This is a genomic window from Pseudoroseicyclus sp. H15, from assembly GCF_054353345.1.
The window spans coordinates 1-55990 of record NZ_JBTHJE010000002.1 but is presented as its reverse complement, the minus strand read 5'-3'; the positions used below and the strand labels follow the sequence as shown (position 1 = coordinate 55990).

Sequence of the window (55990 nt, the reverse complement as noted above, 5' to 3'; positions counted from 1 at the left end):
ATTTCTCGTTCCTGCCGGTGCTGGCGGGCGAGATGCTGGGCGCGGATGCGGGACTCGCCGGCACCCTCATGTCGATCTCCGGCATCGGCGCCGTCGCCGCCGGGCTGACGCTGACATTCTCGGACAAGCTCGACGGGATGCGCTTCTGGCCCGTCTGGTCGGCCTTCGGCCTGGGCCTGCTGCTCATCGGCATGGGGCTCTCGACGAATGTCTGGCTGACGGCGCTTCTGGCGCTGCCGATGGGTTTCGCCATCCTCAGCCAGAACCTCGCGTCGAACACGCTGCTGCAGCACTTCGCCCCGCCCGGCTACCGGGGGCGGATCATGGCGATCTATTCGATGATGATGCTCGGCACCGTGCCCATCGGCTCTCTCATCGCCGGCGCCGTGGCCGACGCCATCGGCATGCCGGCCGTCTTCGTCATTGGCGGCGTGCTCTGCTCCGTCACCGCGCTCGGCGCCGCCTGGCACCGCGCCCGCCATCCCGGCCCCGGCCTCGACGGGCCGGACATCGTGCCCGAACGCAGCGCGGCCAATGCCGCCCGCTCCATCCCGCCCGCGCCCTGAGGCGCAGCCCCACCACCCGCAGGGAACCCAGAAGAAAGGACCCCCCATGCAGAATTTCACCGTCAGCGTGACCAGCGACACGCCGGCGCCCTTCCAGCAGATCACCATCCCGCTCTCGGACGGCACAATCCTGCACGCCCGCCTCTGGCTGCCGGAGCAGCCGGCCGCCGAGAAAGTGCCGCTCGTGCTGGAATGGATCCCCTACCGCCAGTCCGACGGCACGGCCCTCCAGGACAGTATGATGCACGGCTATTTCGCTGAGAACGGCATCGCCGCCGCGCGGGTAGACATTCGCGGCTCCGGAAACTCGGAGGGGCTGCTGATCGACGAATACCTCAAGCAGGAGCAGGACGATGCCTGCGAGGTCATCGCCTGGTTCGCCGAGCAGGAGTGGTGCAACGGCAATGTCGGCATGATCGGCATCTCCTGGGGCGGCTTCGCCGGCCTGCAGGTCGCCGCGCGCCGCCCGCCGGCGCTGAAAGCCATCATCACCGCCTGCTCGACCGACAACCGCTACACCGACGACGTGCATTTCATGGGCGGCGCGCTGCTGCACGACGGGATGCAGTGGGGGTCGGGCCTGTTCTCGCAGCTCGGCCGCCCACCGGATCCGGCGCATGTCGGCGACGACTGGCGCGAGATGTGGCTGAAGCGGCTCGACGGCATCAAGGAGCCGCCGCTCGCCCGCTGGCTGGCCCATACCGACTACGACGACTTCTGGAAGCACGGCTCGGTCTGCGAGGATTACAGCGACATCACTGCTGCCGTCTGGGCCGTGGGCGGCTGGGTCGATGGCTACACAGATCCGATCCTGCGGCTGATGGAGAACCTGCCCGGCCCGAAGAAGGCCCTGATCGGACCGTGGACCCATATGTATCCCACCTGGGGCCAGCCCGGGCCACAGATCGGCTTCCTGCAGGATGCCATGCGCTGGTGGAAGCACTGGCTGATGGATGAGGACACCGGCATCATGGACGAGCCGCAGCTGCAGCTCTGGCTCGGCAAGGATCCTCTGCCCGACACCCGCAACCCCGAAATCGGTGGCCGCTGGATCGGCCTGCCAGCCTGGCCGCCGGAAGCGCCGGACCAGCTGTTCTACCCCGATGACCGTCGTCTCTCGCCGGAGCGCGGCGCGACCGAGGAGACGATCGTTCTGGACTCGCCGCTCTCCATCGGCACATGGGGCGGCGAGTGGTGCCCGCTCGATGGCGGCGGCAACGGGCCCGAGTTCGCCGGCGATGCCCGCGCGGATGACGGCATGTCGCTCTGCTTCGATACGCCGCCGCTCGACGAACCGCTCTTCCTGGTCGGCATGCCGGTGCTGAAGGTGCGTCTCTCCTTCGAGGGTCCGCGGGCGCTGATCGTCGTGCGCCTGAACGAGGTCTGGCCCGACGGCACCTCCGGCCGCGTCACCTTCGCCGTCCGCCGCCTCAAGCGGCCCGAGGGCGTGGCGCCGGGCGAGCCCTTCGAGGCGGAGGTCCCGCTGAAAGGCGTGGCACACGAGTTCACGCCCGGCCACCGCATCCGCGTGGCTCTCTCGACCAGCTACTGGCCGATGGTCTGGCCGGAGCGGGAGAAGAACGCGATCACGCTGGAGCCCGGCACGATGTCGTTCAACCTCCCCGGCATGCCGCCCGAGACGGATCACACCCAGCCCGATTACGGCCCGGCCATCCATGCCTCCCCGGTGCCGTCCGAAGTGCTGGAGCCCGGCGCGATCGCCCGCGACATTGTCTGGCACCTCGGCAGTGGCGAGGTGGAGATGGTGGTCACCAACCGCCGCGCCACCTGGGAGCTTGGCGGCATGGTCATGGCTGGCAACGGCGGCCACACCAGCGTCGTCGACCCACGCGACGGCAGCAAGACCCGCGCCACCTTCGCGGCCAGCTCGCGCTACTGGCGCGAGGGCGGGTGGCAGGTTCGGCTGGAGACCCGCTCGCATGTCTCCTGGAAGGACGGCCAGCTCTGCCTCGACGCCAGCTACGAGGCCTTCGAGGGCGACGAGAAGGTCTTCGAGCGCAGCTGGAGCGAGGCGTTCGACTACTGAAGCGACGCGTTGGCGGCGGGCTAGGTGCCGCCGCCAACGATACTCGGCTTGCCGTGAAAAGGTAGCCGGAAGCCCTGCCACACGGGCGCCGCTCGGCGCGCGACCTGCGTCGCAACGGGCAATAGCCATCGCCAGCCGCTCGGCATATATCGACCGCATGACGCAGCCGACCGACCAGCAACTCGAAGATCTCAGCGCCGCTCTGGAGGCGTTCACCCGGCGCTACAAGCTCGCTACCTCTCATGAGGGCAAAAGCGCCCTGAACGAGCTGGACAAGCAGATCCTGCTCCACGTCGCGCACCAGCCGGGCGTGGGCCCGACGGATGTTGCGCGACTGCTCGGCACCCCGGCCACGACGACGACCTCCGCCACCGACCGTCTGGTCAGGCGAGGCCTGATCGAGCGGCATCGCCCCGAAGAGGATCGCCGCGCCGTCGCCCTGCAGCCTACGGCCTCGGGGAAGGCGCTGACGCAAGATCTGATGCGCGCCTACAAAGACCTTTGCGCCCAGATGCTTGCGCCTCTCACGCCGCAGGAGCGCGACACGATCATCGGTCTTATGGCGAAGATCGTTTACATCGAAACTTGAATACTCCGAATTTCGCCGTATCATCCACGAAGAGCGGCGGAGCAGGGAGTATTCCATGGCCATCACAGTCAACGACACCGCATACGATCCCCCGGCCGATGCCCGGGTTTCGCTTCTCGATTTCCTGCGGGAACATGTTCACCTCGCCGGCACCAAGGTCGGCTGCAACCAGGGCGCCTGCGGGGCCTGCACGGTGCTGGTCGATGGAGAGCGCGTTCTGTCCTGCCTCACCCTCGCGGCGCAGGTCGACGGGCGCGAGGTGACGACCATCGAGGGGCTGGGCTCGGAGCAGGCGCTGCACGAGATGCAATCCGCCTTCATCGAGAACGACGCCATGCAATGCGGCTATTGCACGCCCGGGCAGATTTGCGCCGCCACCGCCCTGCTGCGCGAGATCGAGGCAGGCGTGCTGAGCTACGTCACCGCAGACCTCTCCGCCAAGCCGCCTCTGACCCGCGAGGAGATCCGCGAGCGCATGAGCGGCAACCTGTGCCGCTGCGGCGCCCATAACGGCATCATAGAGGCCGTGTATTCGGTCGCGGAGGGCCGGCAATGAACCCCGTCACCTACGCCCGCGCCGCCAGCGCTGCAGATGCCGTCAGCCTGGAGGCCGGCTCTAAGTTGCTCGGTGGCGGCACGAACCTTGTGGACCTGATGCGCAAGGGCGTCGAAACGCCCGCGCAGCTTGTCGATGTCACCGGCCTGTCCACCGCCATCGAAGAGACAGAAGACGGCGGCCTGCTGATCGGCGGCGCCGTGCGCAATGCGGCCCTCGCCGCCCATCCGATGGTACGCACGCGCTACCCGATGCTGACGCGGGCCATCCTCGCCGGGGCCTCGGCCCAGATCCGCAACATGGCGACGGTGGCGGGCAACGTGATGCAACGCACCCGCTGTGCCTATTTCGCCGATGTCGCCGGATCGTCCTGCAACAAGCGGAGCCCCGGCAGCGGCTGCGATGCCATCGGCGGTGTCGCGCGCTACAACGCAATCCTTGGAACCTCGCAATCCTGCATCGCCGCGCATCCCTCCGACATGGCCGTGGCGATGGTCGCGCTCGACGCGCAGGTGCATCTGCAGGGCCCGGGCGGCGAGCGCAGCCTCCCGCTGAACGAGTTCTACCTGCTGCCCGGCGACACGCCGCATCGCGAGACAGCCCTTGCGCCGGGAGAGATCATCACCGCCATCTCGCTGCCCCCGTCGGGCATCGCGGAACACGCGACCTACCGGAAGGTGCGCGACCGGGCGAGCTATGCCTTCGCCCTCGTGTCCGTCGCGGCCGGGCTGCGCATGGAGGGCGAGACCATCACCGAGCTGCGCCTCGCCCTTGGCGGCGTCGGCACAAAGCCCTGGCGTGCATCGAAGGCCGAGGCGCTCCTGATCGGCGAAGTGGCCATGCCAGAAGCAATCGCCCGCGCGGCGAAAGCGGAACTGGCGGACGCCGTCACCCAGCCTGCCAACGCCTTCAAGACAGACCTCGCAAGGCGCACGATCTGCGCTGTCCTAGGCACTCTTTCGGAGCAAGCACGATGAGCAACTTTCAGAACTTCCTCATCGGATCGGTCCGCACCGCCGTCGGCTGGGTGCCCGGGACGTGGCTTCCCGGCGGCTCCCCCGACCCGCTGATCGGCACACATGGCGAGGTGGGCCGGCAATCGGCCCTGAACGATGCGCCGCAAAAGGTGACAGGCACCGCCCGGTTCGCCGCCGAGGTCGCGGTCGACGGTCTGTGCTACGCGTCGCTCTTGCATGCGCCGATCACGCGCGGCCGGATTCGAACGCTGGAGACAGCCGCCGCCGAGGCCGCGCCTGGGGTGCTGGCGGTCGTCACCCATCGCAACATGCCCCGGCTGGGGACGCCCCCGCTGATGGGGACGGCCAACCTCTCGGCTGTCGGCAACAGCGACCTGCCGGTCCTTCAGGACGACAAGGTGCATTACAACGGCCAGGTCGTGGCCGCCGTGATCGCAGCCACGCAGGAAGAGGCCGACCATGCCGCCTCGCTCCTCACCATTGCCTATGAAGAGAGCGCCGCCCCGACCGACTTCGACGCCGGCAAGGCAGAGGCCCGCACCATTCCCAGCCTGCTGATCGAGCCAACCCGGCAGAGCGCCGGGGATGCCGAAGGCGAGCTGGCCCGCAGCGCCTACAAGGTCGATCAGACATATACGACGCCTTGGCAGAACCATAACGCCATCGAGCTGCACGCCCTGACGGTGATCTGGGAGGGCGAGCGCCTCACCGTGCACGACGCAACCCAGATGATCGCCGCAACCGCCACGACCCTCGCCAAGCTCTTCGGGCTCAAGCGAGAAAACGTGCGCGTGCATTCCCCCTTCGTGGGCGGCGGCTTCGGCGCCAAAGGCTTCTGGGATCACCAGATCATCGCCGTCGCCGCGGCGCGCATGGTTGGCCGGCCGTTGCGGCTGATGCTGACGCGGGAGGGCACCTACCGGATGATCGGCGGGCGCAGCCAGACTGAGCAGCGGGTCGCCATCGGGGCGGACGAGGAGGGGCACTTCGCCTCGCTCATACATACCGGATATTCGGTGATGCCGCCCTATGGCGCCAGCCCCGAGGCCTATACCCTGGGCACCCGCGGCATGTACCGCGCCAAGAGCTACGCCTTCGGCCAGCGCCATGTCGATCTGGCCGTGGTGCCCAATACCTTCATGCGTGCCCCCGGAGAGGCCGTCGGCACCTTCGCAGTGGAGAGCGCGGTGGACGAGCTGGCCCATACCATGGGCATCGACCCGGTAGAGCTGCGCCTGCGCAACCTGCCCGATGTGCACCCGGTCTCCGGCACGGCCTTCTCGCAGCACGCGCTGGACAAGGCCCTCAAGGACGGCGCCGAGCGGTTCGGTTGGGCGCAGCGATCGGCCGATCCGGCGACGCGGCGCGAGGGCGAATGGCTGCTCGGGATGGGCTGCGCCTGCGGGAATTTCCCCTATGCCCGGATGCCGGGCTCTGCAGCGCGGATCACCCTGCATGCCGACGGCACCGCGACCGTCGCCTGCTCTGCGCAGGATATGGGCATGGGCACATCGACGGTGCAGAGCCAGCACGCGGCCGACCGCCTCGGCCTGCCGCTGCAGGCCGTGCGTTTCCAGATGGGCGATTCCGACCTTCCCGCCGCCGCTGTGGCCGGCGGATCGGCGCAGACCGTCTCCATCGCCGGGGCGGTGATCGCGGCGGCGGCCAAGCTGTCCGGCGAGCTGCTGCGCCTGGCCGGCAACGCAAGCCCGCTCGCCGGGCTGCGCGCCGGCGACGTGAGGTTCGAGCGAGGAGGGCTGGTTGCAGTGAACGATGCCGACCGATTTGAGAGCTTCGCTTCGGTCCTGAGCCGGGCCAACCGCGACGAGCTATCCGTGTCGGCCAGCGGCACGATGCCCATGGAGCTCTTCAAATATGCCATGCACAGCACCTCGGCGGTCTTCGCCGGAGTGCGCGTCAGCTCAGTAACCGGCGAGGTGCGGGTCGACCGGATGCTGGGGTCGTTCGACTGCGGCACGATCCTCAACCCGCGCACGGCGACGAGCCAGTTTCGCGGCGGCATGATCATGGGCCTCGGCCTCGCGCTGACGGAAGAGACGGCCTACGATGATCGCACCGGCCGGATCATGAACCCCTCGCTGGCGGACTACCACGTGCCCGCGCATCTGGACGTGCCGCTCATCGACGTGATGTGGACCGGCATCCCCGACCCCCGCACGCCCCTGGGCGCCCGCGGCATCGGCGAGATCAGCATCACCGGCGTCGCGGCAGCGGTGGCCAATGCTGTCTTCAACGCAACCGGCAAACGCGTGCGCGATCTGCCGATCACCTTGGACAAGGTGCTGTAGGAGGGCATATTTTCGGGGAAGCGCTTGCCTGCACAGGGGCAGGCAAGTGGCGGAGAGACAGGGATTCGAACCCTGGGACCCCGTGAAGGGTCAACGGTTTTCGAGACCGCCCCGTTCGACCACTCCGGCACCTCTCCGTGATCGCCCGCGCCGTCTAAGGCCTCCAACGGTCGCTTGCAAGCCCCTTCCGTGCGGCGCGGGCGCACTCGCACTCCCGCCTCCCTGACAATCGCGCGACGGGCGGGCAGGGGGCCTTGGCGGGGGTGGGGCGCGCTCCTATCCTCGGTCAAACTTCAAGCTCAGGAGCCTGCTCATGCGCGCCTCTCTCGCCGTCGCCCTTGTCCCCCTCGCCACCGGCCTGGGTGCGCCGGCCTGGCCCGATGCCGAGCAGGTGGGGCAACTTGCCGAGGCGATGCAGCTGCCCGGCATCATCCACATCATGCAGCTCGAGGGCGTCGAATACGGCAATTCCGTCGCCAGTCAGCTCTTCCCCGAGGCGCCGCGCGGCGAATGGGAGAAGCGGGTGGCCGCGATCTACGACGAAGACGAGATGCGCCAGACCGTGCTGGCGAACCTCACCGACGAGCTGGAGGGTGAGGACATCGGCGCGATGATCGACTTCTTCACCTCCGAGCCCGGAATCACCATCGCTGGGCTGGAGGTCGAGGCCCGAGGGGCGCTGCTGCAGGACGATGTCGAAGAGATGGCCCGAGAGGCCGCCGCCATCGCCATGGCCGACGAGACGGCGCGCCAGCAGCAGCTGGAGCGTTTCGTCGCGGCCAACGATCTGATCGAGGCGAATGTGCAGGGCGGGCTGAACGGCTCGCTCAACTTCATGCTCGGGCTGGCGGATGGCGGCGGCTTTCCCACAATGAGCGAGGGGGAGATCCTGCAGCAGGTCTGGGAGTCGGAGCCGCAGATCCGGCAGAGCACGCGGGAATGGACCTATTCCTTCCTGACGCTGGCCTACGAGCCCTTGGACGATGCCGCGCTCGACGCCTACATCGCCTTCTCCGAGACAGACCCGGGCCAGGCCCTCAACGACGGGCTCTTCGCCGCCTTCGACGAGATGTACAACGACATGAGCCGTGAGCTTGGCCAGGCGGCGGCGCGCTTCGTGGTGGGGCAGCAGCTTTAGCGCGGCTGGCCCTCCCGTGTGCATTCCGTAGGCTACGCCGCCGCGCCGTCAGCCCCGCGTCTTGCCCGGAAGACCCCCGCGACGAGCGCGAGTAGGGCGAAGCAGGTCACAGCCGTCCCGGCACCCGGGCCTGCCATCAGAAATCCGAAGAGCGGCGCGCCGGCGGTCTGGCCGATGGCGATGGTCAGAAACCCGATCATGAGCCCGGTCGCGGGGCGGTCCGGCAGGGCGCGGATGCCCCAGACGAGGTAGACCCCCGTCAGCATCAGATAGGCCGCGCCGAAGAGCGTGCCTCCGATCAAGGCGAGCGGAGGCGTAGCGATGCCCGTTCCGACCGCGACGATGCCTGCCGCCATCAACCCCAGAGACGTCCAGTGCACAGGGTCGAGCCCGAAGCGGCCGATGAGCGAGCCCGCCCAGGCGCCGGCCAGGCCGCCCACGCCGATGCAGGTCCAGAGAAGGCCGGTTCCGGTCGGCCCCCAGCCCAGCTGCTGAGAGACCAGCTGCCCCCCGAACGACCACAAGGCCGTGCTGGCCGCCCCCATCAGGAGCGACGCGGAAATCAGGCGCAGCACAGGGCCCGTCACCGGGGGCAGACCGCCAGCGCCTTCGCCGCCGCGGGAGGCCGGCAGGGTGACCGCCGCCGTGACCGCGAGCACCACAGCAAGGGTGGCGAAGGCGCCGAAGGCCAGGCGCCATTGGCCGGCAATGGCCAGGGCGATCGGTCCCGTCAGCGCCACGCCCGCGCTTGTGCCGGCATTGATGACGGTGTTCGTCATGTCCTGACGGCTCTTTTGCACCGCCGCTGCAACCGCGGCGGCCATGGGCGGCGAGGCGAGGCCTGTGCTCGACCCGGCCACCATCACGGCTGCGGCAAGGATCAGGGGCGACGGGGCGAGGGCGATCCCGGCCATGCCGACGGCAGCGACGATGGCGGCGCCGATGGCGACAGCGCGCGCGCCGATCCGCTCTGTCAGCACCGCTGAGGCGATGATGGCCATGCAGTAGCCAGCAAACGAGCCGCCGGAGATGATGCCGCTGAGCGAGGGGCCGAGGCTGAGATCAGCGTCGATCTGCGGCAGGAACAGGCCGAAGGCGAAGCGGGCGAAACCGTAGCAGAGCCCGATCAGGCAGAAGCCTGTTACGCCGATGCGGAAGGCGGGGCTCATGGCCGCGCCCTCTCCATCAGGATGGCCGCGGCCGCCCGGGCGGCAGACACAGCATCTGCCCCCCTGTAGACGGCGGCATGGGTCGCTCCCTCAAGGAGCACCAGCACCTGCTCGGCGAGGGCGGGGTCTTCGCGCCCGAGGTCTGCGGCAACCACCTCTACGATCAGCTGGTGGAACGCCGTCTTATGCGCCGCGACCGCCTCGGCGATCTCGGGCGTGTCGCCCCCGGTCTCTGCCCGCGACCGCAGGAACAGGCAGCCCCGCGTGCCCTCGACGCGCACCCAGTCTTCGAGCGCTGCAAAGAGGGCGTCGACGCTTTGCACCTCCAGCCGGGCCATGAACCTCCTGTCGCGCTCGGTCAGCACCCGGGCCATGAGCTGCACCTTGCTGCCGGCGTGCTTGTAGAGCGTCCGGCTCGACATGCCCGCCGCTTCCGTCAGCCGGTCCATGCCGGTGGCCATGTAGCCGTGCCGGTCGAAGAGCCGCTCGGCGGCGGCAGTGAGCTTGGCCGTCATGTCCATGGAGAGCCTCCTTCGGTGTCCATGGACAGCAATGTAAAACGAACGTTTTACATTGCAAGTCGGCAGGGCCTAAGGGTCGGCCAAGTTCAGCACCGATGACACTCAACCTGCGCGGGCTCTGGCCCGGCACCTGTGGGCTAATACCGGGCAGGGATAGTCGGCAGTGAGGAAGCACAGCGCGAGGGGCAGAAAAGGCCCCGCGCGCCGCGCCTCACCCGTTCGCCATGAACGCAGCAATCAGAAGCGTGTAGTTCGACCCGTAGATCTGGTCGTCGGCCCTGAGCGCACCGAGCACCAGCGGCTGGCGGGCCGGGGGCACGCCGGCGGCGGTGAAGGCAGCGTTGAGCAGCGGGCCGGTGCCGGCATCCACTTCGGCCCAGAAGGCGGGCGGGTCTGTCTTGACGATGCGCTCGACTTCGCCGCGCCGGTCGGCATAGCCGGGGTCTTCCGCGGCGGCGCGGGCGGCGTAGTAGGGCCAGGTGACGGGGTTGTCTCTCGGGTCGCTGGCGGCGCAGGCCGACAGGGCAAGGCCGGCGGCCAGGATCGGGATCAGGATGGGGCGCATGGAAGCTCCTTGAGGGCTTGACTTGAAAGGGACATGCGCAGATAAGCCCGCATCCCGGCAAGGCAATTGCCGTGGCGGTGCCGTCATGCGCGGTGGATCGCCAACCAGACGTCAATGAACGCCCATATGGGGCGCGCTGTCCGAGGCGGCCGCAAGGCCAAAACGCCGAATGGCCCGGGAATTCCGGGGCCTGATGGGGCCAGAGGGCGCGGGTTAAGAAGGAAAGACATATGTTTGCGGTTCTTCGGACCGGCGGCAAGCAGTACAAGGTCGCCTCTGGCGACGTTCTGCGCGTCGAGAAGCTGGCGGCCAATGCCGGCGACAAGGTTCAATTCAACGACATCCTCGTCATGGGCGGCACCGTGGGTGCGCCTCTGGTCTCCGGCGCGGCCGTGCAGGCCGAGGTCATCGACCAGATCAAGGGTGACAAGGTCATCAACTTCGTGCGTCGCCGCCGGAAGCACTCTTCCAAGCGCACCAAGGGCCACCGCCAGCAGCTGACGCTGGTGCGCGTGACCGACCTGCTGGAATCGGGCGCCGATTCCTCGGGCGTCATGGCCGCCATTGGCGCGGGCAGCGTTTCCGCTTCGGCTTCCGCCGACGCGCCGGCCAAGAAGGCCGCGCCGAAGAAAGCCGCCAAGGCCGACACCGCCGAGGCCCCCAAGGCCGAGACGAAGAAAGCCGCGCCGAAGAAGGCCGCCAAGGCCGAGGGCGGTGACGACCTCACCAAGCTGTCCGGCGTCGGCAAAGTGCTCGCCGGCAAGCTGAACGACGCTGGTGTGACCACCTTCGCCCAGATCGCCGCATGGACGGAATCTGACGTTGCCGAAATGGACGAAGCGCTCGACTTCAAGGGCCGCATCGACCGTGAAGGCTGGATCGACCAGGCCAAAGACCTGGCCGGCAAAGAATAAGGAGCAAGACTCATGGCTCACAAAAAAGCAGGCGGCTCGTCCCGCAACGGCCGCGACTCTGCCGGCCGCCGTCTTGGCGTGAAGAAGTTCGGTGGCGAGATCGTCATTCCGGGCAACATCATCATGCGCCAGCGCGGCACGAAGATGTGGCCGGGCAACGGCGTCGGCATGGGCAAGGATCACACGATCTTCGCCACGGTCGAAGGCCAGGTGACCTTCCACAAGGGTCTGAAGGGCCGAACCTTCATTTCCGTACTGCCGGTGGCCGAAGCCGCCGAATAGGCCGGCCCCGCCAGATCACATCAGGAGAGGGGACCGGTGGAGGAGCCGGTCCCCTCTTTTCGTTTCTAAACAAGCCTTCGAGGGGCGCGCTTCTTTACAAAACAGGTCCAAAAGGGGCGGGTTCGAGCCGCCGGAGGAGAGACCAATGACCATTGCAGAGCAGGTCACGCAGCCGCAAATCGCGGCAGAGCGCTTCGTCTTGCGGCCGCTGCGCCCGTCGGATGCCGGCCTTATCACGCTCTATGCCGGCGATCGTCGCCTGGCCCGCGCCACCCCGAACATTCCGCATCCCTATCCGCCGGGGGCCGCCGAGGCCTTTATCAAGCGCGCCACGGCTCCTGACCGGACAGAGGATGTGTGGGCGATGGACAGCTCCGCCGATGGCGGCAGCGAGTTCCTCGGCATCGTGGTGATGACCCCGCTGGAGCGGGCGCAAAGCCAGGTGCGCTACTGGGTGGCGCCGGCCTTCTGGAACACAGGGCTCGCCACCGAGGCCCTGCGCGCCCTGATCGCCGCCAACCCGCATGACAGCTGCCAGCTCTTCGCCGAGGTCTTTCAGGACAATCCGGGCTCAGCCCGCGTGCTCAGCAATGCCGGCTTCGACTATCTGGGCGATGCCGAGGCCTATTGCCTTGCCCGCTCTGCCTCCGTGCCGACCTGGACCTATACGCTGAAGCTGAAACCATGAGCCTGCCGGTGCTGGAGACGGCGCGGCTGGTGCTGCGCCCTCTGGTACCGGGCGACGCGCCGGCCGTGGCGGCAGGCATCGGCGACTGGCGGGTCATGCAATGGCTCTCAACGCCGCCCTGGCCCTATGGGCTGGCGGATGCCGAGTGGTTCATCGGCGACGAGGCCTCGGCGGACTGTTTCGGGCTGGTGCCGAAATCGGGCGACGCCGTCGCCGGCACGATCGATGTCGGGGCCGAACTGGGCTACTGGCTCGCCCCCTCGCATTGGGGCGCCGGCCTGATGCGCGAGGCGGCCGAAGCGGCGCTGGCCTGGCGCTTCGGGCAGGATCAGTCGCCGATCTCCTCCGGCTATTTCGTCGGCAACGGCCCCTCGCGCGCCGTGCTCACCGGCCTCGGCTTCGCGCCAACGCGGATCGTGGCGCGCTATCATGCGCCGCTGAAGCAGACCCTCGCCCTCCAGGAAATGGTGCTGACCCGCGAGGTGTGGGAATCGCGACAGGGCGGCGCGGCGTGATCGACGCGCCCATCCGCATCGAGACCAAGCGCCTCGTGCTGCGCGAGCGGAGGGAGGGGGATTTCCCCGCCTTCCACGCGCTGGTCAGCGACCCCGAAGTCATCCGCTACTGCGCCATCTGGCCCCATCCGGCGGACGAGGAGCTCACGCGCAGCCGCTTTACGCCCGTGGCGCCCGAGCGCGGCCTGCGCGTCGCCATCACGAAGGATGGCCGCTACATCGGCCAGACCGCCATCATCGACGGCGCACTCGGCCTCATGCTGGCCCGCGAGACCTGGGGGCGGGGGCTGGCGCTTGAGGCCACGCACGCGCTCATTGGCCATGTCTTCGCTACGCGGCCAGACCTCGCGAAAATCCAAGCCGGCCACTTCACCGAGAATACCGCCTCGGCCCGCCTTCTGGCCAAGCTCGGCTTCGTCGAGATCGGGCGCGTGATGCAAGCCTCCGCTTTCCACGGCGCCGACTTGCCGGGGGTCGAGCTCGTGCTCACCCGTGCGGACTGGGAGGCGGCCCAGACCGGCCTCACATACCGCCCGCTCCAGGCGGAGGATGCCGATGCGCTGCACGCCATCGCCTCTGACTGGAACGTCGTGCGCCAGCTCGGCGGCTGGCCCTGGCCGCCAAACCGTGCCTTCACCGAGGGGCGGAGCAAGCCCCATGAGGGGCCCGGCTTCATCTGGGGCGTCTTCCGCGGCGGCACACTTGTCGGCACCGTCGGTGTCAAAGACGGCGACCTTGGCTACATGTACCGGCTCGATCAGGCCGGCCGGGGCCTGGCAACAACGGCCGGCACCGCGGCCCTCACCGAAGCCTTCGCGCAGGGGCTGCAGGAGGTGACGGGCAGCGCCTGGGTCGACAACCCTGCCTCGGCCCGCGTTCTTCTCAAGCTCGGCTTCCGCGAAGAGGCCATGGAGCAGGATTATTCCAAGGCGCGACGCTCCGTCATGGCGACCCGCCGTTTCCGGCTCAGCCGCCAGGATTGGCTCGCCAGCCGCCAGGTCACGTAGCGTCCCACCACAATTACCTAACGTAGCGGAAACGATCCTGTGATCGTGGCCTCATTGTTGCTTGTGAGTCGAGATAGACTTGTCTAGGCCGCGCGCCTCGACGGCGAAACCATGACGCTTCTCTGAGCGTTTTGTCGTCAAAGGCGAGCCCCGCTGCGATGGGCTGGCGCGTGCCTTTTCCAGTTCCGCCCAAGGTTTTCGGGCGCCCTCAGAACGATCATTTGTCCCCATTCGGTTTGCCGGGTCACCGACCGGCAAGAGAATTTATGCGTATTTTCACCGACCGCCTCGTGCTTCGCGATTTGATCGGAGCCGATTTGCCGAAGGCTCTGTCTCTCGTCAGCAAGTTCGACATCGTGCGCTGGCGCAAGAGCTGGCCCTGGCCTGCCGATATGGGCAGCGTCGAGGACGCAGCTGAGCCCGAGCTGCCCGCTGACCGCTATATCGAGGCGGCGGTGGAGTTCGGCGGCGAGTTCGTGGGCATCGTCAGCCTCATCGACGGCGACCTGGCCTATATGTTCATCACCGAATCCGCCGGCAAAGGCGTGGCGACAGAGGCCGCCCGTGGCCTGCTGAACCATACGTTCCAAAGCTATCCCGATCTCACCGCCATCACCGCCGGCGTCTATGACGGCAACCAGTCCGCCATTCGCGTGCTCCTCAAACTCGGCTTCACCCAGATCGGCAGTAACGACGTGTGGAGCCGGGCGAAGGGCGAGGTGCAGCAGGGCAGCGACTGGCAGCTCACCCGCGAGGCCTGGATGGCCGCCTCTGCGCAAGACTAGCCCCGCCGGTGCTGCCGCTTGAGCGCGGGCGCCGGCTGGGGTAAGCCCCCTCTCTCAGGGCGGGACGAAAGCTGACATGAAATTTCTAGATCTGGCACGGGTTACGATCCGCTCTGGCGCGGGCGGCAACGGCTGCAGCTCGTTCCGGCGGGAGAAATACGTCGAGTTCGGCGGGCCCGACGGCGGCGATGGCGGGCGCGGCGGCGATGTCTGGGCCGAGGCGGTCGAGGGGCTCAACACGCTCATCGACTTTCGCTACCAGCAGCATTTCTTCGCCAAGAATGGCCGCTCGGGCCAGGGCAGCCAGCGCACCGGCGCCGATGGCGACGATATCACGCTGCGCGTGCCTACCGGCACCGAGATCCTCGATGAAGACGGCGAGACGCTGATCGCCGACCTCACCACGCCCGGCCAGCGCGTGCTGCTCGCCAAGGGCGGCAACGGCGGCTGGGGCAACCTGCGCTTCAAGACTTCCACCAACCAGGCCCCGCGCAAGGCGAACCCCGGGCAAGAGGGGGTCGAGCGCGAGATCTGGCTGCGCCTGAAGCTCATCGCCGATGTGGGCCTTCTCGGACTGCCCAATGCCGGCAAGAGCACCTTCCTCGCCGCCACCTCCAACGCCCGCCCGAAGATTGCGGACTATCCGTTCACCACGCTGGTGCCGAACCTCGGCGTCGTCGCCGTGGACGGCGCGGAATTCGTGGTGGCCGACATCCCCGGCCTCATCGAAGGCGCCAGCGAGGGCAGGGGCCTCGGCGATACGTTCCTCGGCCATGTCGAGCGCTGCGCGGTGCTGCTGCATCTCGTTGACGGCACGGCGATGGACCCGCTCGAGGATTACGCCACGATCATCACCGAACTCGAAGCCTATGGCGGCGCCCTGGCCGAGAAGCCCCGTGTGACGGTCATCAACAAGACCGACGCGATCCCCGAGGATCATCTCGAAGAGCTGATCGACGCTTTCCGCGAGCGCACCGGCGGCCCCGTGCATGCCATGTCGGGCGTCACCGGTGACGGAGTCACCGGCGTACTCCGCGCGCTCCGCCGCGAGATCCTGCGCGCCCGCAAGGCCGAGAGCGGCGAGGACGAGGCGGAGGAGGGGCCATGGCAGCCCTGAGCGAGGCGCGCCGGCTGGTCGTGAAGATCGGCTCGGCGCTGCTCGTGGATCGCGAAACAGGGGCCTTGCGCGAGGGCTGGCTGCACGCTTTGGCCGAAGATGTCGCCCGCCTGCGCGGCCGCGGCCAGCAGGTGGTGCTCGTCTCCTCCGGCTCGATCGCGCTCGGGCGTGGCGCCCTCGGCCTGCCCGCCGGTGCCCTGGCGCTTGAGCAGGCCCAGGCCGCCGCCGCCGTCGGCCAGATCCGCCTGGCGCGCGCCTATGAAGAGGCGCTGGCGCCGCATGGCCTCACCACCGGCCAGGTACTGGTGACGCTGGAAGACAGCGCCGACCGCCGCCGCTATCTCAACTCCCGCGCCACGATGGAAACGTTGCTCGGCCTCGGCGTGACGCCCATCGTCAACGAGAACGACACCATCGCGACCGACGAGATCCGCTATGGCGACAACGACCGCCTCGCCGCCCAGGTCGCGGTGACCATCGGGGCCGACGTGCTGGTGCTGCTCTCCGATGTCGACGGCCTCTACACCGCCAATCCCGGGCTCGATCCCACGGCCCGGCGACTGGAGGTGGTCGACAAGATCACGCCCGACATCGAGGCGATGGCCGGCGACGGTCTTTCCGGCCTCTCCAAGGGCGGCATGCGCACCAAGGTGATGGCCGCACGGCTGGCGGTGGAGGGCGGCTGCGCCATGGCGATTACCTTAGGATCGCCGAACAACCCCTTGCAGGCGCTGGAAAATGGCGCCCCCGCCACCTGGTTCACTGCCCATGGCGATCCGCAGCTCGCCCGCAAGATGTGGATCGCGGCGATGAAGCCGCGCGGCGAGGTCATCGTCGATGCCGGCGCGGAGCAGGCGCTCGCCAACGGCAAATCCCTGCTCCCCGCTGGGGTGACGGGGGTGACGGGCCGCTTCGGGCGTGGCGATCCGGTGACGATCCGCTCGGCCACCGGCCGCCAACTCGGCCTCGGCCTGATCCGCTACACGGCGGAAGAGGCCCGCCTGATCCAGGCCCGCCGCTCGGCCGAGATCGAGGCGATCCTCGGCTACAAGGGCCGCGCCGCCCTGATCCACCGCGACGACATGGTGCTGTGACCGAGAGCGCGCCCGACGCGGACACGTTCCGCCGGCTCTGGCAGCTCGGCCCGCTCACAAAGATCGCCACCACCCGCTCCTCCACCCTCTACCGCTGCGACAGCCCGCACGGGCCCGCTGTGCTCAAGCACCTCACGGAAGCCGGCGCCGATGAGCATCGCGGCGCCGCTGCCCTTCGCCACTGGCAGGGCCGGTCCGCCGCTCGCCTCTACGCCGAAGCGCCCGGCGCCATGCTTCTGCAATACCTCCCCGGCCCCTCGCTGGGCGCCCGCATCCGCGCCCATGGCGACGGCACAACATTCCCATCCCTCGCCGCCCTGATCCGCCGTCTCCACTCCGTGCCCCAGTCTTTGCTCCAGGAAAATCCTCGGGGGGGCGCCACAGGCGCGGGGGGCAGACAGCCCCCCTCCATCACTGGCCACCCCACGCCGCTCCTCTGCCTCGAAGAGATGTTCTCCCCGCTGCTGCAAAGCGACGCCCCCCTTCTCGCGGCGCCCCGGGCCGCCGCCCACCAGCTCTTCGCCACCCCGCGCCCTGCAGTCGTGCTGCATGGCGATTTCCACCACGACAACATCATCGAGCCCCCGGAGGGCTGGAAGCTCATCGACCCCAAGGGCCTCTACGGCGATCCCGGCTTTGAGACGGCGAACCTGTTCCGCAATCCAGTCGGCCGCGAAGACCTCGCCCTGTCGCCGGCCCGTATTCGCGCACTGGCGGAGGCCTTGGGCGACGGGCTGGAGGAAGAGCCGGGCCGCCTTGTCGCCTGGGGCCTCGCCCTCGTCGGGCTGTCGGAGCTCTGGAACCAGTCGAGCGGACTGCCCACTAGTTTCGACCGCCAGATGCAGGCGGCCCTGGCCGCTGCGCTGGCCGATATTCCCAACGGCAGCGATTGGGCCTAAACCTCTCCCGAGCCAGGAGACGCCGCCCATGAAAGACCTCACCGACATCCCCGCCGTGATGGACGAGATCGGCCGCAATGCGCGCGCCGCCGCGGCAGAGCTGGCCTTCGCCCCGACAGAGCGCAAATACGCCGCGCTGATTGGCGCCGCCGATGCGATCTGGCAGCGCCGCCAGGACATCATCGACGCCAATTGCGAAGATCTCGTCTATGGCGAGGAAAAGGGCCTCAGCCCCGCAATGATGGACAGGCTGATGCTCGACGAGCGGCGCATCCGCGGCATCGTCGATTCCATGCGGGCGATTGCCGAGCAGCGCGACCCTGTGGGCGAGGTTATCGCCGAATGGGACATGGCCACCGGCCTGAACATCCGCCGCGTGCGCACGCCCCTGGGCGTTATCGGGGTGATCTACGAGAGCCGGCCCAATGTCACCGCCGATGCCGGCGCGCTCTGCCTCAAGGCCGGCAATGCGGTGATCCTGCGCGGCGGATCAGAGAGCTTTAACTCCTCCAAGCTGATCCATGAGTGCCTGGTGACAGGCCTCAAGCAGGCCGGCCTGCCGGAGCATGCCATCCAGCTCGTTCCGGTGCGCGACCGTGCCGCCGTGTCAGAGATGCTAAAAGCCACGCAATATATCGACGTGATCGTGCCGCGCGGCGGCAAGGGCCTTGTCGGGCTGGTGCAGCGCGAGGCGCGGGTGCCGGTCTTCGCGCATCTGGAGGGCATCTGCCACACATATGTCGGCGCCACCGCCGACCCCGCCATGGCGCTGGAGATCGTCCTCAACGCCAAGACCCGCCGCACCGGCATCTGCGGCTCGCTCGAATGCCTGCTGATCGATTGGCGCTTCTACACGCAGCACGGGCCGATCCTGATCGAGGCGCTGCTGAAGGCCGGGGTGGAGGTGCGGGCGGCGGGCGATCTGGCCAAGGTGCCCGGCACGGTGAAGGCGCAGGACGATGATTTCGGCCGAGAATTCCTCGACATGATCTGCGCCGCCAAGCTGGTGGACGGGGTGGACGAGGCGATCGAGCACATCCGCACTTATGGCTCCGGCCATACCGAAGCGATCATCACCGAAGACGATCAGGCGGCGGCGCATTTCTTTGAGCGGCTGGATAGCGCCATCCTGATGCGCAACGCATCGACGCAGTTCGCCGATGGCGGTGAGTTCGGCATGGGAGCCGAGATCGGCATCGCCACCGGCAAGCTGCACGCGCGCGGTCCGGTCGGGGCCGAGCAGCTGACGAGCTTCAAGTATCTCGTCGACGGCAAGGGCGCTGTTCGCAGCTGATCGCGCGGTTGCCGCCGGGCCGATTTCCGCGCGGAAATCGTGCACGGAAATCGCGCGATTTCCATCTTACCGCGGCGAGGCTTGCGAAAGCTCAGGCGCCTCGCGCCGCATCGCCGCTGCGCACCGATTTCCATATGGAAATCGGAGGCGGAAACCATATGGTTTCCGCTCTTCGCCTCAGGCGCGGCGCCGGCCGGTGCGGGCGCGCCGGGCCGGCTCGTTGTCGCCGGTGCCGTCGGAGGCCGAGGAGAAGGCGCCGAGCTTTTCCACCACCTCTTCCAGCGCCGGGCGCGGGCCGGGGTCGCGGCTTTCGAGCGCCTCGCGCATGGCGCGCAGATGCTCCGGCATCGTGCCGCAGCAGCCGCCGATGATCGTGGCACCCGAGGCGCGGGCCAGCAGCGCGTATTCGGCCATCAGCTCCGGCGTGCCGTCGTAGTGGATATGCCCGTCGACATATTTCGGAATGCCGGCATTGCCCTTGGCGATGAGCGGCAGCTCGGGCCCGGCGGCAGAGAAGCTCAGCGTCGTGCGGATCAAGTCCGATGCGCCGACACCGCAATTTGCGCCGAAGGCAAGCGGCGGGTTCGGCAGCTTGGTCACCAGCTTCACCAGCTCCGCCGCCGTCAGGCCCATCATGGTGCGCCCGGCGGTATCGAAGCTCATGGTGCCGCACCAGGGCATGCCAGCGAGCGCGAAGGCTTCGGCGGCGGCCTTGAATTCTTCGGCGGCCGAGATCGTCTCGACCCAGAGCACATCGGCGCCGCCGGCCTTCAGCCCCTCGGCCTGTTCGTGGAACATCTCCACCGCGCCGGCCCTGGTGAGCGAGCCCATCGGCTCCATGATCTCACCGGTCGGCCCGACAGAGCCGGCGACCACAACCTTGCGGCCCGCCTTGTCGGCGACCTCGCGGCCGATCTCGGCGGCCATACGGTTGAGCTCATGGGCCCGCGCCTCGGCCCCGTGCAGCTTGAGCCGCGAGGCATTGCCGCCGAAGGAGTTGGTCAGGAAGATGTCCGACCCGGCCTCGACGGCGCCTAGATAGAGCGCCTGAATGCGGTCCGGATGCGCCTCGTTCCAGAGTTCAGGGGCTTCGCCAGCTTCGAGCCCCATGTTGAAGAGGTTGGTGCCGGTGGCGCCATCGGCGAGGAGCCAGTCACGGCTGGCGAGGAGGGCGCTGAGCGCGTCGGGCATGAGGAGGTCTCCCGCAGGATGAGGGAATTTTCGCTGAGCGAATGACATGCGGCGGGCGGAACTTCAAACGGAAACGTCGCCGGCAGCGGATCGGGCCGCCAGATTGCCTGTGCGGCAGCCGCGAGGCCGAGCGCGAGGGCAGGGCGGCTGGGCGCGGCAGCGTAGCGCGGCTCCCACACCGGGCCGAAGGCGGCCTTGAACTGGCGAAGGCCCGAGACACCGAGCCAGGCGTCGAGGTCGATCCCGGCCAGCCGGCGGTTGCCCTCGGGCGCATTGCCGAGCGACAGGTGAGTGACCCCGGCCATGCGGGCCTCCTCCACGGCGGTGGCGAGGACGAGCTGCATGGTGCCGGCCGGCGCATCGGGCAGCCAGCGCATCAGCTCGAGCGACCAGCTGCCAGGTGCGTAGTGGAAGCTGGCGAAGCCGACGAGCCGCTCGCCGGCATGGGCGAGGATCACCACCTGCTGGCGCAGGAAGGCGGGGTTGTAGCGCCCGGTGGAGAAGCCGCGTTCACGGCCAGATGCGTCCGTCCAGGCCCGGGCAATGACACCCATGGCCGCGAGCGGCGGGGAGTAGGAGGCAAGCTCCGCCGTCACCCCCGCCGCACGGGCGGCGCGCAGCTTGCGGCGCAGTTGCCGGCAAGCGGGGCGATCAACGCTCCACAACTGCGGGTCGAGCGTGGCGCGGGAGGCGAGGCGGAGCACGGCCCAGCCCGCACGCCGGGCGGCGAGGGCGGTGGGCGCGTCGATGTCGTAGGCAAGGGCGCGGCGGCCGTGATGGGCGGCGAGGCTTTGCAGCCCGTCGAAATCGGGCCGCCCGAGCGGCGCACCAAGCGCAGCGAAAGTGCCGGGCGCAGAGCGGATGTGCCAGCCCCGCGCGCCGCTGGAGGAGAGGGCGAGTGCACCGCCCTGCCAGGCAAGGCCCCAGCTCGCCTCCGGCGGGGCCTGCAGGGTGGCCGTCACCTCCTTCGGCCGGGCGAGCGCGAGCGAAGGGGCGCGGGCCCGGCGCGGGCGGCGGAGAAGCAGAAGGCCGGCGCCGAGAGCGGGCAGGCCCTGATAGGCGACGCGGGTCGCAAGCACGGCGGCCAACAGCTCTGCCTCGGGCACGGCGGGCAGCAGCGCCAGCAGCACCAGCTCGAAGGCGCCGAGGCCGCCGGGGCTCTGGCTGAGCAGGCCCACACCCGTGGCCGTCATCACTGCCAGCAATAGCGTCATCGGCGGCACGGCGGCGGGCAGGAACAGCCAGAGCGTCGCGGCGAAGGCCAGCATGTCGAGCCCGGCCCAGAAGAGGATCGCGGCCAGGTCGATGCCAGAGATACGCCGCTCTTTCGTCGGCCCCGGCAACACGGGGCCGAGCCGCATGAGGGCGATGCCGAGGAGGAGGGGCAGGGCGATGGCGCCCGCCGCGCCCGCCACCATGCCCAGCCGGGCAAGGCCCGTCAGCGCTGCGACGGCGGCGAGGAAGGCCAGGGAGACGGCGATCGATAGCTTCGAGATCGTCCAAAGGCTGCATTCGGGCAGGCAGCGCAGGCGCACTGCCCCGCCAGTCAGCGCCCCAAGGCCGAGGGCCTGTGAGACGGCTACGGCGAGCATGCCGGCACAGCGGGCGCGCCGTCGCTCGACGCCGGTGGCGAAGATGGCATGCAGCCGGCCCTCGAGCCGGCCCATGGCCCAGAGGCCTACCAGCGCGAGCAGGATCGCCGCTGCCCAGCGGGGCGACGCGAAGCCCGAGAGCTGCGCGCCAAGCGCAGCCAGATCGAGCCCCGCCAGCTCGCCGCGCAGCAGCCAGCCGCAGGCGACAAGCGCGCCAATCGGCAGCGCCACCCGGCGCAATTGAATCGGCCACGACGGGCCCTGGCCCGTTCGCGCGGCTACGAACTGCTCTGGTCTTTGATGTTGTGACAACGCCCACTCCCCGGTTGCTCACCCGGGGGGCTGGGTAGGAGAGGCGCCTGAACGAGGGGTTAATCGCGCAATTGTCGCGATTGAGGGGGGCGGGCCGCCGCAGCGGCGCCGCCTCACCCGAACCCGGATCAGCTTTCCTTGAGGAAGCTTTCCTTGGCCGCCAGAAGGCTCTCGGCCATCTTGGCGCGGATGGTGTCGTCATCCGCCTTGCCGCCCAGATCGGCCTTCACCTTGCGGAAGACGTCTTCGCTGCCGGCCTCTTCAAAATCGGAGCGGACGACTTCAGACGCATAGGCATCGGCCTCGGCGCCCTCTTTGCCCAGCAGGCCGGCGGCCCAGAGGCCCAGCAGCTTGTTGGCGCGTGCCTCGGCCCGGAATTTCATCTCGGCATCGTGGGCAAATTTGGATTCGAACGCGTTCTCGCGGTCTTCGAAGGTGCTCATCTGACTCCCCCTGGATGGGCCCCGGAACGGGCGCGGTCTTGCTCTCATATGCCCGCCAGCTCTCTTGCCCGCAAGGGGGGCTTGGCGTATGAGCCGAGCCAAGAGGCCGGCCCCTTCCCGGGGCCCGGGGTGATGGCCGCACATCCCCTATCCGGCGGGGCCGGGGGCAAATTTCGGAGTGGAGAGACCATGGCACGCCGCAAGAAGGTCTACGAGGGCAAGGCGAAGATCCTCTATGAGGGCCCGGAACCGGGCACTCTGGTGCAGTATTTTAAGGACGATGCCACCGCCGGCAACGGCGCCAAGAAGGACGTGATCGACGGCAAGGGCGTGCTGAACAACCGCCTGAGCGAGTTCTTCATGACCGGCCTGCAGAGCATTGGAATCCCGACGCATTTCATCCGCCGGCTGAATATGCGCGAGCAGCTGATCCGCCATGTCGAGATCATCCCGCTCGAGGTGATCGTGCGCAATTTCGCCGCCGGCTCGATGGCCAAGCGGCTGGGGATGGAAGAGGGCACCGTGCTGCCCCGGCCGATCGTGGAGTTCTGCTACAAGGACGACGCGCTCGGTGACCCGCTGGTGCCCGAGGAATACGTGATCGCCTTCGGCTGGGCTTCGCAGCAGGATCTTGACGATATCGTCAGCCTGGCGCTGCGGGTGAACGACTTCCTGTCGGGCGTCATGCATGGCGTCGGTATCAAGCTGGTCGACTTCAAGATCGAGGTCGGCCGGATCTGGGAGAACGATTATCCCCGCCTTGTCGTCGCCGACGAGATCAGCCCCGACAGCTGCCGGCTGTGGGATGTCGAGACCGGCGCCCATCTCGACAAGGATGTGTTCCGCCGCGATCTGGGCTCGTTGAGCGATGCCTATACCGAGGTGGCCCGCCGCCTGGGCGTGCTGCCCTCGAATGTCACGCACCGGCCGAAGCCGACGCTGATCAACTGAACCGCGCCCGGGCGGCGGAGCGCTCCGCCGCCTGAGCCATGCCCTGCAAGCCGTTGAAATCCCCGGGAGGTCCCATGAAGGCCATCGTCACCATCATGCTCAAGGACGGCGTGCTCGACCCGCAGGGAGAGGCCGTGCGCCACGCGCTCGGCTCGCTCGGCTTCGCCGGGGTGGAAGGCGTGCGCCAGGGCAAGGTGATCGAGCTCGACCTCGCCGAGACCGACGAGACGAAGGCGAAGGAAGAGGCCGAGGCGATGTGCCAGCGGCTGCTCGCCAACACCGTGATCGAGAGCTACCGGGTGGAGCTGGGCTGAAGCTCGCTCTCCGGCAGGGTGTCTGACCACCGACATTCGCCGCACGACGACCAGACCTAGCCGCTCCATACCTTGCGCGGAATCAAGGCCGGCAGGCCGCCGCGCGAGCGCCGGCCCCTCCCCACGGGCTGGCGCTCTGGTGAAGGCAGTGCCGAGCTCGCCGCTGGGAGGGGTGTTGCGCGCATAAAGTTCGATAGCGGAGCAGGAGGGCGCCACCCCACGGGCCGGCGTGAGACGTAGCCTTCTCTGGCGCGCGTTTCCTGGCCCGCGACGCCTGTCTGGCGACCCACTGCACACCACCAGCCCCTGAGCCTCTTGACCCCTCCCGCCCACAATGCTCTTAGCTCGGCCAAACCAAGGAGCCGCCATGAAAGCCGCTGTCATCGTCTTTCCGGGGTCCAATTGCGACCGTGATCTCGCCGTGGCCCTGCGCGCCGCCGGGGCCGATGTCACCATGGTCTGGCACAAGGAGGCCGAGCTTCCTTCGAGCGTCGATCTCGTCGCCGTGCCGGGTGGCTTCTCCTTCGGTGATTACCTGCGCTGCGGCGCCATCGCGGCGCGCTCTCCGGTGATGGCCGGGCTCATCGCCCATGTCGAGCGGGGCGGCTATGCCCTTGGCGTCTGCAACGGCTTTCAGGTACTGACCGAGACGGGCCTGCTGCCCGGCGTTCTGATGCGCAATGCGGGCCTCACCTTCATCTCGCGGCCCGAGCCGCTGTTTGTGGCCACGACCGACAGTGCCTTCACCCGCGGCTACAAGCCGGGCCAGCGCATCGAGATCCCCATCGCGCATCACGACGGCAATTACCTCGCCAGCCCCGAGACGCTGGCCGAGCTGAAGGGCGAAGACCGCATCGCCTTCACCTACGAGCGCAATCCCAATGGCAGCCAGGCCGATATCGCCGGCATCCTTTCCGCCAATCGCCGGGTGCTGGGGCTGATGCCGCACCCCGAGCGGGCAGCCGATGCCGGCCATGGCGGCACCGACGGGATGCCGCTGTTCCAGGGCCTCGTCGGGGCGCTGCAGGCGGCTTGACGCGCAGGCGCTTGCCGCTGGGGCTGCGCCTCTTTAGTTTCAGCCCATGAAAGCCTGGCCGAAAATCGCTCTGCCGCGCCGCGTTCTGATGCAGGCGCTGCTCGCCGTCTTCTCCGTGACGGTGATTGCCGTGCTGTGGATGACCAATGCGCTGCTGACAGAGCGCTTCACCGAGACCACCCGCAACAGGGCCGAGGTGCGTGCCGCGCTTTATGCCGGCACCATGGTCTCCGAGCTGCAGCGCAATTCCATCGTGCCACAGCTTCTGGCCCGCGACCCCGAGCTGATCGCCGCGCTCAACAGCTCCGATTTCTCGCTCTCCTCGGCGAGGCTGCTGTCGTATCTGGAGGAATCCGGCGCTGCTGGGCTGATGCTGTTCGACAATGACGGCCGCGTCGTTGCCTCGACCAACCGCGAGCGGCTGGGCGAGAACCACCGCGGCTCGCCCCATTACATCAACGCCGTCCGCAACAACGTCACCATGTTCTCGCTGGAAGAGACAGAGAGCGGCTCGTTCCGCTTCTTCTATTCCCGAAGGATCGAGCAGGGCGGCGCGCTGCTGGGCGTCATCGCCGTCGAGGCCGACCTGAACCGGCTGGAGCGCTCGTGGGTGGGCACGCAGGACGCGGTGATCGTGCTCGACAGCGAGGGGCAGATCATCCTGTCCACCGAGCCGCGCTGGCGCGGGCTGGAGGAGAGGGCAGCGCTCGCCACCCAATCCGTGCCCTCCGCCATCGAGCGGGCCCTTCGGCTGACCCAGGATTGGACTGTGCTTCCCCCCGACGCCTATCTCGGCGGCGAGGCGGTGCTGCGGCGCGAGCTGCGCGTACCGTTCCAGGGCTGGCGGCTGGTGACCTTCACCACCTATGCCAGCGTCCGCGAGCGGGTGAACGGCGTGTTGGCGCTGGAGATCATGGGCTTCGCCATCCTGCTGGCCGGCGGCTTCTGGGCCTCGTCGCGCAAGGCGGCGAACCGGATGGTGTTCTTCCAACGCGAGAGCGCCGAGCTGCGCGAGCTCAACCGCCGCCTGCAGCGCGAGATGGCAGAGCGCCAGAAGGCCGAAGAGAACCTGCAGGTTGCCGAACAGACGCTCGCGCAAAGTTCAAAGCTCGCCGTGCTGGGCGAGATGAGCGCCTCTGTCAGCCACGAGCTGAACCAGCCGCTGGCCGCAATGAAGACCTATCTCGCCGGCGCCCGGCTGCTTCTGGAGCGGCGGCGGCCCGAGGAGGCGCTGGCCAGCTTCCACCGCATCGACGATCTGATCGACCGCATGGGCGCCATCACCCGGCAGCTGAAGAGCTATGCCCGCAAGGGGGCCGACGCCTTCGCGCCCATGGATGTGCGCGCGGCCGTCTCTTCGGCGCTGGCGATGATGGAGCCGCAGCTAAAGAACAAGAAGGTAAATATTACCAGGGCCTTGCCGTCCAATCCTGTCGTAGTGACAGGCGACCGGCTGCGTCTCGAACAGGTGATCGTCAATCTCTTGCGCAATGCCATCGATGCGACGAAAGACGTGGCCGAACCGGCTATCGACATCACGCTGGCTGCCGGCGACAGCATTCGCCTGACGGTGCGCGACAACGGCCATGGCATCGAAAATCTGGAGGCGCTGTTCGAGCCGTTTTATACCACCAAGCAGCCCGGCGACGGTGTAGGCCTTGGCCTTGCGATCTCGTCCGGCATCGTGGCGGAACTGGGCGGAAGGCTCACCGCGCGGAACTCGCCGCTGGGCGGGGCCGTTTTCGAAGTGGAACTTCCGTCGGGGGAGCAAAGGGTTGAGGCGGCGGAATAGGCACTATCTTTTGATGTGAGCAGAAAAAACAACATACCGTAGATCGGTCCCGAATACCGGGGAGGAGCATCCATGAACAAGGCGATGAAGATCGCGATCGTCGACGACGAAAAGGACATGCGCCAGTCCATTGGACAATGGCTCGCGCTGTCGGGTTTCGATACCGAGACGTTCGGCTCTGCCGAGGATGCTCTGAAGGGCCTCAGCCCCGATTATCCCGGCATCGTCGTCACCGATGTGCGCATGCCCGGCATGGACGGCATGAGCTTTCTGCGGCGCCTGCGCACGGTCGACCCCGCGCTGCCCGTCATCATGATCACCGGCCATGGCGACGTGCCCATGGCGGTGGAAGCGATGCGCATCGGCGCCTTCGACTTTCTCGAAAAGCCATTCAACCCCGACCGGATGACTGAGCTCGCCAAGAAGGCCGCCCAGGCCCGCCGCGTCTCGCTGGATGCGCGCGCGCTGCGGCGCGAATTGTCCGACGGCTCGGCGCTGATGAACAAGATCATCGGCTCGTCGCCGGCGATGGAGCGTCTGCGCGAGGACATCCTCGATCTCGGCCAGGCCGATGGCCATGTGCTGATCGAGGGCGAGACGGGCACGGGCAAGACGCTGGTCGCCCATGCGCTGCACGCCGTCGGCCCGAGGGCCAACAAGCCCTTCGTGATACTGCCCTGCGCCGCCTATGACGATGAAACCATCGCCCGCCGGCTCTTCGGCCCCGCGGAGGAGAACGGGCCGGTTCCGGCGCTGGACGAAGCCCGCGGCGGCACGCTGGTCCTGGAGGGCATCGAGTCGCTCTCCACCGCGATGCAGGCGCGCTTGCTGACGGCGCTCAACGAGTTGGGCAACCCGGCCGAGACGCGCATCACCGCCATCTGCAACCTGCAGGACGAGGGCAAGACCTGCGAGAGCGAGCTGCGCTCGGATCTGTTCTACCGCCTTGCCGCCTTGCGCATAACCGTCCCGCCGCTCCGCCAGCGGGGCGAAGACATCCTGACGATCTTCACCCAGAAGTCCGACCAGTTCGCCGATGAATACGGCTGCCCCACGCCCGAGCTTTCGGCGCAGGAGGCGGCGCAGCTTCTGCAGGCACCCTGGCCCGGCAATGTGCGCCAGCTCATCAACGTCGCCGAGCGCGCCGTGCTGCAATCGCGCCGCGGCTCGGGCTCCATCGCCTCGCTGCTGATGAGCGACGGCGAAGAGGCGCAGCCCGCGATGACGACCGAGGGCAAGCCCTTGAAGGAATTCGTGGAAGCCTTCGAGCGCATGCTGATCGACAACACCATGCGCCGCCACAAGGGCTCCATCGCCGCGGTGATGGAAGAGCTTTGCCTGCCGCGCCGGACGCTCAACGAGAAGATGGCGAAGTACAACCTCAGCCGGGGCGACTACCTGGGCTGAGGCTTCAAGGCCGGCTCCAGGACGCTCCGCCCCCATTTCATCTGGCCAGAAATACCTCGGGGGGCCGCAGGCGGGGGCAGCGCCCCCTCCGCGCTCTCAACCTGCTTCAGCGGGCTGGACCTAGCGCCCTTTCTCGCGACACTCTCCCGAAAGGGAGCGGGGAGCAGAAACCCATGCGCATCATCAGTCTCAACGCTTGGGGCGGCCAGTGCTGGCCCGCACTCGCGGACTGGCTGCCCGAGGCCCGCGCCGACATCCTGCTCCTGCAGGAAGTCACCCGCGCGCCGCAGCCCTCGCCAGACTGGCTCGCCTACCGCGACGCCTTCCGCAGCCTCGATCAGCGGGCCGACCTCTTCGCAGACGTCAGCCGCCTGCTGCCGCGCCATCAGGCGACCTTCTCGCCCGCCGCCCGCGGCACTCTGCAGGATCAGGACGGCCGCGACGTGCCCTCGGAACACGGCATCGCCGCCTGGATCGCGCCGCATCTGGCGGTAACGGCGATGGCGAGCGGCTTTGTTCATGGCACCTACCGCGCCGGTGGCTGGGGGGAGGAGCCGGTGCCGCGCACAGCACAGGCGTTTCGCATCGAGGGGGCAGGGGCGCCGCTCGTCGTCTCCCACCTCCATGGCCTTCGCGACCCCACCGGCAAGGGCGACACTCCGGCAAGGCGCGCGCAGGCGGAGGCGATGGTGGCTCTGCTAGACAGCCTGGCCCGGAAGGATGAGCCCATGGTGCTGGCGGGCGATCTGAACCTTCTGCCAGATAGCGAGAGCTTCGCAATCTTCGCCCGCCTTGGCCTCACCGACCTTGTGACCGGGCGCGGCCATACCGACACCCGCACCAGCCTCTACCCCAAGCCGCAGCGCTATGCCGATTACTGCCTGGTCACGCCGGGCGTGCCGGTCGCCGCCTTCGACGTGCCGGCGCGGCCGGAGGTGTCTGACCACCGGCCGCTGGTGCTGGACGTCACTGAGGGATCGTGAAGACCACGAACTGGCTGAACTGGCTCGCCGGGTTGAAGTTGTCGTCCGAGGCGATGAGGAAGGCCGGCTGCCCGTCGATCTCGGGCAGGAAGGTCAGGCTCTCGATATTGTCGACGTCGAGCCCGCCGAAATCGCCCTCGCCGATCTCGAACCACAGCGACTTGCTGACCGGAGTCGCGCCGTCGGTGCCTTCCGCCGCCACGTCGGTCGCGCCAGCCATGTCCACCGTATAGAAGCGGATATGGTTGCCCTGGCCGGAGGCGAAGCTGCGCTCCACCACCACCAGCTCGCCTTCGGGCGTGTAGGCGATGGCGGAGACGCCGTTGTCATTCCAGCTTTCCTCGCCCGTCGGGGCCTCGTAGATCGCCTCGACCGGGTAGAGATACTCAGCCTGAACCTGCAGGGTGGCCGCGTCGATCATCAGGATGCGAGAGAGCGTGCCGGCCTCGAGCGATGCGATAGGGCCATCCTGCTGCAGGGCACTTTCGGTCGCCGCAACAAGGGTTTGCCCGTCATTGGTGAGCGCCAGCCCCTCGAAGCCGAGGTTGTTATAGATGCCGGTGCCGTCGCCGGGCAGGTAGGCCCCGGGCAGGGTGGCCTTCGCGGCGCCCGTGCCATCCAGCCCCGCGACGTAGATCGCAGGCACGCCCTCGGCATCGCGCTCCGACGACCAGAACAGCCGACCCGTGGGCGCGTCATAGGCGATGCCCTCCGGGTCTGCCCCTTTTGCGCCGATGGCAGCGCCGGTCTCGTCGGTCAGCTCGTGGGTGGCCACGATGTCGAGCGTCACCACGCCGTCTGCCGCCGCCAGCGCCAGCTCGTAGAAGCGCGCCGGGCCGTGGTCGACGCGGTCGTCGGAGATGGCGAGGATGTGGCCGGTGGCCTGATCGACCGCCAGGTCGGAGATGCCGCCGAAGGTCGTGCCGGCCAGCGCGAGGCCGGAGGGCAGGGTGATGGCACCGTATAGCTCGGGCGCGGGCAGATCGGCCTGGGCCAGCGCGGGCAGGGCAGCGACAGCAAGGGGCAGGGCGAGGAGGGGAAGGCGGGTCATGGCAGCTCCGTGAGTTGACTGGCCCCCTTCAACGCGCTGCAGATCACAGGGGAATGTCTGCCCGGCGACGGCAGCATGACAGCCGCGACGAGGCCCTCAACGCCCCGGCGTGGCGGCGCCCAAGATTTTTCGCTGAGCGATTGCCCATTGATGCTGGGCCCGCCTTGCCCTTATGTAGGGGGACCGGACGCGGCATGCCCACGTCATGCGCCGCCGGTGAGGTTTCTGTACCAGACGCGCCGGGCCAATCCCCCCGAGCTCTGAGACAGGGTTATGGCCCCAAGCGGGCCAGCGATGCGCCCCGGCTCCCAATGCTGACTTGCACGGGCGGGCCGGGCGATAAAACGGGCAGCGGGTGCAATGCCGGCTGCCGGAGAAGAACCGCGATGACGCGCGCGATGAGCAGAGGCACACCGGCAGCGGCCCCCCAGGGGCCCGCGGCCGAGACGCAGCTCTGCCGCAGCTCGTCTCTCGCCCCAATCAGACATTCCGCCAGGCCAGCCGCCCCACCCGGGCGACGGGCACCGGCCGAATGCAATCAGGCAACATGGCTAACAAAATGCTCATCGATGCCACCCACGCGGAAGAGACCCGCGTTGTGGTGGTCGACGGAAACAAGGTCGAGGAATTCGATTTTGAAAGCGCGGCGAAGCGTCAGCTCGCCGGCAACATCTATCTAGCGAAGGTCACGCGGGTCGAAGCCTCGCTGCAGGCCGCTTTCGTCGATTACGGCGGCAACCGGCACGGCTTTCTCGCCTTCAGCGAGATCCACCCCGATTACTACCAGATCCCGGTCGCCGACCGCGAGGCGCTCATCGAAGAAGAGCGCGCCTATGCGGAATCGATGAAGGACGAAGACGGCGAGGACGACGAAGAGCCGAAGAAGCGCCAGCGCCGCTCGCGCAGCCGCTCGCGCTCTGCCAAGGCCGACAACAACGCGACCACCTCAGGCGAAGCCTCGGGGATGGAGACGATCGACCTCGATGACGAGGACGACAACGACGACGCACCCGAAGGTGCCTCGCCGATGGAGACGGTCTCCGAGACCCCGGTCGACACGCCCTCTGAAGAGGACGACAGCGACGACGACACCTCTGTCGAGCATGTCGACAAGGACACCACCATCGAATCCGCCGGTCAGGACGATGACCGTGACGAGGTGCGCCCCGCGCGCAAGCCGCGGCCGAAGCGCTACAAGATCCAGGAGGTCGTGAAGGTCCGCCAGATCATGCTGGTGCAGGTCGTCAAGGAAGAGCGCGGCAATAAGGGCGCTGCCCTCACCACCTATCTCAGCCTCGCCGGCCGCTACTGCGTGCTGATGCCGAACACCGCCCGGGGCGGCGGCATCTCGCGCAAGATCACCAACGCCAGCGACCGCAAGAAGCTGAAGGACATCGCCAACGAGCTCGACGTGCCGAAGGGCGCGGGGCTTATCATCCGCACGGCCGGCAGCCAGCGGACGAAGAGCGAGATCAAGCGCGATTACGAATACCTGCAGCGCATGTGGGAGCAGATCCGCGAGCTGACGCTCAAGTCGACGGCGCCCGCGAAGATCTACGAGGAAGGCGACCTGATTAAACGCTCGATCCGCGACCTCTACAGCCGGGAGATCGACGAGGTGATCGTGGAAGGCGAGGCGGGCTACCGCAATGCCAAGGACTTCATGAAAATGATCATGCCGTCCCACGCCAAGAACGTGAAACCCTATGTCGACCCGATGCCGCTGTTCGCTCGCTATCAGGTGGAATCGACGCTGGCGGCCATGTTCAACCCGACGGTTCAGCTGCCCTCTGGCGGCTATATCGTGATCGGCATCACCGAGGCGCTCGTCGCGGTCGACGTCAACTCGGGCCGGGCCACCAAGGAAGGCTCGATCGAGCAGACGGCGCTGAAGACCAACCTGGAGGCTGCCGAAGAGGTGGCCCGCCAGATGCGCTTGCGCGACCTTGCTGGTCTCATCGTGATCGACTTCATCGACATGGATGAGCGCAAGAACAACACCGCCGTCGAGAAGCGTCTGAAAGACAAGCTGAAGACCGATCGCGCCCGCATCCAGGTCGGCCGCATCTCGGGCTTCGGCCTGCTTGAGATGAGCCGCCAGCGCCTGCGGCCCGGCATGCTCGAAGCCACGACGCAGCCCTGCTCGCATTGCCACGGCACGGGCCTGCTGCGCAGCGACGACAACGTCGCGCTCGCCATCCTCCGCCAGCTGGAGGAAGAGGGCGTGCGAGGGCGGTCGAAAGAGGTGCTGGTGAAGGCCCCCGTGGGCATTCTCAACTTCCTCTACAACACGAAGCGCGAGCATATCGCCGGCATCGAGCTGCGCTACGGCATGGCCGTGCGGCTGGAGGGCGATCCCACGCTGATCTCGCCGGATTACACCGTCGAGAAGTTCAAGACGGCCACCCGCTCGGTGCCCGAGGGCCTGGCCCCCGTGGTGCACGCCAGCCCCGAACTGATGGAAGAGGCCGAAGAGGATGTCTCCGACGAGACCCCCGATGAGGATGAGGTGCCCGAGGCGCCCACCGCTGTCGCGGATGTCGCGGCCGCCTCTGCCGAGAACTCCGAAGACGACAAGCCGAAGAAGAAGCGCCGTCGGCGCCGGCGGCGTCGGGGCGGCAGCAACGGCGAGAATGGTGACAACCAGGGCAACGATGCGCGCTCGGACGATAACGACGACCAGGGTGATGACAGCTCGGGCGACGATAGCTCGGGCGACGATCAACCTGCCGCCGAAGAGGCCCCGGCCAAAGCCGCTGAGCCCGCACCGGCCGTGAGCGAAGAGACGGAAGAAAAGCCGAAGCGCCGCCGTACCCGCAGCCGGAAGAAGGTGGAGCCGGAAGCCGAGAGCCCCGAGGCCGCCGAATCTGCGCCTGCCGCCGAGGCAGCCCCCGCAGCCGAAGCGACGCCGGAGCCGGAGGCCGAAGAGAAGCCCAAGCGCCGCCGCACCCGCCGCAAGAAGGTGGAGCCGGAGGCCGAGGCGGATCTGCCGGGCAGCGAGACGCCCGCCGCCGCGCCGGAAGAGGCCGCCAAGCCGGCGGAACCCGAGCCTGCGCCCGCGCCGCTGCCCGAAGTGGGCGGCGACGAGGACAGCGCGGGCGCTCAGCCCGAGCCCGCCGAAGAGCCTGCACCGCGGCCCGAGCCCGTGGCCGAAGCGGCGCCGGAACCGGCGCAGCCGGAGCCCGCGCCTGAGATGGCCGAGGCGAGTGCCGACAGCGAAGACAGCGGAAAGCCGAAGCGTCGCGGCTGGTGGTCGCGGGGCTAAGGCCCTACGGCACGTAGTGAAATCAGGGCGCCCGTCTCTTCGGAGGCGGGCGTTCTGCTGTCAGAGAGTGCTGCGCACCGGCCCGCGCCGCACCAGCCATGTATTCGGCTGCGTCGTCGTCTCGACGATCTCGTGCCCCGCCTCCTGGGCGAAATGCGGCACGTCGAGCACTGCCATCGGGTCATCCGCCAGCAACAGCACCAGCCCGCCGGCGGGCATGCCGGCCAGCACCTTGCGCAGCCGTAGGACGGGCAGGGGGCAGCGCAGGCCCCGCGCGTCGATCTCGACCGGCGCGCTCATGCGGTCTGGGCGGGAATGTCGAAGCCCGGCTCCGCCAGCTCGAAGCCCTCGAAGCGGAAGCCAGGCGAGACGGTACAGCCCACCAGCGCCCAGCCCTCGCCAGCCTCCGCCGCTTGCCAATGGCCCGCGGGCACGATGAGCTGCGGGCGCTGCCCGGCGGCGAGGTTCGGGCCGAGCGCCTGCGCCTCCACAGGACCGGCCTCGCTGGGTGCAAGGCGCAGCGTGAGCGGCGCGCCGGCATAGAAGTGCCAGATCTCGGTCGCATCGACGCGGTGCCAATGGCTGCGCTCGCCGGGTTTGAGCAGGAAGTAGATGCAGGTGCCCGATGCGCGGGGCGCCTCCGCGCCCTCCCAGGTCTGGCGGTACCAGCCACCCTCGGGATGCGGCGCGAGGCCCAGCTCTGCGATGATCTCGTCGGCGGTCATGCCCTCTCCTTTTACCTAAGATTGCCCGTTTTGGCGGGGTCGGGGCAAGAGCGCGAGGGGGAATGAGTGGATGAGGCAGGACGGGGGCCAGCCCCCGAACCCCCGGGATATTTGAAGAAAAGCGAGAGGCAGGGGCGGCAGAGCCTCGCCCCCCTGTCTTTGCTCTAGAAAATCCCGGGGGTGTGGGGGCTGGCCCCCACGGGAGCGCGGGCTCGCCAAGTTCGGCGGCCCAGCAGAGCGCGGCGGAAACGAAAACGGCGGGGCCGAAGCCCCGCCGTCAATCTAAGCTCAAAGGTGCGGCTCAGCTCGCCTTGGCGAGGTTGCGCAGCACGAAGTGCAGGACGCCGCCGTTCTCGACATATTCGATCTCCGGCGCCGTATCGATGCGGCAGCGCAGCTCGATGTCCTTCGTGGTGCCGTCGCCATAGGTGATCGTCGCCGTCACCATCTGTTGCGGCTTCACCTCTTCGAGGCCCGGGATGTCGACGCTCTCGTCACCCTTCAGGTTCAGCGATTTGCGGGTGTCGCCATTCGTGAACTCGAAGGGGATCACTCCCATGCCGACGAGGTTACTGCGGTGGATGCGCTCGAAATTCTCGGCGATCACCGCTTTCACACCCAGAAGGGCCGTGCCCTTGGCCGCCCAGTCGCGCGACGAGCCAGCGCCGTATTGCTCACCGGCGAAGATGACCAGCGGCGTGCCCTGCTCCTGGTAGGCCATGGCGGCGTCGTAGATGGCCATCTCCTTGCCGTCCGGCCCGAGCGTGTAGCCGCCTTCCACCCCGTCCAGCATCTCGTTCCTGATGCGGATGTTGGCGAAGGTGCCGCGCATCATCACCTCGTGGTTGCCGCGGCGCGAGCCGTAGGAGTTGAACTCCCGCACAGGCACTTGATGCTCGACGAGGTACTTGCCGGCGGGCGTACTGTCTTTGAACGAGCCAGCGGGCGAGATGTGGTCGGTCGTGACCATGTCGCCGAGGATGGCGAGCACGCGCGCGCCCTTGATCGAGGAGATGTCGCCCTTCTCGGGACCCATGCCTTCGAAATAGGGCGGGTTCTGCACATAGGTCGAGGCCGGCGGCCAGGCGTAGGTTTCGCCCTCCGAGGTCTCGATGGCCTGCCAGCGCTCGTCGCCCTTGAAGACGTCGGCGTACTTCTCCTGGAAGGCCTCGCGGGTGACGGTCTTCTCGACCATCTCGGCAATCTCGGCCTGGCTCGGCCAGATGTCCTTCAGGTAGACGGGGTTGCCGTCCTGGTCGTTGCCGAGCGGCGCTTTGGTGATGTCGACATTCATGTCGCCAACGAGGCTGTAGGCCACGACCAGCGGCGGCGAGGCGAGGTAGTTCGCCCGCACGTCCGGCGAGATGCGGCCCTCGAAGTTGCGGTTGCCCGAGAGCACCGAGACGCCGATCAGGTCGTAATCGTTGATCGCCTTGCTGATCGCGGGCTCCAGGGGCCCCGAGTTGCCGATGCAGGTGGTGCAGCCGTAGCCGACGAGGTTGAAGCCGATGGCGTCGAGATCGTCCTGCAGGCCGCCGGCCTCCAGATAGGCCGAGACCACCTGAGAGCCGGGGGCGAGCGAGGTCTTCACCCAAGGCTTGCGGGTCAGGCCCTTTTCGCGCGCCTTGCGGGCGAGCAGGCCCGCGCCGATCATCACATAGGGGTTCGACGTGTTGGTGCAGGAGGTGATCGAGGCGATCACGATCGAGCCGTCATGCAGCTGGTAATGGCCATCGTCGGTCGGCACGAAGCCGACGTTGTGGTGGCCTTCGTTGCCGGGGATGTCGCGCGGCTCGGGCTGGCCGCCTTCGCCTTCCCAGCGTACCTCGGCATTGGCAGAGGCGTCCTTGCCCTCGCGGATGCCCTTCACATACTTGTGGAAGGCCGGCGCCGCGCCGTCGAGCGCGATGTAATCCTGCGGGCGCTTGGGGCCCGAGATGGCGGGCACGATGGTGCCCATGTCGAGCTCCAGCGTGGAGGAATAGACCGGGGAGTAGTCCGGCCCGCGCCACATGCCGTTTTCCTTGGCATAGGCTTCGACCAGCGCGATGCGGCCCTCGTCGCGGCCCGTCTGGCGCAGGTAGCGCAGGGTCTCGTCGTCGATGGGGAAGAAGCCGCAGGTGGCGCCGTATTCGGGCGCCATGTTGGCGATGGTGGCGCGCTGCGCCAGCGGCAGGTTGTCGAGCCCGTCGCCGTAGAATTCGACGAACTTGCCGACGACGCCGTGCTGGCGGAGCATCTCGACGACCTTGAGCACAAGGTCGGTGCCTGTCGTGCCTTCCATCATCTCGCCGGTCAGCTTGAAGCCGACGACTTCGGGGATGAGCATCGAGATCGGCTGGCCGAGCATGGCCGCTTCGGCTTCGATGCCGCCCACACCCCAGCCGAGCACGGCAAGGCCGTTGACCATGGTGGTGTGGCTGTCGGTGCCGACGAGCGTGTCGGGATAGGCGACTTCCTCGCCGTTCTGGTCGGTATCCGTCCAGACGGTCTGGGCGAGGTATTCAAGGTTCACCTGGTGGCAGATGCCGGTGCCCGGGGGCACAACGCGGAAGTTGTCGAACGCGCCCTGGCCCCATTTGAGGAACTCGTAGCGCTCCATATTGCGCTCGTATTCCCGGTCGACATTCATCTGGAAGGCGCGGGGGTTGCCGAACTCGTCGATCATCACCGAGTGGTCGATGACGAGGTCGACGGGGTTCAGCGGGTTGATCTTCTGGGCGTCACCGCCGAGGGCCTTGATGCCGTCGCGCATGGCGGCAAGATCGACCACCGCGGGAACACCGGTGAAATCCTGCATCAGCACGCGGGCGGGGCGATAAGCGATCTCGCGGGGGTTCTTGCCGCCATTGGCGCCCCACTCCGCGAAGGCCTTGATATCGTCGGTGGAGACGGAGAAGCCGCCATCCTCGAAGCGCAGCAGGTTCTCCAGCACCACCTTCAGCGAGGCGGGCAGGCGGCCGAAATCGCCAAGGCCGGCCTCGGTGGCGGCGGGTATGGAGTAATAGGAAACGGTGGCACCGCCGGCAGAAAGGCTGCGGCGGGTCTTGGCCGTATCATGGCCGGTCACGATGGGCATGGGGGGCCTCCTCGGATGTGGGATCACGGGTGACGGTCTTGGCCTGCTTCTCGCGCAACCGTGAGGCGCGATCAAGGGGCCGCTGCGGCGCGGTATACAATTGTGCACAGTGGGAGGCAAGAGGCAGTTCGGTCACGCCTGCGCGTTCTCCGCCCGGTTTCAACAAGCCTTGATTGGCCAGTGCGGGTGCGCCCGGCTAGACCAAGCTGAGAACAGGGATCATCCATGCGCGCCATCTGGGCCAATATCTTCGCTATCGTTCTGTCTGCCTCGATGCTGCCCGCCTCGGCGGCGCAGGCGGAGGATGCACCCGTGGTGGTCGAGCTTTACACCTCGCAGGGCTGTTCCTCCTGCCCGCCGGCGGATGCGCTGCTGCAGCAGCTGGCCGGGCGGCAGGACGTGATCGCCCTGGCGCTACATGTCGACTACTGGGATTACATCGGCTGGGCCGACAGCTTCGCCCAGCCGGCCTTCACTCAGCGCCAGCGCCGCTATGCCCGCGCCGCCGGGGCGACGGCGGTCTACACCCCGCAATTCGTCATCGGCGGCGAGACCCATGTGATCGGCGCCCGCGCCATGGAACTGATGGACGCGATGCGCGCCGCGGCCGCCGAAACCGAAGACATGGGCCTGACGCTGACGCGAGAGGGCGACCACGTGGTGATCTCGGCCGAGGCGCTGGAAAGCCCGCATCCGATGGTGGTGCAGCTCGTCAGTTACCGGCCGCAGGAGAGCGTGGATATCCAGCGCGGCGAGAATGCCGGGCTGATGCTGACCTATGCCAATATCGTCACCTCCTGGACAGTTCTGGGCGAATGGGACGGCGTGACGCCGCTTCGGATCGAGGCGGAAGTGCCGGGCGACGACGAGCTCGTCGCTATCGTGCAGGAGCCGGGGCCGGGCCGCATCTGTGCTGCGGCGAGGCTGACACTCTAGGGCCGAGGTCATCCTGGCGTCCGCCCTCGGTCGAGCCCTCTCGGCATTCAACGCCACCATTCCCAACAAGCTGCGCGGTTTCGCTCCTGCGCTCCGCGCACCACGCAGTGCCTGCCCGAAGGCAAACCAGCGTGCGCCACCAATTCAACGGCCCGACGTCTCTCTCATTTTCGACAAGTGCCGGTTCTGGCCACCCAGAGGCAGGCCGGGGCGCCCCTACGCCACCGCCGCTCTCGTATGCTACGGTCGGCCCGCCCCCAACGGCCGGCTCCGCTCTCTCGAAGAGGTTATTCGTCCTCTTCGTCGTCCCCTTGTTCGACAAGCGAGATGTCTCCCGCCTCCACAGCCGAGCGGATCGCCGTGACGACCGCCGACATGGCGGCCTCGCCCTCGGCCTTCTTCACCTTGCCGCGCTCGCCCATGGATTCGCGCAACGTGTCTGCCATCCGCCCCGGCAGGCCGGAGAGGATGAAGTCCGATGCCGCGGCCTCATCGCCGCCCAGGCCGCTGCCGGCGGCAAGGGCTGTCACCAGCACCTCGTTCTCGATGTTGCGCGTGACCTTGGGCAGGTCGAGCGGCTGCACGCGGCCCGGGATGTTGCCGAAAGTGAAGATCGCCTTGCGCACGCCGCGGGCGAAATCGGGCGCCTCGGCATCCAGCGCCTCCAGCACCTCCTCGCGCGTCTGCGGCTTGGAGGAGTTGAGGATCGTGCCAAGCCGCGATTCCGGCATGTCGGCGAAGGCCGTGGGCGGCCGCGCGCCGTATTCGGCTGCCAGCGCCTTGCCGATGCGGGCCACCGCGGCGGGCGAGATGCCGGCCGTCTGGCTGACGGCAAAGGCAACGCGGCGCGCCCGCTCGCCCGGCAGCTTGCCCAGCAGCTCCGCGGCCTTGCCAGCGGGCAACTTGGAGAGGGTGACAGCCGCCACCTCGGTGCATTCATTCTCCATTATCGGCACCAGATGCTCGACCTTCAGCGCCGCGACCATCGACCAGGGGTCGGCGCGGCCGCTCGGCGTTTCGCCATGCAGGCGGGCGGCGGCGGAGGGGCTGAGCCTGTCGCGGAGCGCCGCCAGCGCGCCCTCGAGGCCGCCGGGCGAGGTGAGGCCCACCGATTCCAGATCGTTCAGAAACTCGTTCGCCACCGCCTCTACCGTGGCGCGGTCGATAACCTTGAGTTGGCCAAGCTCGCGGGTGAGGTCGAGTTGCACCTCTTCGGGCAGCTTCGACAGCGAGATATCGGTGCCGTCGCGCAGCAGCATCTGCACCACCATCGCCGCCTTGCGCCGCCGCGTCAGCCCGCCCGCAGAGCCGCCCGCCGGCGCTGCCGACAGGGCCGGCGCGGCAGTGGCATTCATCGGTTTGAAGGCGGGGCTGTTCATGGCGCGGGCATCTCAAAGGCTGACTTCTGCTCTCAGCCCGTCCTAGCCGATTCTGGTGAACAGCCCGTCAATGCCGACCCGGCCCCACGCCCCGGTCACGCGCCGCCCCCGACCCTCAGCCGAGCGCGACCCGCCAAGCCCCTGTCTTTGCTCTGAAAAATCCTCGGGGGAGTCGCCTTTAGGCGACGGGGGGCAGACAGCCCCCCTCCACCGCCCGAAATCGCGAAGGCCTCGCCGCCCTTCAGCCGAAGACCCGCTTGAAGATCGTATCGACGTTCTTCGTGTGGTAGCCCAGATCGAACTTCTCCTCGATCTGCTCGGGCGTCAGCGCCGCCGTCACCTCGGAATCGGCCAGCAGCTCTTCCTTGAAATCCTTGCCTTCTTCCCAGACCTTCATCGCGTTGCGCTGCACCAGCCGGTAGGCATCCTCGCGGCTCACCCCCGCCTGCGTCAGCGCCAGCAGCACCCGCTGGGACATGACCAGCCCTTTGAACTTGTGCAGGTTGGCCAGCATCGTCTCGGGGTAGATCACCAGCTTCTCGACCACGCCGGCGAGCCGGTTCAGCGCGAAGTCGAGATGCACCGTCGCGTCAGGAGCAATGCCGCGCTCGACGGAGGAATGCGAAATGTCGCGCTCGTGCCAGAGGGCCACGTTCTCCAGCGCCGGGGTTACGGCGCTCCGCACGAGGCGGGCGAGGCCCGTGAGGTTCTCCGTCAGCACCGGGTTGCGCTTGTGCGGCATGGCCGAGGAGCCCTTCTGACCGGCAGAGAAGAACTCCTCGGCCTCCAGCACCTCGGTGCGCTGCATGTGGCGGATCTCGGTGGCGACGTTCTCGATGGAGCTGGCGATGACGCCGAGCGTCGCGAAGAACATCGCGTGCCGGTCACGCGGGATGACCTGTGTCGAGATCGGCTCGGGCGCGAGGCCCAGCTTCTCGCAGACATACTCCTCCACCCGCGGGTCGATATTGGCGAAGGTGCCGACCGCGCCGGAGAGCGCGCCGGTGGCGATCTCTTCCCGGGCATTCACCAGACGGGCGCGGTTGCGATCCATCTCGGCGTAGAAGCGGGCGAAGGTGAGGCCCATAGTCGTCGGCTCGGCATGGATGCCGTGGGAGCGGCCGATGCGCACCGTGTCCTTGTGCTCCATCGCGCGGGTCTTCAGCGCGGCGAGCAGGCGGTCGAGATCGGCCAGCAGGATGTCGGCGGCGCGGGTGAGCTGCACGTTGAAGGCGGTATCGAGCACGTCCGAAGAGGTCATGCCCTGATGGACGAAACGCGCCTCCTCGCTGCCGATATGCTCGGCGAGGTGGGTGAGGAAGGCGATGACGTCGTGCTTGGTGACCGCCTCGATCTCGTCGATGCGGGCGACGTCGAACTCGACGCCATCGGCCTTCCAGACCGCCGCGGCATTCTCCTGCGGGATGGTGCCGAGATCGGCCATGGCCTGGCAGGCATGGGCCTCGATCTCGTACCAGATCCGGAAGCGCGTCGCCGGCTCCCAGATGGTTGTCATCTCGGGGCGGGCATAGCGCGGGATCATGGTCGGCCTCAGCTTTGATCTGGGAGATGGCGCCCGTATAGGAGAGGGCAGGGCAGGCGGCAAGGCAGCGGCAGGGACGACGCGTGGAGCTGACGGCAAAGGATTTTCGCGGCGCCTGGGCCATCGAGCGGGAGATCGCCGACGCGCTCGGGCCGGATGCGCAGTTTCGCGGCACGGCACGGTTCGAGGGCGCGGGCGAAGAGCTGGCCTATCACGAGACGGGGCAGCTCGTGCTCGGCGACGGCACGGCGCTTCAGGGCGAGCGGCGCTATCTCTGGCACTTCCGGTCGGGAGGGGTGGAGGTGGCGTTCGAGGACGGGCGGCCGTTTCACACCTTCCGATTTGACGCGGCCGAAGGCACGCATCCCTGCGGCGCCGATTTCTACGAGGTGAGCTACGATTTCAGCGTGTTCCCGGCCTGGGTGGCCGAGTGGCGGGTGACCGGGCCGCGCAAGGATTACCTGATGACGAGCCGCTACATCCGCGAGGGTTGAGCCGGCGCCCTGCCGCCGCTTGAGTTGAGACGGGGCGCATGGCATGCATTTGGCAACGCAGCATGATGGGAGGCGCAGATGGCGCTCGCAATTTCCGACAACAAGGTTCTGGCCGAGAGCTTCGGCCCCACCGAGGGTGCCGCCCGGCTGGCGAAACAGGCAGCGCTGGTGGCGCTTGGCGTGGTCTTCCTCGTGGCGATGTCGAAGATCCGCGTGCCCTTCTGGCCCGTGCCGCTGACGATGCAGACCTTCGGGGCGCTGATGGTCGGCGCTGTCTTCGGCTGGCGCCTGGCTGGCGTGACGCTTCTTGCCTGGCTCGGCCTCGGCGCTGCGGGCGTGGCGGTGTTCAACACCGAGGCGGCGGGCCTTGGCTATTTCGCCGGCCCAACCGGCGGCTATCTTGTCGGCTTCCTCTTTGCGGCGGTTGCCGTTGGCGGGCTAGCCGGGCGCGGCGCCAGCCGCACCGTGCACGGGATGGTAGGCGCGCTGCTGCTGGGCAACGCGATCATCTACGCGGTCGGCGTGCCGTGGATGGCCTATCTCTTCGCCGGAGAGAACGGCATGGCCTGGGTCATGCAATACGGCATGGTCAACTTCCTCGTCGGCGATGCCGCCAAGCTTGCCCTCGCCGCCCTGATGGTGCCGGCAATCTGGAAGCTCACCGGCAAGTAGGGCGAAACGCCTGAGGTTTCGGAAGGGCCAGCCAGTGTGCCGGCCCTTTCTTTTTGTGGGCCCCCGCGCAACGGGAGCCGGGCGAGCGCCCGCCCGTGGGGTGGCGCCACTTCCGCAAGGATTAGCGCCTTATGCCCGCAACACCCCTCCGAGCCCTGAGCTCAGGGCTGCCTTCACCAGAGCGCCAGCCCGCCGGGACGGACAGGCGCTCGCACTGCGCCTTCGGCTTGATTCCGGGCGGGGTGTCGAGCGCGATCGTTGGCTGGCCCTCAGCCCGAAACCTCAGCCCGGGGCGGCACGATTTCCATATGGAAATCGTGAACGGAAACCATATGGTTTCCGGCGCTCAGGCAGAGAGCGCAGCGTCGAACGGATAGCGCGTCAGGTTCTCCGCCCCCGTCTCGGTGATCAGCACCTGATCCTCCAGCTTGATCGAGAAGTCGCCGCACTCGGCGCTCACCAGCGCTTCGGCGCAGAGCACCATGCCGGGCTCCAGCGCCACGTCGAAGGCGCCCTCCACATGCCCGTCGGGGTAGGGCACGAAGGGCCACTCGTCGCAGAGCCCAACCCCGTGCAGCTTGCAGGAATATTTCTGCCGCTGGTACTCCGGCCCCAGCTGATGGCCGCCGAAGGTCAGCTCGCCGATTGTCACGCCGGGGCGGAGGCGGGCGATGTGATCGTCCATATGCTCGCGGGCCAGCGCGAAGGCTTCGCGCATGTCGGGGCGGGGCTGGGCATCGCCGATCCACCAGGTGCGCGAGATGTCGGTGCAGATGCCGTAGGCGCCGACGAGATCTGTGTCGAAGGCGACGATCTCGTTCGGCTGCACGACCCTCGGCCCGCATTCCTGAAACCAGGGGTTGGTGCGGGGGCCGGAGGCGAGCAGGCGCGTCTCGATCCATTCGCCGCCGCGCCGGATGTTCTCGGCATGCAGCACCGCCCAGATGTCATCCTCGCTCATGCTGCCGAGCGGCACGCCGGCGCGGGCCGTCACCTCCATCTCGGCCATGGCGGCCTCGCAGGCGTGGATGGCGCAGCGCATCGCGAGGATCTCGTCGGGGCCCTTGATGGCGCGGGCGCGCTCGGTCACCTCCTCGCCCTCCAGCACGGTAAAGCCCGCCGCCTCCAGCGCCCGAAGACCGGCGATCTGGATCTTGTCGACGGCGATGCGGCGGTTGGCGCCGACATGGGCGGCCATGATCTCTTCGATCTGGCCGGCAAAGGCCGAGGCCGCCAGCTCACCCCGGTCGCCCGTCACCGCGTAGAAGAAGCTGGCGCCGCCCCGCACCTCGGCGACCAGCGGGTTGAAGCCTGACAGGAACGGCGCGTGCTTGTAGTCGAACAGCACCATGTGACCGTCTGCGCAGAGCAGGCAGGCGCGGAACGGGTTGTGGCTGTTCCAGAGCTGCATGTTGGTGCTGTCTGTCGCGTAGCGGATGTTGAGCGGGTCGAACATCAGCAGCGCGCCGAGCCCGCGCTCCGCGACATGCTGCGTCAGCCGCTCCCAGCGATAGCGGCGCATCGCGGCGAGGTTGGGCGGGGTCAGGCCGGCCATCGCCCATTCGGCGAAGGCGAGGGCCGTGGGGCCGATTTCTACCCGGTCGCCCGGGTTGGGGCTGCCGTCGGGCAGAAAGTCTGCATCGCCCGGCAGGATGCGGGCGGGGGCGATCTTGCGGCGGTCTGCGTAATGCTCGGTCATCGGGCGCTCCCTGGCTCTCGCGCCAAGGCTCCGCCCACAGGGCCCCGGAATCGCGCAGGATCGCGACATTTTCTGATGCGCTTTGGCCAGAGCCATGGCACCCAGCCTGCATGGACCAGCGCGCCCCCATCCTTATCGACGAGATCCCGCCCGAGCAGATCGCCGTCGCCGCCGAGCCCCTGCCGCGCCTGCGCCGGGTCGAGGGGCCGTGGCTGGTGACCGACAGCGCCTTCGCCGCGCAGATGGCGCTGAAGGAAGAGCTGCTGGCCACCGTGCCGCAGGCCGTACTCGGCGCGGTGCCGGGGGCGGAGGCGGCGGTGGAAGAGGCGGTGGCGCTGGTTTCAGCCGAGACGGGCGTGACGGCGGAGGGCAGCGCGCTGGAGCGACTCGCCCGCGTCACCCAGGCCGACATCTGCCTGCTGGAGGAGCGCGAAGGCGCGCATGTGCTGATTGCCGGCGCGCTCTGCTTCCCCTCGGGCTGGATGCTGCATGAGAAGCTGGGGCGCACAATGGCGCGCATCCACGTGCCCGTGCCGCCCTATGACGAGCGCATCAACACGCGGGTGGAGCGGATGTTCGCGAACCTGAGGGTCGGCGACCGGATGTGGCGCGCCAACCTGCTGCACCGCGACGATTACCGGCTGCACCGGCCGCGTTCAGAGGCGATGTCGGCGCAGGATCGTCACCCGCCGGGGCCGCATCCGTGGCTGCGCAGCGAGCGGCAGACCCTGCTGCGCCTGCCAGAAAGCGGGGCGATCCTGTTCTCGATTCACACCAGCGTGGCGCGCAACCCGGACGTCAAAATCCCATGACACCGAATTCGGGGGCCATCTTCATGAGGCCCACCGCCATGCCCGTCACCGCCATGGCGCGGGCCGAAAGGGTCAGATCCTCGCCGCGCAGGCAGGAATAGACCATCAGCGAGGCGCCGACAGGCAGGGCGATGACCATGACCGAGGCGTTGATTGTATGCGCCGCGAGGCGCAGCACCGTCGAGGGCGCTTCTTCGGCCTCGCCGTTCACATAGAGAGCATCGCGCAGTTCCTCCGCCTTCTGGCGGCTGGCATTGTCGAGCGTCGGCTCCTTGTTGGCGGGCGCCAGGGCCACACGGGCGCCGGGCGTGGCCGCCTCATCGCCGGTCTCGCGCCGGGTGGCTGCGGGCGCGGCGGGGCGCATCGGCACCACATGGGCCGAAGAGGGGGCACTGGGGGAGGGGGAGGCGCTGAGCGCGTCCTGCAGCTGCTGGAGCACCTCGTCAGAGGCCGGGCCTTCCATCTCGTGGCGCACCAGCTTGTGCGGCGCGTTGCCGGCGTTGACGGCGCTGATCAGCAGCCCGCGGATGGCGCCAAGATGCGGCGCGGCGGCGCCGGTGCTGCCATCTTCGCCGGGGGTGCTGTCGATCCAGAGTGTCAGGGCCGATTGCCAGGGGCCGTTGATGGCCGGCGCGTAATCGAGATGCACCGTCAGCTCCGGCAGGAAGAAGACGGCGCGGCGGGCGCCCATCTCGACACGGGCCGAGCAGCCCATCTGCCGTTCAAGGACAGTCAGCAGAGCTTCGCAGAGCGTGTGGAACGCCACCGCATCGGGGCGGTGATAAAGGAATTGGGCGACCTTGCTGCGGTATTGGTGCTGGGAAAGCATGATGTGATCCCGTTCCTGTTCTCACATCATGGATGACGGATGATTCCGGCTGGGATTGGCTCTGATTTAGGAAAAGTTAAGGCGTGGGCAATTTTCTTAAAACCGGTTAATGATGTATTTCAATAGGTTAGGTCGTTTCCTCGGCAACAATCTGAAGTCCGATTAACGTTTTTCTTAAAATGCAGAACGTCATGATTTGCGATTCCGGGCGCCAAATCCGGGCGCCGAAGCACAGCAGAGGCGCCGCGCTACAGGGGTGCTGACATGCAAAAGGGGCGCCCCGAAAGGCGCCCCGCTGTCTGCGTAAGTCCCGAGGGATCAGCAGGAATAGTACATCTTGTACTCGATCGGGTGGGGGCAATGCTCGTAGGCGTAAACCTCTTCCCACTTCAGATCCATGTAGCCTTCAAGCTGGTCACGGGTGAACACGTCGCCCGCCAGCAGGAACTCGTGATCGGCTTCCAGCTCGGTCAGGGCTTCGCGCAGCGAGCCGCAGACCGTCGGGATGGCGGCCAGCTCTTCCGGCGGCAGATCGTAGAGATCCTTGTCGGAGGAGGGGCCCGGGTCGATCTTGTTCTTGATGCCGTCGAGGCCGGCCATCAGCAGCGCCGAGAACGCCAGGTAGGGGTTCGCCGAGGGGTCGGGGAAGCGGGCTTCCACACGCTTGGCTTTCGGCGACTCCGCCCACGGGATACGCACGCAGCCCGAGCGGTTGCGGGCCGAGTAGGCGCGCAGCACGGGGGCTTCGAAACCGGGGATCAGGCGCTTGTAGCTGTTGGTGCCCGGGTTCGTGATGGCGTTGAGCGCTTTCGCGTGCTTCAGGATGCCGCCGATGTACCACAGGGCTTCCTGGGAGAGGTCGGCATACTTGTCGCCGGCGAAGAGCGGCTGGCCATCCTTGAAGATCGACATGTTGACGTGCATGCCGGTGCCATTGTCGCCCGCGATGGGCTTGGGCATGAACGTGGCCGTCTTGCCGTAGGCGGCGGCGACGTTGTGGATGACGTATTTGTACTTCTGGATCTCGTCGGCCTGCTTGGTGAGCGTGCCGAAGATCAGGCCGAGCTCGTGCTGGCAGGAAGCCACTTCGTGGTGGTGCTTGTCGACCTTCATGCCCATGCGCTTCATGGTCGAGAGCATCTCGGCGCGCATGTCCTGAGCGTCGTCCACCGGGTTCACGGGGAAGTACCCGCCCTTGATGCCGGGGCGATGGCCCATGTTGCCGATGCCGGTGCTGTCGCGGAAGTCGGTGTCGGTGTTCCAGGCGCCGTCGATCGCGTCGACTTCGTAGCTCACCTTGTTCATCGACACGGCGTAGCGGACGTTGTCGAACACGAAGAACTCGGCTTCGGGCCCCATGTAGGCCGCGTCACCGATGCCAGAGGCCTTGAGGTAGGCTTCGGCCTTCTCGGCGGTGCCGCGCGGGTCGCGGTCATAGAGCTCCATCGTGTCGGGCTCGACGACCGAGCAATGCACGCAGAGCGTCTTCTCGGCGTAGAAGGGGTCGATATAGGCGCTGTTGCCATCGGGCATGAGCTTCATGTCGGACTGGTCGATCGACTTCCAGCCGGCGATGGACGAGCCGTCGAACATGAAGCCTTCCTGCAGGAAGTCATCGTCGACCTGGTCGCTCATCACCGTGACGTGCTGCAGCTTGCCGCGCGGATCGGTAAAGCGGATGTCGACGTATTCGACCTCCTCGTCCTTGATCATCTTCAGAATGGGATCGTTGCTCATTCCTGGTCCTTCCCTTGTATAGTTCTCTCGCTCAACTGTGTTCGGGGCACCTTACAGCGCCTCTTCGCCCGTCTCGCCCGTGCGGATGCGGATGGCTTCCTCGACGGGAGAGACGAATATCTTGCCGTCGCCGATCTTGTCGGTCTTGGCGGCACCGATGATGGCCTCGATCGCGGCCTCGACCTGAGAGTCGGGCAGCACGATCTCGACCTTCACCTTGGGCAGGAAGTCGACCACGTATTCGGCGCCACGATAGAGCTCGGTATGCCCTTTCTGACGGCCAAATCCCTTGACCTCGACAACAGAGAGACCCGAAACGCCGACTTCTTGCAGCGCCTCCTTCACCTCGTCGAGTTTGAACGGCTTGATGATCGCCTCGATCTTTTTCATGAACGACTCCCTGATCCTCGCCTTGCGTGGCAGACCATGCTTGGTTGGGCTGCACAATTCGGCAGCTTTCTTCAGCCAAACGGGGCTGGGCCGCGCCCGGCAATTTCCGCCCCATTCGCACATTCCGTCAGCTAGGTGACTAAAAATGCGCCACTTCGAAAATCAACCAGAGAGCCGGCCAGCGCAAGTAATTCTGAGCCCCGAAGGGATGCGCGAGGTCGAACAGGCGGCCATGGCGAGCGGCCGCGTGACCGGCGCCGAGCTGATGGAACGGGCCGCCGCGGCAGTGGTGGCCGAAGTGGAGCGGCGCTGGCCGGCCCTGGCCGCAGGGGCGGGGCGCGCGGTGGTGCTGGCTGGCCGCGGCAACAACGGCGGCGATGGTTATGTCGTAGCAAGGCTGCTGCGCGAGCGCGGCTGGGAGGTGGCTGTCTTCGCCGCCGGAGAGCCGATGTCGGAAGATGCTCAGCGCATGCGTTCGGCTTGGGGCGGAGAGGTTCGAGCGCTCGCGGATCTCGGAGCGGCGGAGATTGCAGGGGCTGACCTCGCGATCGACGCGCTCTTCGGCACCGGGCTGTCGCGCCCGGTCGCTCGGGAGGTGACCGGCGCCCTCCGTCTGGCGCAGGAGGCCGGGGCGCGGCTTGTCGCGGTGGATATCCTCTCCGGCCTGTCCGCCAGCTCGGGCCAGGTGCTGAGCGAGGGCGACTTTCTCGACCGGCCCGCCGATCTGACGGTCAGCTTCCAGGCCGCCAAGCTCGGCCACGTCCTGACGCCCGGCGCCGAGTTCACCGGCCCCCTCGCCATCGCCGAAATCGGGCTCCGCCAATGGATGACGGCGGCCGGGCAGGGCGCCGTGGAGCTAACGGGGCCGGGGGGGCTCGCGACCAAGACCCAGGGCCACAAGTATCAGCACGGCCACGCCCTGATCGTCGCCGGCGGTGCAGGGCGTGGCGGGGCGGCACGTATGGCGGCCCGGGCGGCGCTGCGCATCGGGGCCGGGGCAGTGACCCTCGCACCCACGCCCGGCGCACTGCAGGAGAATGCCGCCGCGCTCGACGCGATCATGCTGCGCTCGCTGGCGGGGGCCGAAGCGGCGGCGGCGCTGCTGGAGGACGAGCGGCTGAACGCGCTCTGTCTCGGCCCCGGCTGCGGGGTCGAGCGGGCGGGTGAGTTGCTTCCCATCCTCGCCGCAGCCGGCCGGTCGCTGGTGCTCGATGCCGATGCGCTGACGGCACTGGCGCAGGAGCCGGCACGCATGGATGACGCCGGCCCCCGCACGGTCCTCACACCCCATGCCGGCGAATTCGCGCGGCTCTTCCCCGATCTCAGCGATGATCTGAAAGAGGGACGTTCTAAGTTGGAGGTCACCCGGGCTGCAGCGGCGCGCATCGGCGCGGTCGTCCTGCTCAAGGGGCCGGACACCGTGATCGCGGCACCGGACGGTCGGGCGGCGATCAACGCGGCGGCAGGCGAGGCCGCCGTGCCCTGGCTGGCGACGGCGGGAGCGGGGGACGTGCTGGCCGGGTTCATCACCGGCCTGCTGGCGCGCGGCGCGGCGCCCTTCGAGGCAGCGGCCGAGGCGGCATGGCTGCACACGGCCTGCGCCCGCAGCTTCGGGCCGGGGCTCATTGCGGAGGATCTGCCGGAGGAGGTGCCGAAGGTTCTGCGGCAGCTCGCGCGGCATTCAGGCTGAGGGTAGGGGCCTCACCCCTCCATCAGGATCTCCAGCCCGGCGATATAGACGATATGCGGGTGATCGAAGCTGAGGCTGTAGAGTGTCATGTTCTGCGGCGGCTCGCGCGTGATGAAGGCGTCCTCCACCAGCAGCTCTGCTGCGACCGTGGCGCTCGACGTGCCGTAGATCGCTTCGGCCCGCCAGTCGCGCAGATGCACCTGCGTGCCGGCGCCGAAGGTGACATCCGCCTCGGGGCGGAAATGGCCGAGCGCGGCGGCGCGGATGCAGACGGGGCGGTGCAGCGCCTTGGTCACCTTGAGACCGTTCAGGCGGGCCATGCCGGAATCGAGCGTGATGATGCGTGAGCCGGGCATGAGCTGCTCGATGCGCTCCTCACCGTCGAGAGTGAGCACGAGCGCGCCGGCGGGAAACCCCACCGCGAGCTCCTCGCGAGCTGCAGCTTCAATCGGCTCGGCGCCTTCGCGCATATTGCGCTCCTTCGCTATGGTTAATCTCTCGCAGAGTATTGTGGCATTTTTTGGATCGCGGGCTGGGGGCGCCCTCGCGTTTTGTCTCGCATCGCCCCGGGCGCTTTGCTAAGGAGCGCCGAGATCCCGGTCGGGCCGCGCCCGCCGGATCGTGCGGGTGTGGCGGAACTGGTAGACGCACCAGATTTAGGTTCTGGCGCCGCAAGGCGTGGGGGTTCGAGTCCCTTCACCCGCACCAATCTGAAAAGGAAAGAAAAAATTCCGATCTGGCGCGCCAACGGAAGGTAGTTCAGCTCCCGGTTTCGCAGATTGTTTCGCACTTTCACGTTCTGGACCCGTTCTGTTCCGGGGTAGGCGTTGGCGGCCCCAATTTACCCGAAATAGAACGACAGCGTGCCGGCTAAGGGCCCTACGTCGACCTTTGTCTGATCCTTGGCGCCGCGGTGCCAAGGATCAGAAAGCGGCGGTTGGCGACGCCGCTCAGCATGTCTACTCAGCGATCATCAGCTTTTGCAGAGAGGCAGCTGTTCTGTGCAGCCACTCGGTTCATGTTGCATCTGGGAAGTTGCTTGGGAGGAGCGCGGAGAGCGGACCTTCGCCACGGCAGTCACGAACGACCTAGAAGGGCGGGAAGCGGTCGTTCGGGTGGTAACGAATACCAAGGAGGAAGTTGCATAATTTCTCCGACCTCGGTGAACTTCACGTTGCATCCCGCGCGAAGAACGCGGTCGCCATCTTAGGATGTCACGCTCCGCCCTGAGATGGGCGACCTCTTTGCGCAAGGCCGCGATCTCGGCCCGCTCTTGGTTGACTCGCCCGTGGCCGGGGAACGCTCCGGGAGGGGCGCCTCCCACCTAACGCAAACATCGGCGCAACACGCTCTCGGACAGCTCCAGATCCCGGCATGCCTAGACGACGGCGACACCGCGCTCCGTCACGAGCTTCACGCCCTCGATCGTGAACTCACGGCTGAACTTTTGTCTCTCCAACTGAGGTATCCAATCCTATGGTCACGATCTTATGGTGGTGTCCACTGAACCGACAGCAGCCCGCATGCTTCTTCAGAGGGCGTTGAAAATATTGAAAGAGGGTTGAGTTTCGGGTGACGATGCATCGTGCTCGGAGCATACGTCTCCAGCTGATCGCGCACCACGCCGTAAATTCTCAAGTGTTAGCGCCGCAAACAGCAGCGGGCAAATGAACTGGATTTCTCTTTATGGCCTTGAGAGATTTAATTTTAGGGAAGCACTGGAAGGCATCGGGCTATGGAGTTGCATAGACTTATTACGGATATACTGAAATGTGCACAAAGCCCATCGCGCTGGTCCGAAACGCTTGATAACATAAACACCTCGCTCGAAATCACGGCGTCCTGCATGTTCGCCGTTCATGAGTTTCAGGTCGTCAGCCGCGACATTTTCTGGAGCGAAGTCAATCGCCGGAAGCTTCATGAACACGACAGGCTTCTGATGGAAAACGGTCTCGACCAGGATGACGACAGGGCCTATCAGTATCTATTCGATTCTCCGCCATTGAGATTCTACGATGAGCCGACGATGTTTGGTGTTGAAAATGCAAGGGACCTGCCGTCGTCATCTATTCGGGATCTCACGCAATCGCTGGGATATCGGATGAGGTATGCTGCAACCCTGAATCGTAACGGCCCATGGCTCGACGGTTTCTATTGTCAAACTAGGTCCGAGACGGAAGGTCGGACTCTGCTCCACGATGAGCGGATCGGTGTCCTTCTACCTCTCATGGCCGGCGTCATCGAATTGGGGCGCGTCTTCACGACATTAAGGGCGCGTTATGCTGCAGCACTGACCGCGCTCGATGCGCTTGGCCTCGCAGTTTTCCTCGTCGACGACCGCGGCCGGTTGCTCGAACAAAATCTAGAAGCGCAGGATATCCTTGATCAACACGACGGCCTCGCACTTGATCGAAGTGGCCGTCTGCGGGCCCGGAAGGCAGAAGACAGCGCAGCTCTGACGGCAGCTTTCGAGCAAGTGGATGACCTTACGGTTTCCACACCGGATGCATCCCGCATCGTGGTGGAACGGCCTTCGGCAAGACGCAGCTACCTTGTGTCCGTGCAACCGCTCGTCGATCAGGCCGGCGAGTTGCAGACGAACCTTCGCTGCTCGTTCGTGACAGTCATCGATCCCGAGCGCAGTCACCGGATCTCCGTCGACGGACTTCGGGACTTGGGCGGATTGACCCGGGCAGAGATCGATGTCGCAAGGCTCTGGATTGCTGGTAACGATCCGACGGAGATCTGCGAGATCAGGAATGTGAGTCAGAATACTCTAAAAACCCAGATGCGCATCATTTCGCAGAAGCTCCGCTGCCATGGACAAGCCGATCTTGTCCGGTTGGCCGTCGCCACCAGCTTGCCGATACGTTCCGACTATGACTGATGAGATCACCAGGCACAACGATTTGCAGGAACGTCACCCTGCAGGGTGATGCAACATCCTTCACCCCCCGAAAGATTGAACTCGTCCGCATGATCATGCGGGGACGAAAGATAGCGAGCCACCACATGAGTGTGCGCGCCTGATCAGATCGTTCGGGATCGAAAGCAGAGTATGGAATGAACCAGAAGTGGACCCATTCCAGTCGAGGGGTGACATGACGCAGAATTTTGGAAGGTGGATCTGGGTGATCTTCCTGTCGGCGACATCGATGGTGGGAATGCCGAGCATCGTCATGGCAGACGTCACTGCACAAGCGTTTGCATGCGGCAACATCGTCTGCGTCAGGTTTACCAACTACTCGGGCCAGCGATATTCCTGCCGCGTCTATTACGCATACGATGGCACGCTGGCGACCGGGAATCGCGCCTGGGGAGAAAGCACTTCGATCAATGGACATTTCTACAATAATCCCGTGATCGTCTCGAACAACAGAACCTTCAACCTCACTCCCCGACCTGGCGACTATTGGCGAAGTTTCGGGGTCACCTGGTTCGAATATACCTGCTATCCGAGCTAGCCGCGGGGGCCGATATGCCATTTCATGGTGGCCTGGGGCCAGCCGGGTGGCGGGCCATCTTCAAAACTTGCAACAAGGAGCCTTGCCCATGCGAAACAAGAAATTAAAGATCGTATCGACAAATCTGGCGATGGCACTGGCGAGTTCCACCAGCCTGCTGGCGACGAGCGGGTGTGACGCCAACGGAAACTTCACTCCCTTGGGGGAGGAACTCGTCGCCATTGGAAATGCAATCGCGATCGAGAGTGCCTCCAGCAACGCCGGCTCCGGCTCATACCAAGGCGGTGGCGGTATGGGATGTGGCGGGCGTCCTTGCGGCGGTGGCAGCTGCTCGATCCAGTGACTGAAATGTTCATCGCCCCGCTCGGCAGGATCTCACGCGGCGACTCGACCATATACTTCGAGACGTCCGGCTACAGGAGCATGTGCCTTCCAGCCAATGATCCGAGCAACGATTTCATGGAATTGCTCCGAAGCCGGAGCGGGCAGGAAGTGCGAGAAGACGACCTTCAGAATCCCGAGTTCTTCAAATTTCTGGTGGAACTCAAATTCATCACTCCCCAGGTCGACGAGAAGGCGTGCAGGATTTCGCAGGTCTTCGACAAGTTTGTCGGAGTCGACAGGAGCATTTCTCTTCATCTCCTTCTTACGCAATTCTGCAATCTGGGATGCGTCTACTGTTATAACGGCACGGATTCCTACCAACTGAGAAACAAGCTCAAACTGAGCGTGGAGCATGGCCTGAATGCTCTGCGGTTATTCTACAGATATGTGCAGAAGAATGGACACGTATCGATCAATCTTCTTGGTGGCGAGCCACTGCTGAACTGGCAGACCGCGCATGAGATCCTGGCGCGGCATCATGAAATCGCTGCGGAATGCGGGTTCGCCGGCACCACTGCCTTCTCGATTCAAACCAATCTGACTTTCATTCCGCCCGGCTTTATCGAAGATGCGAGGCGTCATGATGTCGATATTATTGTCGAGGTCGATGGCGATCGCGAGGTGCATGATACGCTCAGGCCACACAAGACGATAGGGACAAGCTCGTTCGAAATGACGAAAAGGAACTGCAGCGTCCTGACCGAAAACGGGGTTTCGTTCAGATGCAAGGGCGTCATCACCAGTCACAACATCAGTGATCTGGATGACCTGACGAAGACACATTCCGAACTGGGTGCCGAAAGGTCATCCTTCGGTATCGTGAGGCCGGTGGATTCGGATTATCTAAAGTTTCCGACCGACATCCTTCCGACGGCTGCGCAGATGAACGAAGCCGTTCGTTTGTCCAAGGAGCGTGGAGGCCACTTCTACGAAGACCTTAGGCAGAGTGTCATTCGGCGGATCGGTGACTACCGATCCTGCGGCACTGTCGGGTGCCACTACAAGCATGCCGCGATATTCACTGTCACGAGCGATGGCTCGATATATAATTGTCCTTGGTTCGTCGGGGCAGAAGACAGCTATATCGGCTCCGTCAGCGATGATCGAGTGTCCAAGAGCAGGGCTATGAAAAACGTTGAAACCGTTGGACTCGACCTCAACGAGGAATGCTTGCGGTGCGACTATTACAGTGCGTGCGGAGGCGGCTGCCCCGTGACCGAGAGGCTCTGCAAGGACGACGAACAACTGGTCTCATCCGTTCGTCAGCTTCAGTGCTCGCAAGTCATTCCCGTTGTTCATGATATACTTTTCGAGAAGCACGGCGGCTCGGGATCAGACTGAGGTGCTCCCCGCCGCTTCCTCCTCGCCATCTCATTCGTCTCCTTCTCAAAGATCAAGGTGACTTTAGATCGTAGCTTCCGACAGTGTTCGATTTTCGGGGGGCACCTCAAATGTTCGGTATGGGCCGAGAGCGCCGGCCGCTGTTGCCTACTAGTCGCTCGGCCAGCTGCATCGCCGCACGACCGCGTCGAGCCCGAATTGACCACGCTAGCCGCAGAAGGTTTCTCCGTTGCAGCATGGGCGCGCGGCCCTGAACGGACATTCGCTGTCCTAGTGAGCGCAGCGGCGCGGCTCCAGCAAAGCGGGGCGTTGGGGCTTCACCGCAGCATTTCCAAGGATTCAAGGTCGGCAGTGCTGACAAAGCGATCATCTGCCGCCTTATCTTTCGATGTCTAAGACCTGCGGAGGAACAGATATCCATTCTGCTCTGACACGATGCCCCACTCCTCGCGGCGGGAAGCCACAACGTCCTTAAAGCCCGCGATATTGGCACGTTCGTCGGCGATTAAGCACCAGCCACGGTTGTCAACGTGATCAAGTAGAGTGCACAGCGCTTTTATACGATCTGGACCATCGAGCATGTGGAGCGTCCTGTCTATCAGCACGACGTCGAACAGCCCGTCTGGTTCGTAGTCTGTGATATCAGCAACGACGCCCCAGGCATCAAGATTTTCCTCTTTGGCAACCTTATTCAGGGCACGAATGCCGCTTGGTGACAGGTCGATGCCCAGAACGCTGTGCCCGGCCCGGCCAATGAACAAGGCGTCGCGGCCCTGTCCGCACCCGACGTCCAAGATACGCAGTCTTCGGTCTGCTCGGGCAGCAAAGAAGTCCACAAATACTTGTGTTGGCCTCCCAAGGGCATGCGGCGTCGTTTGATAGAGCTGTTCGTAATCGTAAGCCATAGTCTCCGCTTACCGAACTAGAGCGCCCTTGGCTAAGTGAAAATCTCCGTAAGCAGATCTGAACCCATTCGTATGAGGTAAACTAACTGGACAACACCTCGATGCCACGAACGGCCGTCTATTCGCACCCTTTTGCAGCTCATGAGGTCAGCTCAGATTAATACCTCAGATGAAGAATTCCGCTTTGGGCACGGCTATTCCTAGGCAGGGATCTGGCGTGTGCCGCAACCTGACGAACTAGCAGAGAGAGCTCGAAGCGGTCATACGGCTACGCAACGTGTCGGACGCTTGGCAGGCCGCGACCGCAGCCGCTCTCGGCCCATTGCGGACCTTGGGACTGAGCGAGCACGCCGCGGCGCAGCTTCGCCGAAGCCGTCGTTCATGCGTCGCGCAGCATTTCCAGAAGTCCAGGGTCCGCTATGGGGACAGAGCCGCCTTTCAGTTCTGACGCACGAATGACTGCTCCTGCAATGTCATGGCTGTTGCCAGTACGGGCTCGACGTTTCTCGCTTTCGACCTGTCAGGCAGTTTCATCAACATCC

The 55990-nt window shown here is 66.6% G+C and carries 50 protein-coding genes, 2 tRNA genes and 1 pseudogene (1 of these 53 cut by a window edge); 34 read left to right on the top strand and 19 right to left on the bottom strand.

The features are described 5' to 3' along the window. The 6 genes from ACXN5S_RS04090 to ACXN5S_RS04065 form a co-directional block, all read left to right on the top strand. Positions 1-566: the 3' end of an MFS transporter gene (locus ACXN5S_RS04090; protein WP_458604126.1), read on the top strand. Its footprint begins 748 nt before the window's first position; 566 of the gene's 1314 nt are visible here — the last part of the coding sequence; its start codon lies off the left edge, out of view; it ends in the stop codon at positions 564-566. Between the two features lie 46 nt (positions 567-612). Further along, on the top strand, positions 613-2613 hold the full coding sequence (locus ACXN5S_RS04085) for a CocE/NonD family hydrolase (RefSeq protein ID WP_458604125.1): 2001 nt from the start codon (positions 613-615) through the stop codon (positions 2611-2613). Positions 2614-2770: 157 nt separating this feature from the next. Further along, entirely contained in the window at positions 2771-3202 is a 432-nt protein-coding gene (locus ACXN5S_RS04080) for a MarR family winged helix-turn-helix transcriptional regulator (protein ID WP_458604124.1), read from the top strand. Positions 3203-3257: 55 nt separating this feature from the next. Beyond that, positions 3258-3758, top strand: a complete 501-nt coding sequence (locus tag ACXN5S_RS04075; RefSeq protein WP_458604123.1) for a (2Fe-2S)-binding protein — start codon at positions 3258-3260, stop codon at positions 3756-3758. Beyond that, entirely contained in the window at positions 3755-4735 is a 981-nt protein-coding gene (locus ACXN5S_RS04070; protein WP_458604122.1) for an FAD binding domain-containing protein, read from the top strand. Before ACXN5S_RS04075 ends, ACXN5S_RS04070 begins: the two co-directional genes overlap by 4 nt. Beyond that, positions 4732-7044, top strand: a complete 2313-nt coding sequence (locus ACXN5S_RS04065; protein WP_458604121.1) for a xanthine dehydrogenase family protein molybdopterin-binding subunit — start codon at positions 4732-4734, stop codon at positions 7042-7044. The genes ACXN5S_RS04070 and ACXN5S_RS04065 overlap by 4 nt, the downstream gene beginning before the upstream one ends. A gap of 47 nt (positions 7045-7091) precedes the next feature. On the opposite strand, the gene ACXN5S_RS04060 is transcribed toward ACXN5S_RS04065, so the two are convergent. Continuing rightward, positions 7092-7181: transfer RNA gene (locus ACXN5S_RS04060), tRNA-Ser, on the bottom strand. A gap of 176 nt (positions 7182-7357) precedes the next feature. Here ACXN5S_RS04060 and ACXN5S_RS04055 point away from each other — a divergent pair. Continuing rightward, on the top strand, positions 7358-8182 hold the full coding sequence (locus tag ACXN5S_RS04055) for a DUF2059 domain-containing protein (protein WP_458604120.1): 825 nt from the start codon (positions 7358-7360) through the stop codon (positions 8180-8182). Positions 8183-8214: 32 nt separating this feature from the next. Here the strand turns inward: ACXN5S_RS04055 and ACXN5S_RS04050 are convergent, their stop codons facing one another. The 3 genes from ACXN5S_RS04050 to ACXN5S_RS04040 all read right to left on the bottom strand — a co-directional run bounded on the left by ACXN5S_RS04050 (position 8215) and on the right by ACXN5S_RS04040 (position 10437). After that, entirely contained in the window at positions 8215-9351 is a 1137-nt protein-coding gene (locus ACXN5S_RS04050; protein ID WP_458604119.1) for an MFS transporter, read from the bottom strand. Continuing rightward, positions 9348-9872: a TetR/AcrR family transcriptional regulator gene (locus tag ACXN5S_RS04045; RefSeq protein ID WP_458604118.1), complete on the bottom strand. Its 525-nt coding sequence runs from the start codon at positions 9870-9872 to the stop codon at positions 9348-9350. Before ACXN5S_RS04045 ends, ACXN5S_RS04050 begins: the two co-directional genes overlap by 4 nt. A gap of 211 nt (positions 9873-10083) precedes the next feature. Beyond that, on the bottom strand, positions 10084-10437 hold the full coding sequence (locus ACXN5S_RS04040) for a hypothetical protein (protein WP_458604117.1): 354 nt from the start codon (positions 10435-10437) through the stop codon (positions 10084-10086). Between the two features lie 230 nt (positions 10438-10667). Here ACXN5S_RS04040 and ACXN5S_RS04035 point away from each other — a divergent pair, with 230 nt between their 5' ends. From ACXN5S_RS04035 to ACXN5S_RS03990, 10 genes are all read left to right on the top strand, one after another. Then, positions 10668-11351 carry a 50S ribosomal protein L21 gene (locus ACXN5S_RS04035; protein WP_458604116.1) on the top strand — a complete coding sequence of 228 codons (684 nt, stop codon included), beginning with the start codon at positions 10668-10670 and terminating at the stop codon, positions 11349-11351. A 12-nt stretch (positions 11352-11363) separates the two neighbouring features. Then, on the top strand, positions 11364-11633 hold the full coding sequence (rpmA, locus tag ACXN5S_RS04030) for a 50S ribosomal protein L27 (protein ID WP_458604115.1): 270 nt from the start codon (positions 11364-11366) through the stop codon (positions 11631-11633). A gap of 145 nt (positions 11634-11778) precedes the next feature. Next, positions 11779-12321, top strand: a complete 543-nt coding sequence (locus ACXN5S_RS04025) for a GNAT family N-acetyltransferase (RefSeq protein ID WP_458604114.1) — start codon at positions 11779-11781, stop codon at positions 12319-12321. Next, positions 12318-12836: a GNAT family N-acetyltransferase gene (locus tag ACXN5S_RS04020; protein ID WP_458604113.1), complete on the top strand. Its 519-nt coding sequence runs from the start codon at positions 12318-12320 to the stop codon at positions 12834-12836. The genes ACXN5S_RS04025 and ACXN5S_RS04020 overlap by 4 nt, the downstream gene beginning before the upstream one ends. Then, a complete protein-coding gene (locus tag ACXN5S_RS04015) occupies positions 12833-13843 on the top strand; it encodes a GNAT family N-acetyltransferase (RefSeq protein ID WP_458604112.1) in 1011 nt (336 codons plus the stop codon). The genes ACXN5S_RS04020 and ACXN5S_RS04015 overlap by 4 nt, the downstream gene beginning before the upstream one ends. A gap of 266 nt (positions 13844-14109) precedes the next feature. Beyond that, positions 14110-14628 carry a GNAT family N-acetyltransferase gene (locus ACXN5S_RS04010; protein WP_458604111.1) on the top strand — a complete coding sequence of 173 codons (519 nt, stop codon included), beginning with the start codon at positions 14110-14112 and terminating at the stop codon, positions 14626-14628. Between the two features lie 76 nt (positions 14629-14704). Beyond that, positions 14705-15745, top strand: coding sequence for a GTPase ObgE (gene obgE, locus ACXN5S_RS04005; RefSeq protein ID WP_458604110.1), 1041 nt, complete (start codon positions 14705-14707; stop codon positions 15743-15745). Then, the gene (gene proB / locus ACXN5S_RS04000) at positions 15733-16839 is read left to right on the top strand and encodes a glutamate 5-kinase (protein WP_458604109.1); all 1107 of its coding nucleotides are present in this window, start codon (positions 15733-15735) and stop codon (positions 16837-16839) included. Before obgE ends, proB begins: the two co-directional genes overlap by 13 nt. Beyond that, positions 16836-17738, top strand: a complete 903-nt coding sequence (locus tag ACXN5S_RS03995) for an aminoglycoside phosphotransferase family protein (RefSeq protein WP_458604108.1) — start codon at positions 16836-16838, stop codon at positions 17736-17738. The genes proB and ACXN5S_RS03995 overlap by 4 nt, the downstream gene beginning before the upstream one ends. Before the next feature lie 28 nt (positions 17739-17766). After that, entirely contained in the window at positions 17767-19032 is a 1266-nt protein-coding gene (locus tag ACXN5S_RS03990) for a glutamate-5-semialdehyde dehydrogenase (RefSeq protein WP_458604107.1), read from the top strand. A 177-nt stretch (positions 19033-19209) separates the two neighbouring features. Here ACXN5S_RS03990 and bmt read toward each other — a convergent pair whose 3' ends face one another. The 3 genes and pseudogenes from bmt to ACXN5S_RS03975 form a co-directional block, all read right to left on the bottom strand. Next, positions 19210-20223 (bottom strand): betaine--homocysteine S-methyltransferase, encoded by a 1014-nt coding sequence (gene bmt, locus ACXN5S_RS03985; RefSeq protein ID WP_458604106.1) that lies wholly within the window; start codon positions 20221-20223, stop codon positions 19210-19212. Between the two features lie 167 nt (positions 20224-20390). After that, a pseudogene (locus ACXN5S_RS03980) lies at positions 20391-21416 on the bottom strand (DUF2156 domain-containing protein); the annotation flags it as partial. 839 nt (positions 21417-22255) lie between these two features. Beyond that, positions 22256-22570, bottom strand: coding sequence for a DUF1476 domain-containing protein (locus ACXN5S_RS03975; protein WP_458604105.1), 315 nt, complete (start codon positions 22568-22570; stop codon positions 22256-22258). Positions 22571-22759: 189 nt separating this feature from the next. On the opposite strand from ACXN5S_RS03975, the gene purC reads away from it, so the two are divergent. The 6 genes from purC to ACXN5S_RS03945 all read left to right on the top strand — a co-directional run bounded on the left by purC (position 22760) and on the right by ACXN5S_RS03945 (position 29053). After that, entirely contained in the window at positions 22760-23521 is a 762-nt protein-coding gene (gene purC / locus ACXN5S_RS03970; RefSeq protein WP_458604104.1) for a phosphoribosylaminoimidazolesuccinocarboxamide synthase, read from the top strand. Positions 23522-23595: 74 nt separating this feature from the next. After that, positions 23596-23835, top strand: a complete 240-nt coding sequence (purS, locus tag ACXN5S_RS03965; RefSeq protein WP_458604103.1) for a phosphoribosylformylglycinamidine synthase subunit PurS — start codon at positions 23596-23598, stop codon at positions 23833-23835. 367 nt (positions 23836-24202) lie between these two features. Beyond that, on the top strand, positions 24203-24871 hold the full coding sequence (purQ, locus tag ACXN5S_RS03960; RefSeq protein ID WP_458604102.1) for a phosphoribosylformylglycinamidine synthase subunit PurQ: 669 nt from the start codon (positions 24203-24205) through the stop codon (positions 24869-24871). 46 nt (positions 24872-24917) lie between these two features. Further along, complete coding sequence (locus ACXN5S_RS03955; RefSeq protein ID WP_458604101.1) at positions 24918-26663, top strand: sensor histidine kinase; 1746 nt, start codon at positions 24918-24920, stop codon at positions 26661-26663. Between the two features lie 72 nt (positions 26664-26735). Further along, positions 26736-28070, top strand: coding sequence for a sigma-54-dependent transcriptional regulator (locus ACXN5S_RS03950; RefSeq protein ID WP_458604100.1), 1335 nt, complete (start codon positions 26736-26738; stop codon positions 28068-28070). A gap of 173 nt (positions 28071-28243) precedes the next feature. Then, on the top strand, positions 28244-29053 hold the full coding sequence (locus ACXN5S_RS03945) for an endonuclease/exonuclease/phosphatase family protein (protein ID WP_458604099.1): 810 nt from the start codon (positions 28244-28246) through the stop codon (positions 29051-29053). On the opposite strand, the gene ACXN5S_RS03940 is transcribed toward ACXN5S_RS03945, so the two are convergent. Beyond that, on the bottom strand, positions 29037-30104 hold the full coding sequence (locus ACXN5S_RS03940; protein ID WP_458604098.1) for an esterase-like activity of phytase family protein: 1068 nt from the start codon (positions 30102-30104) through the stop codon (positions 29037-29039). The genes ACXN5S_RS03945 and ACXN5S_RS03940 overlap by 17 nt on opposite strands. 547 nt (positions 30105-30651) lie before the next feature. On the opposite strand from ACXN5S_RS03940, the gene ACXN5S_RS03935 reads away from it, so the two are divergent. Beyond that, positions 30652-33369, top strand: a complete 2718-nt coding sequence (locus ACXN5S_RS03935) for an Rne/Rng family ribonuclease (protein WP_458604097.1) — start codon at positions 30652-30654, stop codon at positions 33367-33369. 60 nt (positions 33370-33429) lie between these two features. Here ACXN5S_RS03935 and ACXN5S_RS03930 read toward each other — a convergent pair whose 3' ends face one another. The 3 genes from ACXN5S_RS03930 to acnA form a co-directional block, all read right to left on the bottom strand. Further along, entirely contained in the window at positions 33430-33669 is a 240-nt protein-coding gene (locus ACXN5S_RS03930; protein ID WP_458604096.1) for a sulfurtransferase TusA family protein, read from the bottom strand. Beyond that, positions 33666-34094, bottom strand: coding sequence for a cupin domain-containing protein (locus ACXN5S_RS03925; protein ID WP_458604095.1), 429 nt, complete (start codon positions 34092-34094; stop codon positions 33666-33668). Before ACXN5S_RS03925 ends, ACXN5S_RS03930 begins: the two co-directional genes overlap by 4 nt. Before the next feature lie 301 nt (positions 34095-34395). Continuing rightward, positions 34396-37173, bottom strand: a complete 2778-nt coding sequence (gene acnA, locus ACXN5S_RS03920) for an aconitate hydratase AcnA (RefSeq protein ID WP_458604094.1) — start codon at positions 37171-37173, stop codon at positions 34396-34398. A 225-nt stretch (positions 37174-37398) separates the two neighbouring features. Between acnA and ACXN5S_RS03915 the strand changes: the two genes are divergently transcribed. Next, entirely contained in the window at positions 37399-38109 is a 711-nt protein-coding gene (locus tag ACXN5S_RS03915; protein ID WP_458604093.1) for a DUF1223 domain-containing protein, read from the top strand. A gap of 287 nt (positions 38110-38396) precedes the next feature. Here ACXN5S_RS03915 and ACXN5S_RS03910 read toward each other — a convergent pair whose 3' ends face one another. Both ACXN5S_RS03910 and purB read right to left on the bottom strand, forming a co-directional pair. Continuing rightward, entirely contained in the window at positions 38397-39488 is a 1092-nt protein-coding gene (locus ACXN5S_RS03910) for a FliG C-terminal domain-containing protein (protein WP_458604092.1), read from the bottom strand. Between the two features lie 241 nt (positions 39489-39729). Continuing rightward, positions 39730-41031: an adenylosuccinate lyase gene (gene purB / locus ACXN5S_RS03905; protein ID WP_458604091.1), complete on the bottom strand. Its 1302-nt coding sequence runs from the start codon at positions 41029-41031 to the stop codon at positions 39730-39732. An 83-nt stretch (positions 41032-41114) separates the two neighbouring features. On the opposite strand from purB, the gene ACXN5S_RS03900 reads away from it, so the two are divergent. After that, the gene (locus ACXN5S_RS03900) at positions 41115-41525 is read left to right on the top strand and encodes a DUF6314 family protein (protein ID WP_458604090.1); all 411 of its coding nucleotides are present in this window, start codon (positions 41115-41117) and stop codon (positions 41523-41525) included. A gap of 78 nt (positions 41526-41603) precedes the next feature. Then, on the top strand, positions 41604-42197 hold the full coding sequence (locus ACXN5S_RS03895) for a biotin transporter BioY (protein ID WP_458604089.1): 594 nt from the start codon (positions 41604-41606) through the stop codon (positions 42195-42197). Between the two features lie 346 nt (positions 42198-42543). Here ACXN5S_RS03895 and dddP read toward each other — a convergent pair whose 3' ends face one another. Continuing rightward, positions 42544-43896 (bottom strand): dimethylsulfonioproprionate lyase DddP, encoded by a 1353-nt coding sequence (gene dddP, locus ACXN5S_RS03890; protein ID WP_458604088.1) that lies wholly within the window; start codon positions 43894-43896, stop codon positions 42544-42546. A 110-nt stretch (positions 43897-44006) separates the two neighbouring features. Here dddP and ACXN5S_RS03885 point away from each other — a divergent pair, with 110 nt between their 5' ends. After that, positions 44007-44708 (top strand): heme-dependent oxidative N-demethylase family protein, encoded by a 702-nt coding sequence (locus tag ACXN5S_RS03885; RefSeq protein ID WP_458604087.1) that lies wholly within the window; start codon positions 44007-44009, stop codon positions 44706-44708. Here the strand turns inward: ACXN5S_RS03885 and ACXN5S_RS03880 are convergent. The 3 genes from ACXN5S_RS03880 to ACXN5S_RS03870 form a co-directional block, all read right to left on the bottom strand. Further along, positions 44695-45537 carry a hypothetical protein gene (locus ACXN5S_RS03880; protein ID WP_458604086.1) on the bottom strand — a complete coding sequence of 281 codons (843 nt, stop codon included), beginning with the start codon at positions 45535-45537 and terminating at the stop codon, positions 44695-44697. The genes ACXN5S_RS03885 and ACXN5S_RS03880 overlap by 14 nt on opposite strands. A gap of 318 nt (positions 45538-45855) precedes the next feature. Next, positions 45856-47274 (bottom strand): type I glutamate--ammonia ligase, encoded by a 1419-nt coding sequence (gene glnA / locus ACXN5S_RS03875; protein ID WP_458604085.1) that lies wholly within the window; start codon positions 47272-47274, stop codon positions 45856-45858. Between the two features lie 51 nt (positions 47275-47325). Further along, a complete protein-coding gene (locus ACXN5S_RS03870; protein ID WP_163892525.1) occupies positions 47326-47664 on the bottom strand; it encodes a P-II family nitrogen regulator in 339 nt (112 codons plus the stop codon). A 145-nt stretch (positions 47665-47809) separates the two neighbouring features. Here ACXN5S_RS03870 and ACXN5S_RS03865 point away from each other — a divergent pair, with 145 nt between their 5' ends. Next, a complete protein-coding gene (locus tag ACXN5S_RS03865; RefSeq protein ID WP_458604084.1) occupies positions 47810-49354 on the top strand; it encodes an NAD(P)H-hydrate dehydratase in 1545 nt (514 codons plus the stop codon). A gap of 11 nt (positions 49355-49365) precedes the next feature. Here ACXN5S_RS03865 and ACXN5S_RS03860 read toward each other — a convergent pair whose 3' ends face one another. Further along, positions 49366-49824 (bottom strand): Hint domain-containing protein, encoded by a 459-nt coding sequence (locus ACXN5S_RS03860; protein ID WP_458604083.1) that lies wholly within the window; start codon positions 49822-49824, stop codon positions 49366-49368. Between the two features lie 153 nt (positions 49825-49977). On the opposite strand from ACXN5S_RS03860, the gene ACXN5S_RS03855 reads away from it, so the two are divergent. The 5 genes from ACXN5S_RS03855 to ACXN5S_RS03835 all read left to right on the top strand — a co-directional run bounded on the left by ACXN5S_RS03855 (position 49978) and on the right by ACXN5S_RS03835 (position 54543). Continuing rightward, a tRNA-Leu gene (locus ACXN5S_RS03855) sits at positions 49978-50062 on the top strand. 1138 nt (positions 50063-51200) lie between these two features. Continuing rightward, complete coding sequence (locus ACXN5S_RS03850; protein WP_458604082.1) at positions 51201-52241, top strand: helix-turn-helix transcriptional regulator; 1041 nt, start codon at positions 51201-51203, stop codon at positions 52239-52241. 214 nt (positions 52242-52455) lie between these two features. Beyond that, positions 52456-52818 (top strand): hypothetical protein, encoded by a 363-nt coding sequence (locus ACXN5S_RS03845; RefSeq protein WP_458604081.1) that lies wholly within the window; start codon positions 52456-52458, stop codon positions 52816-52818. An 88-nt stretch (positions 52819-52906) separates the two neighbouring features. Next, positions 52907-53161, top strand: coding sequence for a hypothetical protein (locus ACXN5S_RS03840; RefSeq protein WP_458604080.1), 255 nt, complete (start codon positions 52907-52909; stop codon positions 53159-53161). A gap of 5 nt (positions 53162-53166) precedes the next feature. Beyond that, on the top strand, positions 53167-54543 hold the full coding sequence (locus ACXN5S_RS03835) for a radical SAM protein (protein ID WP_458604079.1): 1377 nt from the start codon (positions 53167-53169) through the stop codon (positions 54541-54543). A 392-nt stretch (positions 54544-54935) separates the two neighbouring features. On the opposite strand, the gene ACXN5S_RS03830 is transcribed toward ACXN5S_RS03835, so the two are convergent. After that, entirely contained in the window at positions 54936-55448 is a 513-nt protein-coding gene (locus tag ACXN5S_RS03830) for a class I SAM-dependent methyltransferase (protein WP_458604078.1), read from the bottom strand. Positions 55449-55990 lie beyond the last annotated feature (542 nt).

What these genes read in the sequence shown, in the direction of transcription:
- ACXN5S_RS03940 (WP_458604098.1), bottom strand. Translation starts at nt 30,104, where the DNA reads ATGACCCGCCTTCCCCTCCTCGCCCTGCCCCTTGCTGTCGCTGCCCTG.
- ACXN5S_RS04040 (WP_458604117.1), bottom strand. Translation starts at nt 10,437, where the DNA reads ATGCGCCCCATCCTGATCCCGATCCTGGCCGCCGGCCTTGCCCTGTCG.
- ACXN5S_RS04075 (WP_458604123.1), top strand. Translation starts at nt 3,258, where the DNA reads ATGGCCATCACAGTCAACGACACCGCATACGATCCCCCGGCCGATGCC.
- ACXN5S_RS03930 (WP_458604096.1), bottom strand. Translation starts at nt 33,669, where the DNA reads ATGAGCGCGCCGGTCGAGATCGACGCGCGGGGCCTGCGCTGCCCCCTG.
- ACXN5S_RS04080 (WP_458604124.1), top strand. Translation starts at nt 2,771, where the DNA reads ATGACGCAGCCGACCGACCAGCAACTCGAAGATCTCAGCGCCGCTCTG.
- ACXN5S_RS04025 (WP_458604114.1), top strand. Translation starts at nt 11,779, where the DNA reads ATGACCATTGCAGAGCAGGTCACGCAGCCGCAAATCGCGGCAGAGCGC.
- ACXN5S_RS03950 (WP_458604100.1), top strand. Translation starts at nt 26,736, where the DNA reads ATGAACAAGGCGATGAAGATCGCGATCGTCGACGACGAAAAGGACATG.
- ACXN5S_RS03910 (WP_458604092.1), bottom strand. Translation starts at nt 39,488, where the DNA reads ATGAACAGCCCCGCCTTCAAACCGATGAATGCCACTGCCGCGCCGGCC.
- ACXN5S_RS03990 (WP_458604107.1), top strand. Translation starts at nt 17,767, where the DNA reads ATGAAAGACCTCACCGACATCCCCGCCGTGATGGACGAGATCGGCCGC.
- obgE (WP_458604110.1), top strand. Translation starts at nt 14,705, where the DNA reads ATGAAATTTCTAGATCTGGCACGGGTTACGATCCGCTCTGGCGCGGGC.
- purC (WP_458604104.1), top strand. Translation starts at nt 22,760, where the DNA reads ATGGCACGCCGCAAGAAGGTCTACGAGGGCAAGGCGAAGATCCTCTAT.
- ACXN5S_RS04010 (WP_458604111.1), top strand. Translation starts at nt 14,110, where the DNA reads ATGCGTATTTTCACCGACCGCCTCGTGCTTCGCGATTTGATCGGAGCC.
- purS (WP_458604103.1), top strand. Translation starts at nt 23,596, where the DNA reads ATGAAGGCCATCGTCACCATCATGCTCAAGGACGGCGTGCTCGACCCG.
- ACXN5S_RS03975 (WP_458604105.1), bottom strand. Translation starts at nt 22,570, where the DNA reads ATGAGCACCTTCGAAGACCGCGAGAACGCGTTCGAATCCAAATTTGCC.
- ACXN5S_RS03865 (WP_458604084.1), top strand. Translation starts at nt 47,810, where the DNA reads ATGCGCCACTTCGAAAATCAACCAGAGAGCCGGCCAGCGCAAGTAATT.
- ACXN5S_RS04045 (WP_458604118.1), bottom strand. Translation starts at nt 9,872, where the DNA reads ATGGACATGACGGCCAAGCTCACTGCCGCCGCCGAGCGGCTCTTCGAC.
- glnA (WP_458604085.1), bottom strand. Translation starts at nt 47,274, where the DNA reads ATGAGCAACGATCCCATTCTGAAGATGATCAAGGACGAGGAGGTCGAA.
- acnA (WP_458604094.1), bottom strand. Translation starts at nt 37,173, where the DNA reads ATGCCCATCGTGACCGGCCATGATACGGCCAAGACCCGCCGCAGCCTT.
- ACXN5S_RS04085 (WP_458604125.1), top strand. Translation starts at nt 613, where the DNA reads ATGCAGAATTTCACCGTCAGCGTGACCAGCGACACGCCGGCGCCCTTC.
- ACXN5S_RS03850 (WP_458604082.1), top strand. Translation starts at nt 51,201, where the DNA reads ATGTTCGCCGTTCATGAGTTTCAGGTCGTCAGCCGCGACATTTTCTGG.
- ACXN5S_RS04065 (WP_458604121.1), top strand. Translation starts at nt 4,732, where the DNA reads ATGAGCAACTTTCAGAACTTCCTCATCGGATCGGTCCGCACCGCCGTC.
- ACXN5S_RS04055 (WP_458604120.1), top strand. Translation starts at nt 7,358, where the DNA reads ATGCGCGCCTCTCTCGCCGTCGCCCTTGTCCCCCTCGCCACCGGCCTG.
- ACXN5S_RS03935 (WP_458604097.1), top strand. Translation starts at nt 30,652, where the DNA reads ATGGCTAACAAAATGCTCATCGATGCCACCCACGCGGAAGAGACCCGC.
- rpmA (WP_458604115.1), top strand. Translation starts at nt 11,364, where the DNA reads ATGGCTCACAAAAAAGCAGGCGGCTCGTCCCGCAACGGCCGCGACTCT.
- ACXN5S_RS03870 (WP_163892525.1), bottom strand. Translation starts at nt 47,664, where the DNA reads ATGAAAAAGATCGAGGCGATCATCAAGCCGTTCAAACTCGACGAGGTG.
- bmt (WP_458604106.1), bottom strand. Translation starts at nt 20,223, where the DNA reads ATGCCCGACGCGCTCAGCGCCCTCCTCGCCAGCCGTGACTGGCTCCTC.
- ACXN5S_RS03915 (WP_458604093.1), top strand. Translation starts at nt 37,399, where the DNA reads ATGCGCGCCATCTGGGCCAATATCTTCGCTATCGTTCTGTCTGCCTCG.
- dddP (WP_458604088.1), bottom strand. Translation starts at nt 43,896, where the DNA reads ATGACCGAGCATTACGCAGACCGCCGCAAGATCGCCCCCGCCCGCATC.
- ACXN5S_RS03860 (WP_458604083.1), bottom strand. Translation starts at nt 49,824, where the DNA reads ATGCGCGAAGGCGCCGAGCCGATTGAAGCTGCAGCTCGCGAGGAGCTC.
- ACXN5S_RS04050 (WP_458604119.1), bottom strand. Translation starts at nt 9,351, where the DNA reads ATGAGCCCCGCCTTCCGCATCGGCGTAACAGGCTTCTGCCTGATCGGG.
- ACXN5S_RS03830 (WP_458604078.1), bottom strand. Translation starts at nt 55,448, where the DNA reads ATGGCTTACGATTACGAACAGCTCTATCAAACGACGCCGCATGCCCTT.
- ACXN5S_RS03880 (WP_458604086.1), bottom strand. Translation starts at nt 45,537, where the DNA reads ATGCTTTCCCAGCACCAATACCGCAGCAAGGTCGCCCAATTCCTTTAT.
- ACXN5S_RS03955 (WP_458604101.1), top strand. Translation starts at nt 24,918, where the DNA reads ATGAAAGCCTGGCCGAAAATCGCTCTGCCGCGCCGCGTTCTGATGCAG.
- ACXN5S_RS03885 (WP_458604087.1), top strand. Translation starts at nt 44,007, where the DNA reads ATGGACCAGCGCGCCCCCATCCTTATCGACGAGATCCCGCCCGAGCAG.
- purB (WP_458604091.1), bottom strand. Translation starts at nt 41,031, where the DNA reads ATGATCCCGCGCTATGCCCGCCCCGAGATGACAACCATCTGGGAGCCG.
- ACXN5S_RS04070 (WP_458604122.1), top strand. Translation starts at nt 3,755, where the DNA reads ATGAACCCCGTCACCTACGCCCGCGCCGCCAGCGCTGCAGATGCCGTC.
- ACXN5S_RS03835 (WP_458604079.1), top strand. Translation starts at nt 53,167, where the DNA reads ATGTTCATCGCCCCGCTCGGCAGGATCTCACGCGGCGACTCGACCATA.
- ACXN5S_RS04035 (WP_458604116.1), top strand. Translation starts at nt 10,668, where the DNA reads ATGTTTGCGGTTCTTCGGACCGGCGGCAAGCAGTACAAGGTCGCCTCT.
- proB (WP_458604109.1), top strand. Translation starts at nt 15,733, where the DNA reads ATGGCAGCCCTGAGCGAGGCGCGCCGGCTGGTCGTGAAGATCGGCTCG.
- ACXN5S_RS04020 (WP_458604113.1), top strand. Translation starts at nt 12,318, where the DNA reads ATGAGCCTGCCGGTGCTGGAGACGGCGCGGCTGGTGCTGCGCCCTCTG.
- ACXN5S_RS03845 (WP_458604081.1), top strand. Translation starts at nt 52,456, where the DNA reads ATGACGCAGAATTTTGGAAGGTGGATCTGGGTGATCTTCCTGTCGGCG.
- purQ (WP_458604102.1), top strand. Translation starts at nt 24,203, where the DNA reads ATGAAAGCCGCTGTCATCGTCTTTCCGGGGTCCAATTGCGACCGTGAT.
- ACXN5S_RS03840 (WP_458604080.1), top strand. Translation starts at nt 52,907, where the DNA reads ATGCGAAACAAGAAATTAAAGATCGTATCGACAAATCTGGCGATGGCA.
- ACXN5S_RS03945 (WP_458604099.1), top strand. Translation starts at nt 28,244, where the DNA reads ATGCGCATCATCAGTCTCAACGCTTGGGGCGGCCAGTGCTGGCCCGCA.
- ACXN5S_RS03925 (WP_458604095.1), bottom strand. Translation starts at nt 34,094, where the DNA reads ATGACCGCCGACGAGATCATCGCAGAGCTGGGCCTCGCGCCGCATCCC.
- ACXN5S_RS03895 (WP_458604089.1), top strand. Translation starts at nt 41,604, where the DNA reads ATGGCGCTCGCAATTTCCGACAACAAGGTTCTGGCCGAGAGCTTCGGC.